Genomic DNA, 57007 nt, shown 5'->3' with positions numbered 1-57007 from the left:
CGGATGAGGTGTCTGCAACGGCTCAACGGCAACTATTGGTGGGCATTGTGGTGTCTGTTTTTTCGGTATTGGTATTAATTGTGATGGTGCGTTCTGTAATCCGGCCGCTGGAGGTAATCCGTGACCGGATGAACAACCTTAGTAGCGCCGAAGGCGACCTGACCCGCGAACTTGATATTGATACCCATGCCGAGCTGATTGAACTCGCTGGCGGTTTTAATGCTTTCCTAGCGCGCCTTAGAGAGATGATCAATGACCTGAAAGCCGTGAACGTTCGTGTGCATGAGCAGGCATCAGATGTTGGTGCCATTGCCCGCGATACTGAGGAAAACACGGCAAGGCAGCACCGTGAGGTAGACAGCGTGGTTACTGCGATGAATGAAATGTCGGCAGCGGCAGGTGAAGTGGCCGGGTTTGCCGGTGAATCTGCTGAAAATGCCCGTATGGCTCAGGATGGCATTCGCTTTACGCAGACCACGCTAGGTTCCGCAGTTGAAGGCGTAAGCGCCTTGGCTAGTGATATGAGTGATGCCAGCGAGGCAATTGGTCACGTTGCTAGTCGCAGCGATGAGATCAACCGCATTCTTGATGTAATTCGGGGCATTGCTGAACAAACTAATTTACTGGCACTCAATGCCGCTATTGAAGCGGCTCGGGCTGGTGAGCAGGGCCGTGGATTTGCTGTGGTTGCCGATGAAGTGCGCACTTTGGCATCGCGTACGCGGCAATCAACCGATGAAATCAGTCAAATGATCGACGGCCTGCAGCAGGAAGTTCGCCAGACCGTATCGGTTATCAATGCTGGCGTTGATCGTGCCAGTATGGCTGTCGATGGCACCCGAGAGGCTGGTCACTCACTGGCATCGGTAGTGACGCGCATCGGCACGATTGTTGAGCATGTCACTCAGGTAGCAACTGCTGCCGAAGAGCAAAGCTCGGTCAGTGAAGAAATCAACCGTAATCTAACGACGATTGGTGATGCAGCCAGTGATCTGCGCGAACTTGCGCAGCGAGCAAGGCGTAGTGGCGAGTCTCTCGATGGCGAGGTTGAAATATTAGAAAGTGAGTTGGGCCGGCTGAAAACCTGAGCCGGCTTCCCAACTCCGCACGTTAGTGGCTAGTTCCTTCTTCGTAGTTGATCTTGTTCCACACGTTGTATTTTCCCGATGGCTTGTTCATCGGGATTCGCTTTTCTTCCTCCAGAGTTTCGGCGTCGTAGACGATCACGGCGCCTTCTTCATCCCAGATGCTCAGCAGCAGTTTTTCGCCGTAGCGGTCGAATTCAACATGGGCGGCTACTTTCCCGGGGGCCGGTTGGAGAGTTTCTACGATTTCGAGAGTTTGTTTGTCGATTACGTGAACTTTGTCTTTGTTTGGGCCGAAGAAGACGTCTACCCATGCATAGCGGGAGTTTTCGTGACTGCGCATGAAGAAGCCGGGGCCTTCTGTTTCCAAGGTTTTGATCACTTTCCAAGAGTCCATGTCGATGATGGAAACGGCGCCAGTACGAAAGTGAGGTGTAGCCATGACACGTGAGCCCTCATACTCCCAAGTTATGCCCGAGCCTAGGTGTGGCATGCCGGGCAGGGGGAGGTTGGCAACGGTTTTGCCAGTGTTCAGGTCGATCACCAGCCCGTGCTTGCCGTCGCGGGCCGCGCCGATGAGGTGTTGATAGCCGGGATCGAAGAAGAAGTCATCTAGCCAGGTGTCGGTCTGCATTCTACGTACCTTTGCCTGATCGTTTTCTACCGTGACCTCCCAGGCCTCTGGAATGTCTTTCAGGGCGGCGATAAAACTGTTCCGGGGTGGGGCTGCGTACACGGCGCTTACCCTTGAGCTTTCTTTGGCATTGTTTTCAACGGAGATAACCTCCAGCAGGTCGAGGTTTTTTGCATCGAACAGTACCAGCGTGTGAGGCAAGTAGTTGGCTGCCATTACATGGTCGCCGTCAGCGGACACAGCGATGTTGCGCATGTTGATGCCAGCACGAATTTCCGCAACGATTTTGAGGTTGTACAGATCGTATTTGGTAATCCAGCCATCGCGGGAGCCGAAGTACACGTAACGGCCATCAGGGCTGTATTTGGGGCCACCGTGCAGTGCGTAGCGGCTGGCGAAACGGTGAATAGGCTCCATGCTGTCGCCGTCTAGCAGGGTTACGTGATGGTCACCGATTTCTACCACCAGAAACAGGTTCATCATGTCGGCTTTATAGGCTGGCTTGTCAGGGAGTGAGCCTGCCGGGTGGGGCAGCCGGTGGCTGGTGGTGATTTCGTTTTCGCCCCACACGGGCTCTTGTTCCGGTGGTTGGTAGATGTATTCAGCCAAGGCGGTTATGGACTTGGCGTTTAGTGTGTCAGCAAAACCCAGCATCTGCGTTGCAGGTCGACCGTTGCGAATGGCATCTTCGGCTTGGTCTTTTTTCAGACGCGAGAGGTTTTCTGGAAGCAAGGCCGGGCCCATGCCGCCGAGCCTGTCGCTGCCGTGGCAGCTTGCACAGTGTTGCTGGTATAAAGCTTCGGTTTGCGCATCGGTGCTGGCAACAATCAGGGGTGAGGCCACCAGACCTGCGGTCAGCATCAGGATTTTAAGAGTCTGTTGCATCGAGTTTCCAGTTAGGAGCGTTGGTATTGGTTTCGGGGCTGATTTTTTAGGCTGGGCGTTGCGCAGCGGAGGCGGCGACCGGGCCTATTAATGCGCTATTCCAGCCAGCCAAAGCTGGTTGTGCAAGCTTTCCCGCCAGTTGCACCACTTCACCTACAATGATTAGCGTGGGTGGCTGAAAACCTTCCATGCGAATGGTCTCTTCAAGGTCTTTTAGTGTGGTTACCGCCATGTGCTGCTGTGGAGTTGTGCCACGCTCAATCAGTGCCACTGGGCATTCGTTGGACTGGCCGTGGGCAATCAGCTCTCGCACAATGGTAGGTGCATTATGCAGCCCCATGTAAAACACGCAGGTCTGCTTTGGTGCCGCCAGAACTTTCCAGTTCAGGTCTAATGTATGGTCGGCTTTGCGGTGCCCAGTTACGAAGGTCACGCTATGAGCATAATCTCGATGTGTGAGCGGAATGCCGCAATAGGAAGCGCAGCCAGCTGCGGAGGTAATACCGGGCACGACTTGGAAGTCGATGTCGTTATCCACGAGAAATTCGGCTTCTTCACCGCCACGGCCGAAAATGTACGGGTCCCCGCCTTTCAGGCGCACAACGCGGCGCTGCTTTATCGCCAGTTGCACTAGTAGCTCATTAGTGTCTTCCTGAGGCACATAATGACAGCCACTGGCTTTGCCTACGTGGATTCGCTCTGCGCCCGGGTTTACCAGTTCCATGATCTGCGGCGATACCAGACGGTCGTAAACGATGGCGTCTGCCTGCTGGATCAGCATGAGGGCTCTGAGCGTCAGCAGGCCGGGGTCGCCCGGGCCGGCGCCTACAATAGCAACTTCTCCGGCGCGCAAGGGTTGTTCCGCCAACTGGAATTCCACCAGACATTTCTTTCTTTGGCTGCTTGTCATGGTGTGATCCTTAAAGATTGTTGACTGGAATTTCGACCACCGGCGCAGCGACGCGTCGGGGCATTTCGATAACGCCAATCTCCTCGTTGGTGAGGTAGCAACCGGGGTCTTCTTCCCAAAAATCACCGGAAACGTTGTAGGCCCTTACGCGGGTGTTGCCGTTGCAAATTGCTAAATATTGGCATTGCGCACAGCGGCCTTTCACAGGCCGCGGTTTTAGTCGGAAGCCCAGCATTAGCTTATCGTCGGCTTCTGACCAGATCCGTGAAAAGGGTTTGTCTCGCACGTTGCCCAGATTGTAGTCCCACCAAAAAGTATCGGGGTGAACGACGCCCAGATTGTCGATGTTGGAAACGTTCTGGCCGGAGGAGTTGCCCCCCCAATTAACCAAACGCTGCTCCAGAGCTGATACCTGATCGGGGTAGTGCTCTGCCGCCCACTGGAGCAGGAAAGGGCCGTCGGCATCGTTGTTACCGGTTACGTACTCGCGTTCTATGCCGCGTTTCAGCTCTTCGTGGCAATGGTTGAACAACAGGTTCATTGCATCCCGGGTCATGTCATACCAGGCATCGCGCTTGCGATTGCGACCGCCTCGGCCCGAGTAGTTGAGGTGTGAGAGGTAGAACTTGTCGATGTCGTGCTCGTCCAGCAGCTTGAGCATGTCGGGCAGTTGCACTGCGTTATCTTGTGTAAGAGTGAAGCGCAGGCCTACTTTAATGCCAACGTCTTTACACAGCTTGACCGCTTTCATGGAGGCGGCGAAGGCGCCTTTTTTCTGGCGGAACTCGTCGTGAGTTTCTTCCAGACCGTCAATGCTGATGCCCACGTAATCGTAGCCAGCGTCAGCAATTTGCTGGATGTTGTCCTCGGTAATCAAGGTGCCGTTGCTGGACAGGCCTACGTAAAAGCCCAAGTCTTTGGCGCGACGTGAAATATCGAAAATATCCGGGCGCATCAGTGGTTCGCCTCCGGAAAGGATAAGCACCGGAACACCGTAGGCTTTGAGATCGTCCATCACGGTATAGACTTCATCGGTACTCAGTTCACCCTTGAAATCGATATCCGCAGAAATCGAATAGCAGTGCTTGCAGGTGAGGTTGCAGCGGCGGATTAGGTTCCAGATCACCACCGGACCGGAGGGCTTGGGGATGGCTCTCACCGGGGCCGGATTCATCAGGCTTTTTATATAGCGGGTCATTCTGAACATGGTGCTTCCCCTTGCGTTATTTGCGCAGCCGCAGGCCGGTTTTTTTCAGGATGGCCGAGCTGTAAAGAATGGTGTGTTGCCGGCAGGCGTCGCCTAGCACCGCACGAATCTGTGCGGCTTTGTCTTCTACTTCTTCCCGGGTGGTGCCATGTACCATGGCAAACAGATTGAAAGACCAATAGGGAAGGTGCCGTGGCCGGCGATAGCAGTGGCTCACGAAAGGCAGTTCACCGATGACGGCGCCCAGTTCCGCGATGCGATCGTCGGCAATGTCCCACACGGTCATGCCGTTGTAGCGGTAGCCCAGACGATAGTGGTCGGGCACGGCTGCAACCCGGCGTATCACGCCGGCGTCTTGCAGGGTCTGGAAGCGGGAAAGTACCTCGTCGGCGTCCATGTTCAGCTTCGTGCCCAGTTCGGCCCAGGGGTCGGATACCAGTGGCAAGCCTGCCTGAGTGGCAAGAATTAGTTCGCGGTCGCGCTCTGTCATTACGAAGCCGTTGTGTACTGCGGCGTCAGACAGGGAAGTGGAGGTGGACATGGAACTCCTGCTCCTTTGGCATGTTGTAAACCGGGTAACCGGTGGTGTCTTCAATGGCGCTGACGGTGTTGGCAATGGCGGCTTGAGTTTCAGTTGCCAGAACAAACCACATATTCAGATCATGTTCGCGGCGGTAGTTGTGTGCGACTTCGTCAAAGCTGTTTACCTGTTCGGTAACCCGCTCGAAATCTGCCTCTGGAATGCGCATGGCTGCGAGCGTGAGGCCGCCACCTAATTCACCCGCATGGAACATGGGACCGAAGCGGGTAAGCACACCTTCAGCAAGCAGTTTTCCAACCGTGTCCAGTACTTGTTGCTCGCTGAGATCGAGCTCTTCTGCCACTGCCGCGTAAGGTTGGCGTACGAGCGGCAATCCGTGCTGCAAACGGTTGATCAGAGCCTTCTCAGCTGGGTTCAGATCTGCAATTGGCGCTTGGCGTCGGGATTCAGTCGTGGTTGACATAGCGTCCTCCACGCTGTCTGTACGCCTTATTGCTGAACAGCACGGAATGTTGAATGTGCTGGAGGCTGTGGTCAGCAATCAGGCTGTCTAGCTGTGTTAGTACGCGTTCGCGGTTGGTGCCGTGAATCATACAGAACAGGTTGTAAGGCCAGTCTGGGAGTCGTCTCGGGCGTTGGTAACAAAGAGTGATAAATGGCACGTCGGCCATGGCTTTGCCCAGCGCCTGTATCTGCTCATCGGGGATGTTCCAGACCACCATGGCGTTGGCGGTGTAGCCCAGTGTGCGGTGTTTCACCACCAGCCCGAAACGTTTGATCAGGCCGTCGTTCTGCCATTGAGTAATGGCGTTTATCACTTCCTGCTCAGAGAGGCCGGTTCGCTCTGCAAGAGCCAGATAAGGCCGGGGCACAAGCGGCAGCCCCTGCTCAAGTTGCTGTCTGAGCCGCAACAAGCCCCAGGCGCTTGTTGAAGTTGCAGCATCCAGAGCGAGACGGTCGGCCGAAATAAGTTGGCTCATGACAAGGCCTCCCAGTCGATATCGAAGCCGAGGTCGATGTGATAACCCTCAACCATGGGTAGGCGAAGCATGGGCAGTTTCAATTCCTGTTCCAGTTCGTCGAGATGCTCTTCCAGAAGTTCGTAATCCGGTGCTGTCATCACAAACCAGAGATTGTAGGTGTGCTCCCGGGCGTAATTGTGATTCACCCCCGGAGCACGGTTGATACGAGCGGCCACCAGATCCATTTGCTCCTCGGGAGCCGCCACAGCAGCCAACAGGCTTGCACCTGCCTGGCTGTGCTCAAACACCGGCCCGACCCGGCCAACGACATCGTGAGACTGTAACGACTGCAACCGCTCAATGACCTCCTGTTCGGAAATGCCGAGTTGTCGGGACATCTCCAGATAGGGTCGTTCACACACCGGCAAATGCCGCTGAAAGTGATTGATCAGTTGTTGGTCCGTTTGGTCCAGTCTCATTGCTCGTATTCTCCGGGTCGGCGCGGTTTTACGCTTTCTAGTAGACGTCGTGCTGAGTGTTGTAGACGTTGAACTTGCCAGTCGGAGTGACCAGACGTTCATCGTTGATAACCTTTTTCAGCTTACGAGTCTTGTCGTCCACCACCACAATGGCTGACCTCTGCTCTTTGCCATTCCAAACGGAGAACCAGACTTCGTCACCTGCCACGTTGTATTCAGGTTGAACAACCCGCTTGGGACCTTCGCCCAGATTTGCCCATTCGGCGATCGGCAGTACTTCGTAGCCGCTTTCAAGGTCGTCGATGTTGTACACTGCAACACTCTGGCTAACGGATTCTGCTGGGTTCAGAGGAGTATCGACGTACAGGTTTTTGGATTTGGGGTGGGTTTTGATGAACAGTGAACCACCGCCTTGACCATTGAAGGTTCGAACAACCTTCCAAGCATTATCCGGGTGGCCTTCCGGGTCTGTCCCGATCAACTGGATCGTTGGGTCGCCCAAGTGGCTGGTTGCCCATACCGGGCCATGCTCAGGGTCCACAAAGTTGGCGCCACGGCCGGGGTGAGGGATTTTGCCCACATCTACCAGAGCTTCTAGTTCGCGCTCTTGGGAGTCGACTACTGCAATTTTGTCGGACTGGTTGGCCGCAGTCATGAAGTAGCGCATGCTGCTATCCCATCCTCCGTCGTGCAGGAATCGTGCTGCGTCGATGGTGGTAGTGTTCAAGCTTTCCATGTTTTCGTAGTTCACCAGCATGATCTTGCCGGTTTCTTTCACGTTAACAATGAACTCTGGGTGCGCATGAGACGCGACGATTGCCGCAACCCGAGGCTCAGGATGGTATTCCTGAGTACCCACGGTCATGCCCCGGGTAGCCACGATTTTCTTCGGCTCCAGAGTCTCGCCATCCATGATTACGAACTGCGGTGGCCAGTAGGCGCCAGCGATGGCGTACTTATCTTCATAGCCTTTGTACTTGGAGGTTTCTACCGAGCGGGCTTCCAGACCAATTTTGATTTTGGCTACGGTGTCCGGGTGCTCCATCCACAGATCGACCATGTTGATTGCGGCATCACGCCCGATAACAAACAGGTAACGACCAGATGCAGACATGCGCGAAATGTGCACCGCATAACCGGTTTTGAGAATTTCAACAATTTCTTTGGATTCACCATCAATCAACGCAATTTCACCGGCATCGCGTAGGGTAACGCTGAACAGGTTCGGCAGATCAAGATCGTTCATCTGCTTTGTCGGCCGATCTTCTGGCTTAACAAGTACTTCCCAGGTGTTCTTCATGTCGGAGAGCCCCCACTCAGGAGGTGCGGGTGGCTCGTGCATCAGGTACTTCGCCATCATCTCGACTTCGGCTTCGGTGAGATCACCGGAGGTGCCCCAGTTAGGCATACCGGCGGGGGAACCGTAGGTGATGAATGCCTTGAGGTAATCGATGCCTCTTTCCTGCGTGATGTCGGGAGTCAGCGCCTTACCGGTGGCGCCCTTACGCAATACACCGTGGCACCCAGCGCAACGCTCGAAGAAGATCTTTTTGGATTTCTCGAACTCAGCATCGGTAAGATCTGGCGCGCCAGGCGAGCGGACGACTTTGGCAGACGCCGAAGCGATCGGGCTGGAAGTGCCCTCATAGGCGGTTTCGGCGGGGTCAGCGTTTTTCGGGGCGGCATTCACGGTCATCACGCCAAACGACGCGACAGCCACGGCAAGCGCCAGTGGTTTCAGTAATAAATGGGGTGCTCTCATCAGGTTCTCTCCTTTGAATTAAGAGTGTTGTTAGAGTTCTCTTCTTTACCTTGATGAACATTGATTAAAATCAGATATATATTATTTGTCCAGTGAGTACCCACCCATGGGTATAACCAAAGAGTTGTTGTGACGGGGCACGTTTTTAACCAATATCAAAGATGCGTTTGGTAGGCTGCACCACTATGTTGAAAACCTGCTACAGAGCCATGGGAGAAATCATGCTGTGAATGGTTTCGAAAGGAATAAAGCTAGTTGGCCATTTGGCCTCATACAGGTGTTGTTGATGGTGATTTTGTCGCCATCTGCACTGCTGGCGGATGGCCAACCAGAGCCATCGTCTAGTCTGTCCGCTCTTGAAAACCTTGTGATGCAAGACTGTGGCTCCTGCCACGGAATGACGCTAAAAGGCGGACTTGGCCCGGCTCTAAGACCCGAAAACCTTAGTCACCTACCAGAAAAAGCTATCGCGGCCATTATCCGAGAGGGTATTCCGGGGACTGCAATGCCGCCCTGGAAGCCTCTGCTAGCGCCTGTTGATATTGAATGGATCAGTCATCAGTTAAAGACCGGTGAGCTGGTCTCGCCCTAATATGTGTCTGGAGGACGTACCCGATGTTTCGAGTGACCCGCTGTGTGAAGCGTGTGCTTTTGCTGTCAGTGTTTTCGGTGCTACTGAGTGGTTGTCAGTCTCTTTCCGGCTCCAGCGGTGGCTTGATGGGCACCGGTGATTTGGGTTTGATTGTCGAACGTGCAAGTGGCTCTTTATTGGTTATTAACACGACCAGTCACAGTGTGATCAACCGCATTGAAGGGCTAGGGGACTTATCTCATGCCTCAGTGGTTTACTCTCGGGATGCCCGTTACGGATTCGTGTTTGGCCGCGACGGAGGTCTCACTAAGGTGGACCTGCTTACTCAGTCCATCGTTGGCCGGGTAATTCAATCCGGTAACAGTATTGGTGGCGCGATTTCTCAGGACGGCCGCTTCGTTGCGGTGTCTAATTACGAGCCAGGTGGGGTGAAGGTTTTTGACAGCAAAACGTTGGAATTGGTGGCTGATGTCCCAGCTACCTATGTTCGGGAGAGCGGTGAAACCGCACAATCAAAAACCGTTGGTCTGGTAGATGCGCCGGGCAATCGTTTTGTGTTCAGCCTGTTTGATGCCGGGCAAATTTGGATTTTGGATATGCCGGATGACACTACAAGCAGCAAGCCTGAAGTGACCCGGTTCGATGCTGGAAAAGCCCCCTACGATTCCATGATCACACCGGACGGACGTTATTACATTGCTGGTCTGTTTGGCGAAGATGGGTTGTCCATGCTGGATTTGTGGGACACCGGCGCAGGTGTTACCGAAATTCTGCCGCATTACGGCAAAGGCGAGCAACAGCTCCCCGTCTATAAGATGCCGCACCTTGAAGGCTGGACGGTTGCTGATGGCCGGGCATTCGTGCCGGCTGTAGGCCACCATCAGGTGCTGGTGGCCGATATGAGTGACTGGTCGCTGGTGGACAAGATACCGGTGCAGGGACAGCCGGTTTTCGTGATGGCGAGCCCCGATAACCGAAGAATATGGGTGAGCTTTGCGCATCCAAAAAATGACGTAGTTCAGGTGATTGATTCTCAAACTCGCAAAATAATTCGCACGCTTGAACCGGGCAAGGCTGTGCTGCACATGGAATTTACTCCAAGGGGTGAGGAAGTCTGGGTGTCCTCTAGAGACAGCAATCGGGTTACGGTTTACAACACTCGAACTCTTGAGCCTGTTGCAGAACTGGATGCGATAAAGCCCAGCGGCATTTTCTTTTCCAGTCGGGCCCATGTGCTCGGTCTATAACTTCAAGCCAGTAACCAGAGGCTTCCTCAAATGACGTTTTACCAGCCAGTTGGTAATGAGATAGAACTTTTCCAAGCCGCAGCCGATAACGGCCTGCCGGTTCTAATTAAAGGACCGACAGGCTGCGGTAAAACTCGCTTTGTCCGTTACATGGCTGAGAAGCTGAAACGGCCGGTTTATACCGTAGCCTGCCACGACGACCTGACCGCCGCCGATTTGGTTGGACGCCACCTCATCGGCCCGGAAGGCACCTATTGGCAGGATGGCCCATTGACCCGCGCGGTTCGTGAAGGCGGCATTTGCTACTTGGACGAAGTGGTAGAAGCCCGCAAAGACACAACGGTAGTGCTACACCCGCTGGCAGATGACCGCCGGGAATTGCCCATAGAACGTACCGGCGAACTGCTCACAGCAGCACCCGGCTTTATGCTAGTGGTCTCCTACAACCCGGGTTACCAGAGCCTACTCAAAGGCATGAAGCCCAGCACGCGCCAAAGATTTGTATCCTTGCGGTTTGATTACCCTTCCGAAGAGGCGGAACAAACCATCGTAGCGGAAGAGTCCGGATGCGACCGAGATCTTGCGAAGCAACTTGTAAATCTGGCGACAGCGCTGCGTAATTTAAAAGACCACGATCTTGAAGAGGCCGCATCAACCCGGCTGCTAATACACACAGCGCTATTGATTCGCGCTGGCTTGCCTGCAGAGATAGCCTGCCGCGCAGGCATGATCGAGCCATTGTCAGACGACGAAGCAACAGTTATTTCATTGATGGAGGTGGTATATGCAGTATTCGGGCGCCCGGAATAAACCCGCTAGCGGAGCGATTGTTCCCGTTGTTTGGTATTTGCTGAATCTATTGGCAACGCCGGTTATTGGTTTTGTGATTTTGTTTTGGCTGTTTATTAAAAGCCCTGAAACCAACGAGCTGCGCCGAGCCCATACCCGGGCGGCGTTGTTTATGTCGTTGATTGGCTTTGTCTTGATCAGTTCAGGTGTTCTTATTAGCTGGATGGCCTTCGGCGATGTTGGCCATTTCGGCACCTTTGCTTTGGTTTGGGCAATCGCGCTACATACCGGTTTTGTGCTGTGGGGAATGATTTCTCTGGCTCAAGCCATGTCTGATAAGCCGCCTTTGTTTCCGGCTAAGTGGCTTTAGCCTGTTTTGAGGGGCTTTGCGTCTGGGCTTGTACTTTCGAGCCCAGATTCCTTGCTGCTGTGACCACAAAATAGACCTTTTCCCGCTTTTAATGGACCGAAATGTCGAGGTAGGGTCAGGCGGCTGTTAATTTTCTTGCAACAAAAGCATCACCTTACTGACTTCAAATGAGGGGAGTATCAGATTATTCATAAATAATCTGGAGTCAGTAAATGATTCGTAAGTCTGTCTGGATAACACTTCCTCTCATCGCCTTGGTCGGCTGCAACAGCGATAGCGACGATAACAGCAACATCTCGGCTGCGCCTTTGAGCCTGAACGTCCTTCACATCAATGACCACCACTCTCACCTGGAGGGTGACTCGCAGTTGCTGACTATTGGCGGGCAGGACACTGAGTTTTCCGCTGGCGGCTTTCCTCGTGTTGCCGCCAAAATTGCCGAACGCGAGTTGGCATTGGATAACGTGCTCAAGCTACACGCGGGTGACGCTATCACAGGCACCCTTTACTTCACCGCCTATGAGGGTGAAGCGGATGCCGAGTTAATGAACTTGGTCTGTTTTGACGCGTTCGCTCTGGGCAACCACGAGTTCGACCGGGGCGATGAAGGACTGAAAAAGTTCCTTGATTTCCTTGCAGATGGAAGTTGCCAGACATCCGTATTGGCCGCCAATGTTATCCCGGAAGTAGGTACCCCTCTGGCACCGACTGCCGTTGATGATTACATCAAGCCTTATGTCGTGAAGGAAGTCGCTGGTCAAAAAGTGGGCATTATCGGCATCGATATAGGCAACAAAACCCGGAACAGCTCCAGCCCTCTGGCGACCACCCAGTTCCTGGACGAAACCGAAACTGCCCAATCGGCAATTAATGAACTGGAAGCGAACGGCGTTAACAAGATCATTCTGCTGACCCACTACCAATACGAGAATGATCTGGCGCTGGCAGAGACCTTGTCTGGTGTGGACGTCATAATTGGAGGTGACTCTCACACCCTTTTGGGTGATTTTTCCAGTTTCGGCCTTACATCTGCAGGTCCTTTCCCAACCGAACGCACTAATGCAGACGGCGATAAAGTGTGTGTAGCGCAAGCATGGCAGTATTCTCAAGTCGTTGGTGAACTTAACATCCAGTGGAACGCTGAGGGTATTGTGGAATCCTGCTCGGGTGTTCCGCATCTTCTGCTAGGGGATGAAATCGTTCGTGAGGATGGTGAAGGCACCGAATATACTCCCACTGGGGCAGAACTTCAGGCGATCATGAATGCCGTTGACGACGCTCCGCAATTGAGCATTGTGACTGAGGATGCCACTGTGGCCAATGCCTTGGCCAACTATACTCAGCAACTGGATACTTTCCGAAATAACGTTGTAGGTACCGCAACGGAGGATCTCTGCCTCGAACGTATCCCCGGTCAGGGTCGAAGCAGCCTTCCAAGCTGCGACGGAAGCACAGAAGAGCGCGGCGGTGACATCGCCAATATTGTTGCTCAGGCCTTTCTGTTCCTGAGTAAGAATGCCGACGTATCGATCCAGAACGCCGGTGGAGTGCGCACAGACATAGAGGCCGGAGACGTCACCATTGGTGATGCTTACACGTTGTTGCCCTTTGCCAACACACTTGTAGATCTGACTATGACAGGCGCGGAAATCCGCCAAGTACTGAACGAAGCGGTTATGTTCGCCCATGCCCCGGACGGCTCCACCGGCGCCTATCCCTACGCAGCAGGCCTTCGATGGGATGTGGACATGACGCGCAGTGAAGGCGACCAGTTGTACAATATTGAAGTCAAGGGTCGGGATGAGACCCAATGGCGCGCATTGACTGATGCTGAGAGCCTGAACGTGGTCACCAACAGCTTCACCGGAGCCGGTCGGGATGGGTACGTTACATTCGGGACGGTCACGGGTGACGGTCGCTCGGTCGACACTTTTCTGGATTACGCCCAGTCCTTCGTGGACTATGTCGTTGAGCAAAATGCCATCAGTAAGCCGGTTCTGGGAGATTACTCAACCAAGTCTTACAATGCTCCTGCCAACTAACACATAGCTATAGTATGACGTCTAATCGCCGGCCCATGTGATCATGGGTCGGCCTTTATAATTAGTTGAAGCGCATCGCTAAAGGTTGTGATGCTGTCTTATTGTTCGTCATGTGATTATATGAAACCCTGCAACAGTAACGATCACCACAGGGGCCCATAACTGGGCCGCCAACCTCCAGGCGCGCGGTGCGTGTTTCATTTCCATGAAGTGATCGACCAACAGCAACGCCTTCACGATGACCATTCCAAAAACCAGCCAGGCCAAGAACTCCGGGCCGATTCCAGCCTTTAGTGCGATCACCGGCAGGGCTGTGCAAATCATAAGTGCAAAATAAACCGTCAGCATACTCAGCTCTCCCTAGGCCAGAACGTAAATCATCGGAAACAACACCAGCCACACCAAATCCACCATGTGCCAGTACGAAGCGCCGGATTCCATGCCATTCATATCCGAGCCGTCGTAGTCGCCATTGCCGACTTTAACCGCCAGAACGATCAAAATGACCTGCCCAAGAATCACGTGCATGAAGTGAAAAAACGTTAGGAAAAAGTAGAACATGAAGAAAGTATCCGTACCTAGATTGTAGCCTTGACTGTACAGATTCACGTACTCATACATTTTGCCAACGGTGTAAACGCAGGAAACCGCAACTGCCAGCCAAAGCCGCCATTGAGTGCCAGTCCGTCTGTGGCGAAGTTGATGGACAGCGGTTGCGACGAAATAGCTGGCAGTAATCAGCGCAGCGGTATTCAACAAGCCGACTAGCGGATGCAGAACTTCGCGGCCAGCGTGAAAGGTGGTCGGGTCCATGCTACGTGCAACCGCAAAGGCGATGAACATGATGCCGAATACCGCCAGTTCGGCGAAAATAAAGATCCACACCGCTATGTCGCCAGGAAGCTGGCGAGTATTGGAGTCTGGAGAAGGGTTCTGATTCGTCATATTGCTCATATCACTGTGTCAGGTTCAGATAGAGTTTAGGGAGCTGCAATGGCAACTGTGCCGGGTCGCGGATGACCACGAAGTTGCTACTGCCGAATACATAGGGCAGGTATTCGCTGGCTTCGTCATCGATGGTGACGCAAAACGGTGTTAGTCCGGCTTTTTGGGCTTCCTGCACGGCCATGCGAGTGTCTTCCACGCCGTACCGACCTTCATACACGTCCAAGTCATTCGGCTTTCCGTCGGTCAGCAGTAGCAATATCTTTTGGTGCTCGTGGCGCATCTCTAACAGCTTGGTTGCCTGACGAATGGCAGTGCCCATGCGGGTGTAAAATCCCGGTTCCAGTGCCTGAATACGGCCTCGAATAGTACTCGTATAGGGTTCATCGAAGCTTTTCAGGTGGTGAAAACGCACATGGTCTCGGCGCCGGGATGAAAACGCAAACAGGGCGAAGGGGTCGCGGCTAGCCTGCAGGGCTTCGCTGAGCAGTTGCAGTCCATCTCGGGCAACGTCGATGACCCGTTGGTGGTTGTTGATATAAGTTTCGGTCGAGAGTGACACGTCTGCCAGTACCAGACAGGCCAGGTCACGCTGGCTTTGTTGGCAGCGGCGGAAGAGCTTCTGATCGGTAGTGCCTTGTCCGCGCCGGTGCTGCACCTCACGCTCAAGGCAGGCATCTAGATCCAGCTCATCGCCGTCCAGTTGCCGTTTTTGCCACTGCTTGAGCGGCTTGAGGGCGCTGAACTGCCGTTGTAGAAGCTTGGCAGGTCGCCTTAGTGCTTCGGGAAGTTCTGCAGGCACGGCATCTTTTGCCAGCAGAGGTTGCAGGCAACAAAATCTCTCGCGATAGCTTTGGCTGCGCCAATCCCACTCCGGCAGGTGAATTCCCGGGCCGAGGTGCAGGTCATCGTGTTCTTCTGAGGGTAAATCCAAATCAAATTTGATGGCTGATGACGTTTCTTTGCGATCGTTGGATACGGAAATCATGTCCATGTCATCCGCAACGGCTTCGGCGTCTTCCTCGTCGGTATCATCTCCTGCCCTGTCAACTGGAATGAACTCCGTCCAGGAGAACAGGCTTTCCAGCCGGAAAATCATCAGCCCCTGATCGCGATCAAAAGCCTCTACTCGCTCTGCCTGCTTACGCTTGTTCTTTTTGGTGTGGCCACCCGGGCTGGAGTGAGTGTCCTCGTCACCGGTTACCTGGCCGTTGGCTTTTCCTTGCTCCAGCGCCGGATACAGCCAGAGGATAACAGGCCAAGGGTCGGTGTCGGCAGGAGGTAGGGTGGGAACACTGCCGGGATGAATCAATGCTTGGCAGATGGCTTGTTCGCGAACCGCCTCAGGGTCGGTCAGGCTGTCAGGGTCAGGGCGCCAGTACAGAACATGCTTGACCAGGCGCTGGTATACGTTTTCCAGCCCCGGCCAGCGCAAGAGAACATCCTGTACCAGGGCTTGGTTTCCGGTAAACCAATCACTGTCCGCTGGGGCCGGGGTGGCTGCAAGTGCAGCCAGCCAGATGTAGAGATCCCGGTTCAACTGTTTCGATGGGAATCGGGCAACTTTTTCTGGCAGGCGCAGGTTTTGCTCGTCCCGCCAGGCCAGTTCACACTTACGGTGAGTTCCTGCGAGTTTGTGCAAAAATCTACGGCGCAGGCGGAAGTGTCGGGGCTCTGCGGTCACCAAACTGAGTGCCGGGTCGCCTCCAAAGGCACGAAAAACAATGCCCAAGCTTCTGGCTTCGTCTTTTAGGTAAACGGCGTGCTCTGGAAATTCGCCCAAAGCTTGGCGGGTAATGTACTCATGCCACTTATAGCCGACCCATTCTTCCATCTCGAACTCCTCTAGGCCCGCTGTCGGACGGGCTTGCCGGTAGACTGCTGTCTTGTGTCCAACTGGTGGATTGGAATAAGAACGGTTTGCCGGCTTGGCTCGCCGGGTTGCCAGTGCAGCAGACTGCCTTCTGGATTGTTTTTTTGCACCTCACGGCAAGCGCTCACGCATTGCAGGCACTGGGTGCAGGAGAATTTTGCGCGTTTGTGACTGCGGGTGGGCAGCCGCATGGGGCAGGCCTCATCGCAGGCTTTGGTGCAGTTCTGACAGGCTGCTGCCCGGGTGGTGTCGAACGTTACTAACTTGCCGCGGCCGTGGGTCATCCAGGCAATGCTCTGCACCACACCAAAGGCGCAGCCGTATTTGCAGAAGAGATGGCGCGCAAATAGGAAATCCAGTGTGAACACCAAGGTTGCAATTGCCAGAAAAACTGATGGGTAGAAGCTTAGGTTGCTAGTGACCAAGTCTGTATAGAGCGGAATGGGTGGCAGCAGGTAAGAAAGCATCGCCAAAGCCCAGGAGAAGCCAATCAGGCTGCACGCCAGCGTTAGGCCCGCCCAATGTATAAACTTGCCACGGCGGCCTTTTTTAAAGGCTTCCCAGAGTGTCGGACGGCCGGTAATGCGGGTCATCAAGTCGTTGATGGTTTCCACCACAGAAAAATGTGGGCATAGCCAGCCGCAGTAGATACGGCCCCATTTCCAGGCAACCCAAAGCACAAGAGGGACCAGAACAAGAATGGGAAGGATGAACCATAGTAGAACCTGACTGGCGACGTCCGAAGGAGAACTTTGCACCACCCAGTCGAGATTCAGATTGAATGAAAGCGGAAAACCCAGCAATACAAATCGGGCTTCCGTTAAGTCATAGCGAAAAATATTCAGAACCGGTGCCAGCAGGAACAGCCCAAAAAACGAAACGCGAGTGAACAGGCGCTTGCTCTGGAGTGTGTCTTTGGGGGTTGCCTGCTGCACGGTCACAGTTCAGTTCCAGAGTAGACAGGGCCGGAAACAAGCTCCGGCCCTGTGGGTTAGAAGGACGCTGATTTACGCGTCCTGAATAGCAGCGCCTCGAACTTCCTCGTCAAAAGATGCTTGTCCCTTGATAAAGAAACTGCCGAAGTACACTACAAGCCCGGCCATAAAGAAGCAGCCAGCAATCATGCGCGCCCAGTAGAACAACGCGATGTTGTCTTGAGTTGCCATGAACGATAGTGCTTCGCCGCTGTCCGGAATACGCTGCAGCCAGATTTGCAGGATGCCTGCGCCAGTCAGGAACAGCGTGATGAACACCATGGAGATGGTCATCAGCCAGAAACCCCACATTTCCACAACCTGAGCAGTATTGCTGTTGCCATAAGGCCGGCCACGCATGATAGGCATGGCATAGGAAATGATGGTGAGCACGATCATCACATAAGCACCGTAGAAGGCCATGTGGCCGTGGGCTGCTGTGAGCTGGGTGCCGTGGGTGTAATAGTTGACCGGAGCCAGTGTGTGCAGGAAGCCCCACACGCCCGCGCCGAGGAACGCCATTACAGCAGTACCCATGGCCCAGAGCATAGCCGCCTTGTTGGGGTGGTTACGCTTGCGCCGGTTAATCATAGTGAAGGCAAACAACACCATCATAAAGAACGGCAAGGGTTCCAATGCGGAGAACACGGAGCCTAACCACAGCCAATACTCGGGTGGCCCAATCCAGAAGAAATGGTGACCGGTACCGATGATGCCGGTAATCAGTGCCATGGCGATGATGATGTACAGCCACTTCTCGATCACTTCTCGGTCTACACCGGTGATCTTGATCAACACGTAAGCCAGAATGGCGGCCATGATCAATTCCCACACACCTTCAACCCACAGGTGCACCACAAACCACCAGAAGTATTTGTCAGTGGTGAGGTTGCTCGGGTTGTAGAAGGAGAACAGCCAGAGTACTGCCAAACCAATCAGGCCAGTAATCAACACAATATTGACCACGGTCTTACGGCCTTTCAGAGCCGTCATCATGATGTTGAACAGGAACCCGACCACCACTAAGGCTATGCCAATTTTGGTAATCGTGGGCTGCTCAAGGAACTCCCGGCCCATAGTGGGCAAGAGTTTGTTCATGGTGACGTCCGCCAAAGTGGCGTAATCCACAAACAAATAGCCAAGAATGGTTAGTGTGCCAGCAACGGCAAAGACCCAGAACAGAATCCAGGCAAGTAGCGGGCTGTATAGCTCGGTTTGTGCTTCTTCAGGTACCAGATAGTAGGTTGCGCCCATAAAGCCGAACAGCAGCCATACAATCAGAAGGTTGGTGTGAACCATCCGCGCAACGTTGAAGGGTATTTCCGGGAATAGAAAATCACCCACTACATACTGCATGCCCAGCACGAGGCCGAACACGATTTGGCCCGCGAAGAGCACCAAGGCAAAGATGAAGTAGGGCATGGCGACCCGTTGAGACTCGTATTTCATGGTTTCTCCCTTAGCCTTCGATATTGGGTGGCCAGCCGTTATCGTCGATCTTGGATGTCCACTCGAGGAACGAGGACAGATCGTTGATTTCCTGGTCGGTCAGGTTGAATTGCGGCATTTGCCGGCGACCGGGCACGTTGGTGGGCATGGCGTTCATCCAGGCGTTCATGTACGCCTTGAAGACTTCGCTGTCAGCCCCGCCACGGCGGTCGAATACGTTGGCAAGCTCTGGTGCAAAGTATGCACCTTCACCCATTAGGGAGTGGCAGCCGACGCAGTTGTTGTTTTCCCAGACGTGTTTGCCCCGGACTACCTCCTCGGTAAGCTGGTCTCTGTTATCTCTTTCGGGCATAGCCCGCGATTGAGTATCAAAAGTCAGGACCAGAAACAGCAGGATGAAGAATGTACTTCCTCCCAGATATATGTTTCTGGCCATGCTTTTGGTAAAGCGTTCGGCCATTGGTCTCTCTCCTTGGTCGTTGTGAAATACCTGACTGCCCTACTAGGATATAAAGATGTATTCGTAATGCTGTTGATGATTATCAAGCATTACTGAAGATCTCACTATTGCGCCGGGGAGTTACCTCTGCAGGGGTAGGTGGTAGACTTTGCAACCTTTTCTATGAACCTGACTGCCTGGAGCAATAATGGCCGCAGCCTTGGCGTTGTTTATCAAGCTGATCCCGCTTTATGTCACGGTAGCTCTGGGCTGGGTGGCTGGTCGCTATCTGGAGGCCAGCGGAAAGCATATTGCTGGCATCATGCTTTACATCGTTACACCCTCGGTGGTGTTCTCCGGTGTTATGGCCGCGCCACTTTCGCCAGAGGTTATCTTCCTTCCGTTTTTAGTGTTTGGATTTGCCACGCTGCTTGCAGTTGCCCATCTTAAACTTGCCCGCCGGGTGTTAACCGATGGCAGTGCCAGCATGATTCCCCTGTGTGTGGGGTCAGGTAATACGGGTTATTTCGGTGTGCCGGTCGCTTTACTGTTGTTCGGGGAAGAGGGGCTGGCGATTTATATTGTGTGCATGTTGGGTGTCACCCTGTACGAAAGTTCGGTGGGCTACTACCTTGCGGCACGGGGGCGGCATGATCTTAAAGACTCACTTTTGCGCGTTGCAAAACTACCCTCCGTATACGCCTTTCTAACGGCCGTAACGCTGAATCTTTCAGATATCAGTATTCCTGAGGTGTTTGTGCCGCTGTTTGATAACCTGCGTGGCGCATACAGCATTTTGGGTATGATGATCATAGGTATGAGCATCAGCAGTTTTCGCGGTTTGGCGGGCAATATGAGGTTTACCGCCTTGGCATTTTTCGGCAAGTTTGTGGCCTGGCCCCTGTTGGCAACGGCATTCTGGTGGCTGGACTCGCAGGTGTTGGGCGTTTATGAGCCGGCCGTACACAAGGCCATATTCCTAATTTCCATTACTCCCATTGCCGCCAATACCGTGGTAATCGCAACCTTGCTGGATACGTCTCCGCGGCAGACGGCCGGTACCGTGATGTTGTCGACGCTGTTTGCTCTGGTGTTTATCCCGGTAATGATTTCGCTGGCGTTCTAGCGCGTTCGTTGGCCTGTGCGATATCTGTTCGGGCGTGACGTACTATGCTGACGCCTGCGGTTATTGCCAAAGTACCCATAATTGCAGCGACCACAAGATCCGGCCATGCGCTTGCGGTACCAAACACACCCAACGCAGCGGCCATAACAGCCAGATTGCTGATGGCGTCATTGCGGCTACATAGCCACACCGACCGCATATCTGAGTCGCCGTCTCGATACCGGAAAAGAATAAGCGCCACGCCTACATTGGCAACCAGCGCTAGCAGGCCAATGGTTCCCATGGTTAAGGGTTCGGGGGTTGTTCCTTGCTGCATTACCCAGAGTGCACGTACCCACACAACCATGCCAAAAACCGCCATGGTAATGCCTTTAACCAAAGCCGCGCGGCCGCGCCAAAGCATGCCCATAGAGAGAACGGAAAGCGACAGAATGTAGTTGGCACTGTCACCAAAGAAGTCGATGGCGTCTGCCATTAATGAGACGGAGCCAGACTGTAAGCTGGCAACGCCTTCCACGAAGAACATAATCAGGTTCACCCACAGAGCAATCCAGAGCGCGCGACGAAAGCCCGGAGCAGGGGATTGGGGTTCAGGGCCAGAGCAACTGCATGCCATACACACCTCCATAATCGTTAAGCGTGCAGTAAAAACCCTGTAGTAGCTACAGGGTCAACCCTTTGCTTTCGACTTTTTACCGTTTTAACGCTTGCCCGGCCTGTGGGTTCCCGGCACGTGGTTTTCGTGATCGTCCCTATGGTCGTTGTGTTCTGGATGCGGAGTGTTTAGCTCTGAGCTAAGCCCTCCCATAATGCCGCAATCTTGAACCGTGCCTGCGTCTGAGCAGGCTTTTTGCAGTTGTTGCAGCGTTTTTTCGAGGTTTAAGAGTTCATTTAAGCGGTTCCGGACATGGTTCAGGTGGTTGTCGAGAAGGGCATTTACTTGATGACAGTCTGCTTCGGGATTTTCGGAAAGCCGAATGAGTTCGCGTATCTCGTCCTGAGTCATATCAAGGTTACGGCAGCGCTTGATAAAAAAAAGACGATCCAGATGCATATTGCGATAGGCCCGGTAGTCGCTGGCGTCACGGCCCGGCTCTGGAAGTAAACCGATTTTTTCGTAGTACCGGATGGTTTCCACGGGAATGCCCGTGGCTTTCGCGAGTTCACCAATTTTCACGTTAAATTGCCTCTGTCGAAGTCGGGTAATATTCTGAGCCTGCCTCACAACGCGTTGGTGCATGTGATAGCGTAAGGCTTTCGGAGATCTTTTCACAAGAAACGGAGGTTCATGTGCTGGAACGGCTGCAACGTCGGTTGGGATTGCAGACCATACCGGGGGTGTTTTTTACCTCGGCCGGTGTGGCCACCCTGTTTGTTGCTCTTGCGGTGCCGTTTGATGAAGCTGTTGCTGGCAGCTTTGGCCTGCTGACCGGTTGGGTGGCTCGTAATCTTGGCTGGTTCTATATCCTCTCTGTTAGCGCCTTACTGATTTTCCTGCTTGGCCTGGCCGTGAGCCGCTATGGCGATATCCGCTTGGGTGCTGACGACAGCCGCCCCGATTATTCCAACCTTACCTGGTTTACCATGCTGTTCGCTGCTGGCATAGGCACTATTCTGATGTTCTGGGGTGTTGCCGAACCTGTATCTCACTTCTCCAGCCCACCGTTTGACGGCGTACAGGCCGGCTCTGAGCAGGCTGCCAGCGATGCTATGACCATAGCGCTTTATCATTTTGGCTTGCACACCTGGACCATCTTTGCCTTGCCAGGCCTGGCGATCGGCTACTTTGCCTACCGGCACAACTTGCCCATGCGCATCAGCAGCCTGTTCTACCCGATACTCGGGGAGCGGGTCTACGGCCCCTGGGGCTGGGCGGTCGATGTTATTGCCGTGCTTGGCACTTTGTTTGGTGTGGCGACCTCCCTTGGGCTGGGGACTCTGCAGTTGAACAGTGGCCTGAATTATCTGTTTGGCACGCCTTCCTCCGGGCTGGTGCAGGTTGCGTTGATTACGGTTATCACCAGCATTGCCGCTACGTCGGTGGCTCTGGGGCTGGATAAGGGCGTACGCCGGCTTTCCCAGCTTAATATTCTTCTGGCGATGGCTTTGCTTGCCTTTGTTCTCATCGCAGGCCCTACAGTGTTCATTGCGGAAGGGATGGTGCAGAGCGTCGGGGACTACTTTGATGCCTTGCCGTGGCTGGCATTCTGGACGGAAACCTTCAAAGACACAGACTGGCAGAGGCAGTGGACCCTGTTCTATTGGGCGTGGACGATTTCCTGGGCGCCTTATGTGGGAATCTTCATTGCCAGGATTTCCCGCGGACGAACCATTCGTGAGTTCGTTGCCGGAGTGCTGTTTGCACCCACGGCCTTTACGCTTGTGTGGTTTGGCATCTTCGGTTTATCCGCGATCAATGTCGAAATGGGTGGCGAAATCGCGCTGGCGGAGCAGGTACATAAGGACCCTTCCGTGGCCATTTTTGCCTTTCTGGAGGCGTTTCCTTTTTCCGGTGTGGCGTCTGCGCTGAGTGTGGTCATTATCGTTGTTTTCTTTACCACCTCATCCGACTCCGCCTCTCTGGTCATCGATATGCTGACCCGGCGCGATGACCAGCCTTCACTGGTGCGCCAACGAATTTTCTGGGCGGTCGCTCAGGGCGTGATTGCCGCCACCCTGCTTTTGGCGGGTGGCCTGGATGCTTTACAGAACGTGATTACCTCCCTGGGCCTGCCTTTCTGCATCCTTCTGATATTCATGGCGGTGGCGTTGTTCAGGGCGCTTCGCGCAGATTACCGTGGCTACAGTATGAACGAACTGGTTCATGGCCGCGCCTTCCCGGAAGTGGAGGCGAGCTCTGAAACCAAGCAGGAGAGCGAATATGTACCAGAAGCTGTTGATCGCAATTGATCCCGAAGACGATGGTGAGGGCAAGCGTGCTCTTGAGGCAGCCATTAGTCTGTTGACTGAAGACGGTGAGCTTCATCTTGCCAGTGTATACAGCCCCGGAGGGGCCGGGTTTTTTCCGCATGTAACCCCGGATGCTCCGGAAAAGAAAGAGGCCGAGGTCCACGACGTACTGGATTTGCTTGCCCGTAAATACCTGCCGATGAACCGCAGTGCCACCTTGCATGTGGTGGCCGGAAACACTGGGGAAAAACTGGTGGGTATGGCCGGCCAGCTGGGCGCGGATCTTATGTTATTGGTTTCCCGGGGTGGTGGCCATTGGCCAATGCGCAAGGCAACTGTTGAGTATGTTTCGGTCAATTCGCCCTGTGCTGTTTTGGTATTGCCTTCTCTGGAGAAAGCCGAGCCTGAGAATACGGCAGAGTAATTCAACAGGGTCACGACAGGGAGCATCAATGAAAACAGTTGCAACCATTACGGGCCGAGCCCTCCTGATCCTCATGGTGTGGTGGGCGTTCACTGAAGGCGACCCCTCAGGAATCGGGTTTGGCCTGGGGGTTGCGATACTGGTGACGGCGGTTTCAATGCGGCTTTTTCCTGAGGGTTCTGTCCGGATTCGTCCAGTCCAGTTGTGGCTGTTTGTCCTGTTTTTTCTTGGGCGGTCCGTTGTCGCCGGCATTGATGTGGCTCGCCGTGTAGTGTCACCGTCGTTGCCGGTAGATCCAGGCTACATCACGGTTCAACTGAGTTTGCCCGAGGGCGGCCCACGTTGGCTGCTGGCCAATGCCTTGTCACTGATGCCGGGTACGCTGAGTGTTAGCCTTGACGGGCCTCGACTGGAGCTGCACTGCCTGGATACCCACAGTTCCGTTGAAGAAGACGTCAGGGCTGCGGAGCAAAAGGTTGCGCGTGTTTTTGGTTTGCCGTTGCAGGGCGAAACCGGCTTTTCAGAGGGGGTGTCATGACACTTATGTTCAACGCGGTTGCCGTTTTTCTTCTGCTGACACTTCTGGTGGCATTGGTGCGGATCTGGCGGGGGCCGACCTCGTCAGACCGCATGCTGGCGTCGCAACTGTTTGGCACTACCGGGGTTGCTCTATTGCTGGTTCTGGCAGAAGCCCAGGCTGCGCCAGCACTAAGGGATGTAGCCCTTGTTTTGGCATTGCTGTCGGTTCTGGCCATTGTTGGCTTCGTCACACGGGTTATCCGAATTGACCGGAGCGGAGGGCATCGTGATGGCGTTCGTTGAGTTGGTTCAGGGAATACTGTTGGTTATTGGTTGCCTGTTCTTCGCGGTTGGTACTCTGGGCCTGTTCCGCTTTTCAGATACTCTTTTGCGGATTCATGCGCTTACCAAGGTCGATAATCTCGGGCTTGGGTTTATTATTCTTGCGTTGGTGCTGAATGCCGCGTCACTGGCAATCGGCGCGAAAGTGCTCCTGATCTGGGTGGTGGCTCTGGCAGCCAGCGCCACCTCTGCTCACCTGATCGCCCGGGCTGCCCGCTTGCAGCAAGGTGACGATTCTGGACCAAAAGGCTCCCATGACTGACTGGTTGCTGGATGGACTTCTCGTGCTGGCATTGCTGGCTACAGCTGCAGCGGCGCTGTTTTCCCGGGACTTGTTCCGCGCGGTTGTTGTGTTCATTGCTTTCGGACTCTTGATGGCTGTCGCCTGGGTGCGACTTCAGGCACCCGACATTGCTTTGGCAGAGGCGGCTATCGGAGCCGGCCTGACCGGGGTGCTTTTGTTGGATGCCGTCAGCCACCTCGGCAACAAGCGTCAGAAGGCGTTGCGGAAAACACGTGATCCTGATGAGCGTGGGAGTGACCCATCATGATCCGGGCTGTACGGACCTGTTTTATTGCTCTGGCGTGTATTGCATTTAGCGCTGTTCTGGCGGCCAGCATATGGGCTATCGCAGGTGATCCAGGGCAGGGCACTCTGCCGCAACTGCTGTCTGAGAACATGAGCCGAAGCGGCGTCGAGCACCCGGTCACCGCCGTGCTGCTGAACTTTCGCAGTTACGACACCTTGTTGGAAATCGGTGTTCTGGTGATTGCCGGCATTGCCGGGATATCCATGTCTAAAACCACATCGCTTGAAGATCCTGAGCTGCGCACCTCGGACCCTCTGCTCTATGCACTGCAGCGCTGGTTCATACCGCTGATGCTGGTGCTGGCGGGCTACCTGCTCTGGGCCGGCGCCGATCGACCCGGAGGAGCCTTCCAGGCTGGCGCGGTGCTCGCGGCTACCGGCGTGTTGATGCGTCTCGGCGGAATCCCAATGGACTTTCTTCGTCCGGGTTTGTTGTTGCGGTTGGGGTTGGTGCTTGGTTTTTCGGTGTTTCTGCTGGCCGCTGTTGTGAGTGTCATCGGAGGTGATGCCTTTTTGGCCTACCCGCCCGACATGACGAAACCTCTGATTCTGGTAATCGAATCCGTGCTGACATTGTCCATTGCCATGGTCTTGTTGGCGTTGTTTGTGTCCGCGCCGGTTAATGACGCCGAGGACCCCGAAGAGGGTGATCCGTCATGACGTCATACTTGCTGTACGCACTGGCAGGGGCAGCCCTCTGTGGCATCGGCCTGTTCGGGTTGCTGCGCCTGTCGCACCTGCTGCGCAAGTTGCTGGCCTTCAATATCATGGGGTCTGGCGTGTTTCTGATTATGGTGGGACTGCCCCAGCATCAGAGCGGACCTGACCCAGTGCCTCAGGCACTGGTGCTTACCGGTATTGTTGTGGCTATTGCGGCTACTGCGCTGGCAGTGGTGCTGATACGGCGCTATTACCACCAGTCGGGTATGACGAGCCTTGAAGGAGAGGCCGGTTCCCGTGAAGGTGGCCCTCTATGACGCTGTGGCTGATGGCTGGTTTGTTGTTTACACCCTTAGCCTGGGCGGTTCTGACGCTGTTGACCGATTTTGTCTGGGGTCGCCGGGTTACCTGGGTGGGTATTCTGGTGCAGGTGCTTGTTTCACTGGGCTTGTGGCTGACGGTTGCGCAACACGGAGGGTTTTATTACGACCTGGGCGGCTGGGGTGCTCCTTTGGGTATCGAGCTTCGTGTGGATGGGCTTGCGGTTACGTTTGTTCTGCTTACCGCAGCGGTGGCCAGTGCCTGCGGTCTTCATGCAGGCGTCTATATTGACCAGCATAAGCCCTGGCACCGGTATTTCTGGCCTTTGTTCTGGTTTCTCTGGTCGGGGCTTAACGCGGTCTGGCTGGGTGGAGATCTGTTCAATCTCTACGTAGGCCTGGAACTGATCAGCCTCTCGGCCGTGGGTCTTGTTGCTCTCGGTGGTAATGCCAACGCACTGCGGGCTTCGATCCGGTATTTGCTGGCCGCGCTGCTAGGATCCCTGGCCTATCTTCTGGGCGTGGCATTGATATACGGGCAGTTTGGCACTCTGTCTATTGCCGGTGTGGTGGCATGGCTGGATAACCACTCAGCTCCCGCCGGGCCTGGGCTGGCGCTGGCGTTGATGATCACGGGGCTGGCTTTGAAAACAGCCTTGTTTCCCCTCCATCGCTGGCTGCCTCCCGCTCACGGAATTGCGAAATCCCCGGTGAGTGCACTCTTGTCGGCATTGGTGGTTAAAGCGTCTTTTTATATTGCGGCCCGGCTCTGGTTGGCCTTTGGCGAATCGCTAGGCAGTCTGGCCGCAGCGCAGATGGTAGGGCTTTTGGGCGGCGCGGCAGTAGTCTGGGGTAGTTGGCTGGCGTGCAAACAAGCGCAATTGAAACAGGTGGTGGCTTATTCCTCTGTGGCACAGATTGGTTACCTGTTCCTGTTGTTTCCGCTGACATACTCAGTGTCTGAGTCGGTATCTTTGCAAGCCCAGCAAGGTATTACTTTGCAGGTGATCAGCCACGCGCTTGCCAAAGCTGCCATGTTCCTGGCCGCTGGTAACCTGATTTTGTCGGTTGGAAGCAGTCGTATTGATGCCCTGGCCGGTGTCAGTCGTTTTCTACCCTTTTCTCTATTTTCCTTTGGTTTGGCTGGGGTGTCGTTGATGAGCTTGCCTCCTTCTGGCGGCTTCGCAGCCAAGTGGCTGTTACTGCAAGCCAGCCTGGGCAGTGGTCAGTGGTGGTGGGCATTGGTGTTGCTTGCGGGCGGCCTGCTGTCTGCGGCCTACCTGTTCCGGATTTACCGGGCCTCATTTGCAGAAAACCCGGAAACCGACCAGTTCTTTCACCCGTCCAAAAGCCTGGAAATCATTCCGATGGTGCTGGCAGTGATGGCACTGGGGCTTGGGTTCGTGTCGGAACAGGTGTTGTCGGTGATGGCATTGCCGTTTGCAGAAGAGGGCGCGCCGTGACACTTGAAGAATGGATGCCGGTTTTCGCCTTGATGATATCGCTGGTGGCCTCTGTGGGGATCTTTGCTTTGCCGGAAACAGGCTACGTTCGGCGCACGTCGGTCAACCTGGGCGCTGCTGTGCTAAAGCTCGTAGTCGTGATCGTGATGGTCTGGGGCGTGTTTCACGGTGTGAACTATGGTGTGAGCTTCACTATGCTGCCGGGTGTGACCTTTGTGCTGAGGGCGGATGCACTTTCAATGATGTTTGCCGGACTTTCGGCGGTACTCTGGCTGCTGACCACCATCTACGCAGTTGGGTATCTCGAGGACTCGCCGAATCGCAGGCGGTTCTTCGGTTTTTTCAGCCTGTGTGTCGCCAGCACCATGGGGATAGCGCTGGCGGGGAACCTCTTCACTTTCTTTCTGTTTTACGAAATTCTGACGCTGTCTACTTACCCGCTGGTGGTCCATCGCGGCACAGAAAAAGCGCTGAGGGCAGGGCGGACTTACCTGATTTATACACTCACTGGCGGTGCTGTACTGTTGCTGGCCATTGCCTGGCTGCATAGCTTGGTGGGTGATCTGTCGTTTCGTGATGGCGGCCATTTGGTTGATGCGGATCCAGATATCCATCGCTCGTTGATTCTGATTTTTATATTGCTGGTGGCTGGGCTGGGGGTAAAAGCTGCGCTTTTCCCCTTGCACGGCTGGTTGCCTCAGGCAATGGTGGCACCGGCCCCGGTGAGTGCGCTTCTACATGCTGTGGCCGTTGTCAAAGCCGGTGCTTTCGGGATCGTGCGGGTGGTTTACGATGTTTACGGAGTGGAGGCTTCGTCTGATCTGGGGCTGCTTGCGCCACTTTCCTGGCTGGCTGCGTTCACCATTCTCTATGCTTCCACCCGGGCGATATGGCAGGTCGATCTGAAGCGCCGGCTGGCATTTTCGACGATTAGCCAGGTGTCTTACATTATTCTCGGCATTGCTCTGGCAGGGCCTTTAGCCGCCGTTGGAGGGCTGGTTCATTTGCTGCATCAGGGCATTATGAAAATCACGCTGTTTTTCTGTGCCGGCAATTACGCAGAAACACTGGGAATCCACCGCATTGATGAAATGGACGGTGCCGGGCAACGCATGCCGGGGACGTCCCTGGCTTTTACGATTGGTGCCTTCGGCATGATTGGAGCGCCGCCTCTGGCGGGTTTCATTACCAAGTGGGTCATGGGCAGCGGCGCCCTGGCCGTGAATATGGACTGGGTCATTCTGGTGCTGGTGGGCAGCAGCCTACTTAATGCTGTGTATTTTTTGCCTATCATCCATCGGCTATGGTTCCGTAAGGGCAAGGAGACTTGGCCCGAAGAGCGAACGTGGGGGCGGCTTGAGACCAGCCCATGGCTGCTGTGGCCGCCATTGCTGACCGCCATGATGGTAGTGGTGTCCGGTGTATTTGCGTCGTCGCAGTTCAGTCCATTGGCCTGGGCCGAGTTGATTGTTTTGCGGGAGATTTCGGAATGACGTTTCCCGAGCCGATTCTCGCTCTGGTGGCTGTGTGTCTGCCGTTGTTATATCCGGCGATGGCGTTACGGTCTGACTGGCGCAGGGTTATGCGCTATATCCTGCCGGTTTTACCATTACCGGCACTCCTGCTGGCCTCATGTGGCGACCCTAGCTGGCAGCTCGAGTTACCCTGGTTGCTTAACGGCGGGCTGTGGGCACTGGATGACCTGCGACGTCTGTTTCTGCTGCTGACGGCGGTCTTGTGGACTGTGGCAGGCGTTTATGCAGTAGGTTACCTGGCAGAGTCTCATATACGGCGATTCTGTGTGTGCTGGGGGCTAACGCTTGCTGGTAATCTGGGTCTCACTGTGGCTGTTGATATTGGCAGCTTTTACAGCTTTTTCGCACTCATGACCTTTGCCGGTTATGGCCTGATAGTGCACGAGGGAACGGATGAAGCCCACTATGCCGGGCGGGTTTATATGGCGATGGCGGTATTGGGCGAAATGTCCATTCTTGCAGGCCTATTGCTCGCAGCGTCGGCCGCAGATAGTCAGCTGCTTACGGACCTACCTGCGGCCCTGGCTCAGGCGCAGCAACGGGACCTGATTATCGCTCTGCTGATCGCCGGCTTCGGGGTTAAAGCAGGGTTGCCTCTCCTGCACTTCTGGCTACCTCTGGCCCACCCGGTTGCGCCTACCCCGGCCAGTGCCGTGCTCAGCGGCGCGATGATAAAGGCCGGCTTGCTGGGTTGGCTGGTGACCCTGCCGTTTGGTGAGATAGGCCTGAGCGGGTGGGGCGCCTTGATGGTGGCGGCTGGTGCCGTGGGAGCCCTAGGCGCTGCTATCCTTGGAGTTTTGCAGCATCGTCCGAAGGCCGTGTTGGCCTATTCCAGTATCAGCCAGATGGGATTGATGGTGCTGATGGTGGGGGCTGCGCTGGCCGACCCTGAACGCGCACCGGTCCTGTTTTCTGTGATTGGCCTTTATGCTTTACACCATGGCCTGGCGAAGGGCAGCCTGTTTTTGTCTGCGGGGGTCTCACTGCCGGCCAGCCGTATGGGCCAGACCATGATCTGGATATTGATTGCTTTGCCCGGATTGTCTCTGGCCGGTCTACCATTCACCAGCGGTGCGCTGGCAAAACTGGCGATGAAAGCAGGTCTGGCGGAAGACTCACTAAGCTTCGCACTGGCCGGTTGCCTGCCTCCCCTGATGACGGCCGGAGCGATTGCCACCTTGCTACTGGTGTTGCGCTATCTGTGGACGCTGTCAGCCAAGCTCGAAACAGGCCAGACCCCGCCGATGTTGACAGCGGGTTGGTTGGCGGCTGTTGCCGCGAGCCTGATTGCCTTCTGGTGGATGCCGTGGGATCTGGCCGGATTGGTTAAAGCGCCGGTATGGCTGCCGGCACCCTACCAGATATGGGCGCTGGTATGGCCAATGCTGATCGCGCTGGCTCTGGCGGGGTTGGCTGTGTTGCTATGCCGGAACAGCCGGTCTGCCGCCTTGGGGGCAAAACCTCATTAACCCTGGCAGATGATCACCATGGATAAAGCTCTGTTTGGACCAGATCTTCCAGCTAACTGCTAAGCGGCCTTGTTACGACGACAGCGTTCGCTGCAGTAGCGCACACTGTCCCAGTCTTTCGCCCATTTCTTGCGCCAGCTGAAGGGACGCTGGCAAACCGGGCATGTTTTCTCAGGCAGGTGTGGTTTTTTGTGCATTGGGCCAATATGGTTTTAACTGGTGAATAGGGTTTATAGATACGCTTCTGGAACGCCAAAGGATTGATTATGGATCGCTTGAGTGAGCGCCTGTCTGCACCTTCGGTGCTGATATTTGATTGGCATGGAACGCTGGTCGATACCCACGATGCCATGTTCAGTGCGATGGAGGATATGCTGCCGCAACTGGAAGAGCTTGGGCTGGTAGAGCAGTTGCTGCCAGAAGAAACGTGTCGTACTGCAGATGACGTGAGGCTGGTTCGTTACATTCGTATTTTCCGGCGCTTGCACCCGCGCATTCTCGCAGAGCGGCGAGTGTCACGAACGGATATCTTTAACGCGGTTTTCGGTGATAATACAGCCGCAAAGCTGGTTGCCCATGAGGCTTACAATGAGGCCTATCGACGCTATTTCGGGCAAGTTCGTCCGTTTCAGGCAGGAGCCTACGAATACCTTTCTGCGCTCAAGGCCATGGGTATTCGCCTAGCCGTGGCCACCAACAGAAACCGTGAGTTTCTCGAGAAAGAACTTAAAACCGTGGATGAAGGGCGCTGGCAGAATCTGTTTGAAGCCATTGTATGCGCCGATGATGTTACGCAATACAAACCGGACCCGCAGGTCATCAGCAGGGTTCTTGAGCAACTTCATCTGCCGGCAGATGCGAGCGCCTGGTACATCGGTGACAGTTATGTCGACATGCTTACGGCGAGTCGAGGCGGAATTTCCGGCGTTTTCTACAATGGCGCCCAGTGGGATGAAGAGCGCATCCGCAGCTGGTTCTCCAAACGTGATGCGCCTCTGGCAGTGCTCGACAGCTTTGAAGAGTTGATGGACCTGCTTGCGTTGATTGAGCGCGATGAGCCGGATAAGTTCTTACGCATTCCGGCAGAGGTTCGCCCTCCACCGTTTCCGTCGCCTGCTCGCCCGGAACCTCGCATAGAGCCGGACTGGCACCCTGCCGTCGTCAAGTTGATTCGGCCCGAGGTCATATTGTTCGATTGGCACGCAACGCTTGTGGATACCTTAGATGCCATGTATCACGCGGTGGATGACATGTTCCCGGATTTTCACAAGCTCGGGTTAATGCAGCGAATGGTCGCACCAGAAGATAGTAAAGCGCCGGAAGACGCAAAGCTGGTGGCCTATGTTCGTGAATTTGCCAAGCTTCACCCAAAGGTAAAGGCCGATCGAAAAATCTCACGCACGGATATATTTGAAGTGCTTTTCGGCGATGATCAAGACGCAAAACAAATAGCCCACAAAGCGTTCAACCACCATTACCGAAATCACTACGGCACTGTAAAAGCTTTTGAGGCTAAGGTTCGTGCAGTGCTGGAGGGGCTACGGCGTCTGAATATTCAGGTGGGTGTCATCACCAATCGTGATCGTGAGTTTTTCGAGCATGAACTGGCTGCCGTAGAAGACACTGGTTGGGTGGAACTGTTTGATGTGGATGTCTGCGGTGATGACACGCCCTTGCGCAAACCGCACCCAGACCAACTCTTGCTGGCAGTGCAGAAGCTCGACTATCCGCCCGACCCCAGTGTCTGGTATGTAGGTGATAGCACTACCGATGTGATTGCAGCTAAACGTGCGGGCATGACGTCTGTTTTCTTTAACGGCGCCCAGTGGGATTTGCCTTGGTTAAACCAAATCTTTCCTGGCACCCACAAGCACCCGGATAAACCCGATGTGGTGGTCAATGATTTTTCTGAATTTTGGGCGCTGGTGCTGGCGTGCGAAATTGGGCCGCCTTAAATGCCCATCGCCTCTTCAATGTCCAAACCTAATACGAGGACCCCGTTAGGTGTTTTGTCTTCATCAGTAAAGAGGGGGGCGCTGACCGTAATCTGGAACCGGGTTGTGGATTGATCGTAACGAATGGGAGAAATAAAGAGAAAATTTCGGTCTCGCGGTTCTGTCGTTGATTCGCTGCCCGCCACCTCCAGAAACTTAGGCTCGTCACCCTGCCAATAATCAGAAGTGAGTTGGCTCATTGCAGCGATGGCGCCCATGCTGTTCACCAGCATCACTTCCGTAACCAGACCTTGGTAAGATCCTTGCCAATTTTTGAGAGTTTGCGAAGCGGGTAGGTTTAGAATATGAGCTGCCAGTGGCAGCTTGCTATCTGGAGTCACAGCTTGCCATTTGCTATCGATTGACAGCACTTCCGCAAGGGTATTGGGTTGCTGGCCTGCGTTTAGAGCTTGCTGTAGGTCTAGTAGCCCCCGTAGTTCGGCTAGCAGGCGCCTTGTTAACTCATCAATTTGCGTTAACTCTCGCTCGGACAGCTGCAGGTTTTTCCCCATGCAGGTTGGAAGTGCCTCGTTGAACGCGGAGAGAAAGTTCGGGTAGGTCACCTGAAATGCGTCACCAAGGTAAAGATGTAACGGTGCATAGCGAAGAAAGTGGGAATGTAGGCTGTCTATGGCGGGTGTTGTGGGGTCGGTATTAAGGCCCTGCATTACCCGCTCATCCATGAGTGCCGCATTGATTCTTCCTCGTTCGAGTAGTGCTAGCAACTGCTTGGGTGAAGTTACGCTCAAATAAATGTTGTAACCGTTTGCTTTCAACCAGGCTTCTTCATTACTGCCATCAACAACGCCTATCCGGTCGTTGCTAGGTTTGGGTGAGGCATCTAGAGTAAAGAAGTACCACTTCTCCAGAGCGACCGGGTAGCTCTGGCGGGCTATGGCATCCAGCTCTGCAGATGGATCTGCTGCAAAATAGCCATCTGCTATGTTCCGTTTCAGTGAATAGATGGCGCGTTTTTGGGGCACCATCGTTATATTTGTGGCCCAGCCAGCTGCTTTTGCGGCGCAGGTTACAGTGGTTACGGTCTCACCGCGTATGCTCGCACTCCCGCGGCCAGCCACGCTAGCTATCTGATAGGGGGGCGCCTCAAACGTAACAAGGTTCAGCGAGGGCTGCTTTGCTAAGCAAACTTGAAACGAAAGCAATGCGATGGCAGCAAGTGCCAGTGGCCGGTATCCCATAATGACCGTACATTCCATTTGTTAGGGGAGAGGGACGTTTATAGGACACTAGCAGTTGCAAAAGGATTTTTCCTTAAATGACCTCAAGATTTGTTAGCAGATTCTCCGCTCTTCTTAGTACGGCCTCGCGTTTTTCCGGTTTCTGCTTGTCCCAGTTGCGATACATCATGCCCATGCGTGGGTTGCGCTCGAAATCAACCCGGTGGCGGTCAATGAAGTGCCAGTATAGTGAGTTGAACGGGCAGGCGTCTGGTTCTGTGCTTTTGCTGACCTTGTAGTGGCAGTTGGAACAGTGGTCAGACATCCGTTGAATGTATTTGCCGCTGGCGGCGTAAGGCTTTGACCCAAGATAGCCGCCGTCAGCGTGCATCACCATGCCTAGCACATTGGGCAGTTCTACCCAATCATAGGCATCGGCGTAAACGGCCAAGTACCAGTCACAGATTTCCTCTGGTGTTACGCCTGCCAATAGTGCGAAGTTGCCGGTAACCATCAGCCTCTGGATGTGATGGGCATAGGCATTGCGCCGGGTGGCGTCGATGGCTTGGTGCATGCAGCGCATCTTAGTATCGCCGGTCCAGTAGAACCAGGGCAGTGCGCGGGTGTTGCCAAGGCGGTTTTCCTTTGCGTACTCCGGCATGTGCAGCCAATAAATGCCTCTTACAAACTCACGCCAACCAATAATTTGGCGGATAAAACCTTCCACCGCGTTAATAGGCGCCTGCCCAGCATACCAAGCGTTTGCTGCAGCTTCGCATACCGCGAGAGGGTCAAGCAGGCCGCAGTTGATATAGGGTGAAAGAATGGAGCGGAACAGCCAGTCTTCGTTGTCAGACATGGCGTCCTGATAGTCGCCAAAGCAGGGTAACGCAAACTCGATGAAGTAGTTCAGAGCCTCTTGCGCATCCTCCGGGGTGACTGCAAAGTGAAAATCGCCGGTAACGCCAAAGTGATCGGGGAAGTGCTGCTCTACCAGATCGATCACCTCGCGGGTTATGGTATCCGGTTCTATTCGAAATGGCGCGGGAGCGGGCGGTTTGCCGCTCCATTTGCGGCGATTATCGGCATCGAAGTTCCAGTTGCCGCCTTCTGGCTTGCCGTCTGGTGCCATCAATAGCCCGGTTTTACGCCGCATTTCCCGGTAAAAGAACTCCATGCGCAACTGCTTGCGACCCTCGGCCCAATCGGCAAACTCGCGCTTGCTGGCGATAAAGCGGGTGTCAGTGCGGATTTCTACCGGCACACCCAAGCGTTCCTGCCAGTGGCAGATCTGATTGTGCAATCGCCATTCGCCGCATTCGGTTGTGATGATGTTGCTTGGGCGAAGGTCTTCACGCAGGGAACAAACAACGCTTTCTAGGCTTTGATGTTTGTTGTCTGGATGATACGGCTGATAGTGAACTTGCCATCCGTCCTGTTCCAGCTTTTGAGCAAAGTGGCGCATGGCGCTGAACAGCAGCACCAACTTTTTCTTGTGATGGTTGGTATAGCTGGCCTCCTCATGAACTTCTGCCATTACAACTGTGTCGCGTTGCGGGTCGGCCCCCTCAAGGGTGCTGATGTCGGTTGTCAGCTGATCACCAAGAATCAGAATCAGGTTGGCCATGTGAGGGTGCGCTCCGGTTGCTGGCGGATTTTTGTTTGTTTTCACTGAGGAACACTTGGGCGCTTAACCCATAGTAGGTAGCGAGAATACGCACTAGGCACAAGGGTAGTTCAGGCGAGAGGCTGATAAAATCCAGATATTAGTCAAGATGACTCGCATCAAGATGCGTTTAGCCGGGCTCGCCTATAATGCGTTGCTTCCGCGCTGACCCCATACATCATACGCTCAGAGTTTTTATTATGGCTTCCGACACCGCACCACAAGCTGCTGAATCTACACTCCCGGAGTTCATCTGGGATGATGCGCTGATCAAACGCTACGACCTCAGTGGGCCACGCTATACTTCTTATCCCACGGCCGTGGAGTTTAACCAGAACTATCCGGTTGAGCAGATGGTGGAAGCTGCCGCCCGCAGCAAAGCCAGCAACCGACCTCTTTCCCTGTATACCCACCTGCCGTTTTGCGCGCACCTTTGTTACTACTGCGCCTGCAACAAAGTGATCACCAAAAAACGCGATAAGGCGATGCCTTATGTAGAGCGCGTTCTGAAAGAAGCGGCTATGCAGTCGAAGTTGTTTGGCTCGGATCGCCCGGTAAAGCAGCTACATTGGGGTGGCGGCACACCAACCTTCCTGCCGAAAGATGTTATGCGGGAGTTGATGGATGGGTACGCTGAGTTGTTCAATCTGCAAAGCGATGGAGAGCATGATTACAGCGTAGAAATTGATCCCAGAGAAGTGGATCAAGACACTCTGCCAACTCTTTGGGAGCTTGGTTTTAACCGTATCAGTCTGGGAGTTCAGGATGTAAATCCGGAGGTTCAAAAGGCTGTTAACCGGATACAACCCAAAGAAATGACCGAAGCGGTTCTGAAGGAAGCCCGGAACCTTGGGTTTGGTTCCATTAACCTCGATCTGATTTACGGCCTGCCCCACCAGACGCCGGAAAGCTTTGCGGATACTCTCGAAGCTGTATTGGAAATGTCGCCGGATAGATTGTCTGTATTCAGTTACGCACATCTGCCGGAACGTTTTTATCCGCAAACCCGCATCAAGGATGATACGTTGCCGTCGCCGCAACAAAAACTGACCATTCTGCATAACACCATTAATCGCTTGCTTGAGGCGGGTTACGAGTACATTGGCATGGACCACTTTGCCAAGCCGGATGACAGCTTGGCGATTGCGCAACGTGCAGGGCGTTTGCACCGGAACTTCCAAGGCTATACCACCCACTCGGATTGTGATTTGGTTTCTCTGGGTGTTTCGGCTATCGGCCAGACTGACGATGCTTACTTCCAGAACAACCATGATCTGCCCGCGTGGGAGGCATCTATTGATGCTGGCCAATTAGCGATTACCAAGGGTGTGAACCTGACCCGAGACGACCGAATTCGCCGTTGGGTTATTGGTCAGCTTATTTGCCAGTTCCGTCTGGATCGTCAGCAATTTTCTGCCCAGTGGCAAGAGGATTTTGATAGCTACTTTGCAGACGAGTTGGCGCGTCTAAAGCCGATGATGGCAGATGAACTGATTGGCGATAGTGGTCAGGTGCTGCAGGTAGAGCCTGCTGGCCGACTACTGATTCGCGCGATATGCCAGATTTTCGATTTCTACCGTAAAGAGGGCGCTAGCCAGCGGTTTTCGCGCATTATCTGAGTTGGTCCGGGGCCGCTAGGCGCCCCGGACTGCTTTCGCTTGTTACTCTGGGTTAGGCCGCTGTAACTTTGAATTCGTTAGCCAGATCTTGCAGTTGCCGGGCGAGTCGCGCCTGCTCTCCTGTAACGTGGGATATCTCCTGAGAGCCGGTAAGTGTCAGTATGGCTACCTCACTGACCGATTCCATGTTCCCGGCCAGCTCACGGGTAACCGCAACCTGCTGCTCGGAGGCCGCCGCTATCTGGGTCGCCATGCCAGAGATGTTGTTGACGTCTCCGAGAATCGCCGCAAAGGTTTGTTCGAGCTCCGAGGATTGCTCGCTGGTTTCATTGGCAAGCTTGTGGCTGGCTGTAATAGAACGGCTTGCGCTATCGGTGATTACCTTGAAGCTATTAACGATGTCTTCAATTTGCGTGGTGGAGTCGTGCGTCTGGCGGGCCAGAGTTCGAACTTCGTCAGCCACGACCGCAAACCCGCGGCCATACTCACCAGCTCGCGCGGCCTCAATGGCGGCGTTCAAGGCGAGTAAGTTGGTCTGGTCAGCTACCTTGCGGATAACATCCACGACCTCCACAATGCTGCTGCTGCGCTTCTCCAACTCTTCGATTACTTCGTTTACGTCTCCCACCGAACTGGCCAGAGAGCGTATGCGGCTTATGCTGTTGCGCAACACGTCTTCTCCGGTTCGGCTTCTCTCTGTAACCATATTGGCGGCGTCTGCCACCTGCTGGGTGTTTTGGGAAATCTGCTCAGATGTAGCAGACATTTCCTCGGTAGCTGCAGCAACTTGTTCAATCTGGGTTTGCTGATTTTTGGTTTGAGCCGCGTTTTGGCTGGCTGTGGAGCTGGTTTCTTCGGTGGCTGTCGCGAGTTGAATGCTCGCATTGTCGATGTGCTTAAGGGCACCCCCAAACTTGATAAAGAGCTCGTTGATTGCCCGACCTATGTTGCCGATCTCGTCTTTGCTGGAAACCTGCATTTGCTGCCTCAGATCCTTGTTATCCATAGCGAACCGCACGCCGTCTAGCAGGTTGTTGATCTGCCTGTTTATCGCGTTGACCATAAGCAGCATCAGAGCAAAAACGGCAATGATGGCTGAAGCCGCAATTCCAGATGCCACCAGCAGATCGTGCCGAGCGCTGGCAACACCATCGGCAGCAGCGGTTGATGTGCGGTCGAGCAAGATGCTGCGCAAGTCGTTAAGGTTACTTAACTGCTTGGTTGTAATATCAAACCACTCAGCCGAATTCAGGGCGTACATGCCTGAGGGACTGCTGAAAAGCGTGTTACGTTTCGCTTGCAGGTCGCGGTTTTCTTCGGTGTCCGCAAGCTTTTCTAACGCTGTAAGCTGTGTGAGGTCTGATACCAACATAGCGCTGGCTTCACGAATGAACGCTTCTTGGTGGCCTTCAAAGGCTGCAATTTTTTGAATCGACGGAAGATCAAAATCTCCGCTGCTAATGAGCGAGGCTCCCGTTGCGCGTTCTTTGCCTGCCGCTTCAGCAGCCTCTGCTAGAGCATAGTAAGCGTTGATGTCGCGGGTAAGCTTTGGGTCAGTGGAGCGCGAAATAACAAGAGGAATCCGGTTAAGTAATCCGGTGATGGGCTGTGTATAACGGCCCCCAGCTTGAAGTCCACTCAGAGAGCCCCGATCGACACTACTGCGGAGCTGGTCAAGAGTGGCTAGCTTCTGAGCGACAGACTCAATACTGCCGGTTACTTTAGAACCGAAGCTGGCTTCCTGTTGAAGGGCCGCAAGGTTTGATTGGTAGTCAGATAACCGGTCATTGGTTTGCAGGCGTTGGCTGGCTAGCGCCTGCTTTGCTCGCTGCGCCGCCACACGATCTGCCCCCCCTGAGAGCACAACTGCCGAGCGGCCACGTTCTTTCTGCAATGTCTCAATCAGCGGATCGCCGATATTGGCCAATTGAACCAATAAGCGTAGTTGTTTCATATCATTCAGTTGCCCTGCATTCAAGGCAATGCTTTCAATGGCAAAGTAAATAATCACCAGCAAGGCGGGCATCACAAGCGTGATGAGCTTTCCTCGCATGGAGAGGTTGTTGATGATGTTGTTCATCGGGATCCCTCATGTTCGTGAATGGCGCCCATTGTGGGCAAGTGTCGTTGCCAAAACCATTCACAGCACGAGGTACGTGTGGTGGTAGGTATACGCTGGTAACTTATTGTTATTCAATGTTAAACCCATGGGTTCTAACGAAAAATCTGGCTATACGTAATGGTGCGTGGAGTAACCCTAAATGGGTATTGGCGTGGAGCATGGCGGGTATTGGTTGTTCCGCTGACAAAGGTCAATGCCCCGGAAGTTGGCCCGGCGTATGGTCTGTGCAACGTTGACCGGGAGAAAGCCCATGGAACTTGTTTGCCCGGCCGGTAGCTTGCCGGCACTAAAAACCGCGGTGGATAACGGCGCCGATGCCGTCTACTTGGGGTTTAAAGACAGCACCAATGCCCGCCAGTTTGCTGGCCTCAACTTTAATGATAAGCGAGCAGGTGAGGGCATCGAGTACGCCCACAACAAAGGTGCCAGAGTGTTTTGTGCCATCAACACCTACCCGCAGCCGGATGGCTGGGAAGCATGGAAAGGGGCCGTTGACCGGGCGGCGGCACTGGGGGTGGATGCAATTATCCTCGCGGATATGGGGCTGTTGGAGTATGCGGCCAACAAACACCCGCAAGTCAATCGGCACCTTTCAGTACAGGGGTCAGCCACCAGCTATGAAGCTCTGCGCTTCTACAAAGACAACTTTGATATTCGCCGTGCCGTTTTGCCTAGGGTGTTATCTATAGATCAGGTGCGTGGTGTCGCAAAACACAGCCCGGTCGAGTTGGAGGTATTTGCCTTTGGCAGTCTGTGCATCATGGCAGAGGGACGCTGTTACTTGTCTTCCTATCTCACCGATGAGTCACCCAATACCCGCGGTGCCTGCTCGCCAGCCAAGGCTGTGCGTTGGCATGAAACTCCGAACGGTTTGGAGTCACGTCTTAACGATGTATTGATCGACCGCTATGGCAAGGGCGAATCTGCCGGCTATCCCACTCTGTGCAAAGGTCGTTTCGAAGTTGAGGGAAGTGTGTACCACGCTATTGAAGAGCCGGTGAGTCTGAACACTCTGGACTTGCTCCCGGAACTGAAAGAGCTTGGCATCAGCGCCGTGAAAATCGAAGGCCGCCAACGCAGCCCGTCATATATCGCTGATGTTGCGCGCACTTGGCGCCAAGCTCTTGACCGGCTAAATGCAGGCGCCGGGGATTTTCGTGTGGATCCTGCTTGGAACAGCACGCTGGCGGGCTTGTCGGAAGGTGGCCTGACCACCATTGGCGCCTATCATCGCAAATGGAAATAACGCGGAGTAACTCCATGATGAAGCTCTCTTTGGGCCCGATTCTTTGGTTCTGGTCTAAACAAACCGTGTTTGATTTCTACGCCAACGCCGCCGAATGGCCGGTTGATACGGTGTACTTGGGGGAAACCGTTTGCTCCCGCCGCCGTGAATTGAAGCTGGCAGATTGGTTCGAGATCGCCAGCGTACTCAAGGAATCCGGCAAACAGGTCGTGCTATCAACGCAAACTCTGATCGAGTCCGAAGCTGACCTGCGAGCGTTACGTAAAATCTGCAGCCAGCAGGAATATCTTGTTGAAGCCAACGACCAAAGTGCGCTGCAATTGGCAACCCAGAACAAACTGCCATTCGTGACCGGCCCTTCGATGAATCTCTACAACACCGCGACATTGAAGCTGCTAGCAAAACAGGGTTTGAAAGGTTGGAGCTTGCCCGTAGAGCTGGGCCGAGAAACCTTACAGCAGTTAATTGTGGAGCTAAAAAACGAAGGTCTGGATTTGCCTGCGGAAGTGTTCGCTTGGGGCTTCCTGCCCTTGGCTTGGTCGTCCCGTTGTTTTACTGCTCGGCACTATAATCTGCCTAAAGACAACTGTGAATTCCGCTGTTTGCAACACCCAGATGGGATGGAGCTGCGTTCACGGGAATCGCAAGAGCTATTTCGGTTGAATGGTATTTCAACCTTGTCTGGCTCCCGCTACGACCTGATGCGCGAAATACCGGATATGGAAAAAATGGGCGTAGCAACTGTGCGCCTAAGCCCCGAGCATCAGGGCATGGCTGAAGTGGTTCGCCGCTATGATCAGGTGCGTCGTGGGGAGGCTCCGGCAGCGGACCCATTGCAGTTGGTAGAGGCGCCGCCCTGTAACGGTTACTGGTATGGCAAGCCGGGCATGGATCTTGTGGTTGACCAGACTTAGGGCTGGCCAAATAGCCGCCTCCCCCAATCCTCAACCGTGCCGTTTTCCAGCCGCTTTTGAGCCAGCCCACGAAGATTCGGAGAGAGATGTTCCAGCTCGGCCATCTCTTCAAGTGCAGTTTGCTCCAGTGTGGAATCGTATAGTAGGGATAATACTCGGCTCAGAGGCCATGCGGGGTTCGGCCTCTGGTCAAGGATGAGTATGTTTCTCTGGCTAATTTGCCCTGACTGCAGCACCCGGTAGTACCATCCTGTTCTCAGGGTGTTTTGCAGGCGCTGAGACATATCGGGAATTCCGAAGCGAAGGTTTAATCGCCAGCAAGGCTGGCGAGGCTGGGAGACTTGAACAACGGCTTCCCCAAGCGCGAAAATATCGCCCACACACACGTCGGCTTCGGTAAATCCTGAAGTCACTAGATTTTCACCAAAGGCTCCCGGCTGGCAATGCCCAGCGGCGGGTTCGGGCAAAGCTTTACGAAGTCGCGGATAATGCTCTGAGGCAAAGTGGTGCAGGGCTTTTTCTGGCCCTCCATGGTGGTTTTTGTCGCCTTGCTGGTCGTCGCTCAAGCCATTTGAATGTAGATAGGCGGAGTCAACCTGTTGCTTGTAGATACCCGTAAGGGTCTCGGTATCGCCAAGCTTGTTTAAATTGCCAACTCTGAGTTCCTTGATTACAACGCCGTTTGCCATTTGAGTTCTCCAAAGCTTCCCGAACTGGAATCAGTTCACCAGATTGCCATCATGGCACCGGCGCCCAGAATCAGCGATCCTCCAACCTCAGCCGCAATAAGGGTTATCATAAAACCATGAACAATCCAAAACGGCAGTGCTATGGTGCCCAACGTGTGTGGCTTGCGTAGCTGGTTGCTGGTATCTCGCAAAAAGCCGTGAATGATGTAAGTGCCAATGGCTAAAGCAAAAAAGCCCAAGGCAGAGACGGCGCCTAGAGTATTCAGCCAATCCGGAAATACACTGTAGCTGGCAAACCAACCCAGCAACACGGCGGCAAAGCTGTACATGAGTGAGCTGCGGTGGGCAATGTCTACATACCGTGGCGCAGCTGCTTTAGGGCTTTGGGCCATGCACCAGTACTTCCAGATACCTGTCAACAGCCCCGTCATAAAAAAGACAAAAGCGGCGGTAAGGCAGAGCCGTTCAGCCAGTGACATCATGTGAATTTCGTTCATTTTGCTCTCTCACTGTGCAAATCCCGCCGGATTCCGTTTAATGTTCCTAAACCATCGCACAGGGTTGCATGGGTTTGATATGGCCCCAGCAACAGAAAGCTTCAAAATAAACGCAATTTCCGGAGCTTGAGATCCCAGTCTAAACTGTCGAGAAGGTTTTTGAGGGCTAGCCCCAGTTCCGTATCTCCTTCTATGACCAGTCGTCGCTGAAAAAACAGCTGATCAGGGTCTTGCCGACGTTCGGCGAGAGTTTTGAAGGCAGAGAAGGAACCTCGAATGGTGGCTTCTCCTGACCCATTTAGTACACGCAGCCTGCCAGACCAAAATCCAAATGTAATGCCCGGATGGCCGCCATTCACCTCCAGCCGGATACTGCGTCCTTCAAAATCGTCAAACTCGCCATCAGCAATGGCTTCCGCAAAAACTCGATTGAGGGGCGCTTCTGCAACAAGTTGCTTCATCGGCATAGGAATTGAGCGGTCAATGGCGTCGAGCAAAGGAAAGGGTGATGGCAGGTATTCAGAAAGTAATGCCAGAGAGTCGCTGACCAGAGGCGTGTTAGATAAAGGTAAACGAATCGGCAAGGGCAGGGCCATAATCAACTCCGGGCAGTGAATTCAGACTGCCCAGAGTAAACAAAACGCGCTGAGTTTGATTTGATATAGCTCAGCCTTTGTGCAGACCTTCCTCCACAGCCCATACAGCAACCTCAACTCGCGAGCGCAGGCTAAGTTTTTTGAGTAGGTGCTTCACGTGCACTTTTACGGTGCCATCGCTGATATCCAGCTTGCGACCGATCATCTTGTTGGATAGGCCCTCTGCAATAAGCCGAAGAATGTCTTTTTCCCTCGGGGTTAGGCTGTCGAAATCAGGGCGTGAAGCTTGCTGTGGTTTGTTGGAACGCAAAGCTTCAGCGAGAAGAGTTGTCAGGCGGTCACTGATAACCATTTTTCCAAGCGCAGCTTGGCGCAGCTGGGCAATCATATCCTCCGGTTCCATATCTTTGAGCAGGTAGCCATCGGCACCAGCGCGCAGGGCAGCGACCACGTCATCTTCCTGATCAGAAACCGTGAACATTACTATGCGGGAGCTTACATTCAGTTCCCGTAGCTTTTTCAAGGCGTCAATGCCGCTGACCTCTGGCATATTAAGGTCCATCAGAATCAGGTCAGGCTCTAGCTCCGTTGCCAGTCGAATGCCGTCGTTGGCATTGCTGGCCTCGCCCGCCACTACCATGTCTTCTTCCATTTCGACGAGTTGTTTGATGCCTTGGCGCAACAATGGGTGGTCGTCGATCAGCAAAATGCTGGCGGGTGTATCAGACGCTACATCAGACATGGTATTTCGCTTCCTCTCTCTTGATTGCGTACCGGCGTGTTCAGGTGGCCGCGTTTTTAGTGTTCAGCTGATTGGCGTTTCACTTGGAATTAAGTGCCGGCTCTTTGGAATGAACGTAAGTATAACTTCAACGCCGCCGTTATCGCGGTTTTGTACAGTAATCTGGCCACCTAATGTGCGGGCACGGTCTTGCATGATGATCAGCCCGTAATGGTTGATCGGCTGTCCGCTTTCGGGCAAGCCCTTGCCGTTATCTAGTATTTTTACTTTTACTTGAGGAGATTCGAATAGCACGTCCACCGACACTTCTGTGGCATCCGCATGTTTGACAGCGTTGGCCAAACCCTCGCGCACAATTTGCAGCGTGTGGATATCCTCGTTTGGCGATAGGGCCTGCGGTGGTAGATTGTAATGTAGCCCCACAGGCTTACCCAATCTTGTTGAAAATTCCTCTATGGTTTTGCGCAGGGCGGTAGAAAGATCTGGAGTGTCTAGTTTCAAACGGAATGTCGCCAACAACTCTCGTAGCTGGCGATAGGCGCTGTTCAGACCTGTGCTCAGCTCTTCTAGAATAGCGTCGTGGGCGCTTTTTTGATCACCCTCTATATTCAAGCGACGTAGGCGGGCGACCTGCATTTTTAAATAGGACAAGGATTGCGCCAGAGAGTCGTGAAGTTCTCTGGCAATGACTGTTCGCTCCTCGGCCAGCGTAAGCTGCTGTTCTTCCGTAATCTGGCGTTCTAGGAAAATGGCGGTCGCTAATTGGTCGCTAAGCGTCTCTAGCAGGCGGCGGGCGGTGTCAGATAGGCCTTTTTCTACAGGGTACCAAACCTCTAGAGTGCCAAGGAGTGTGCCGGGAGTTCGGATGGGCAGTAGTAGCCTGCGGCCATCGCTCTCTTCTGTAGGTAACTCGTCATAAAGTTCGGATGTTACCAAACAGGCATTGCAGTGATGGTCGCGGCAGTAGAAGGGCCGATCTGTTGAAGCTGTGGTAACCGCCTGAACAGGCTCTGCAGATTCCTTGTCGTGCAGGTACAGCCGAATTGGCCCTAGGCCGAGAAGTTGCTCAAGCTCTTGCAGCATAGGCACCGCGCCGCTGCATAGGTCGTGGTTGGCAAACAAATTCCGGCTGGCGGAGTGAAGTAGTTGTAGGGCGGCATGGCTTTGTTCGAGCTCTTCAGTTTTGCTGCGAGCACGCTCTTCCAGCTCATAATAGGTGAGTGCTAGTTCGCTACTCATTTGGTCAAACGCGCTGCCCAGCTGTGCCAGCTCGTCGCTTCCTTTCATGTTCGCCTTTTGCGAAAAGTCTTGTTCGCCCACGGCTTTCGCAACGTTAACCAACTTTCGCAAGGGTTTTAGTACTCTGTTTCGCAGATCAACAAATAGGGCCACAATAATAAGTATCGAAAAAGCCAAGCTGATGATCTGAATAAGGTGTAGCAAACCTATGCGCGCTTCGGTGCGTCGTTCTAGCATGCTGACCAATTGATTTACAGACGCCACGTAAGATTCTGTAGCAGCAAGCATCTCGGCGCTTATAGGCGCGCCCTTTGGATGGCTTTCCAGATCAGGCCGTAGTGTTCTTTTCCAATATGTGAGGATGGCTTGGTACTGCTTTGCGAGAGGGTGATCTTGAGCTTCGGGAATAGCGCGAGCAATGTGATTGTCTTCGAGGCTGAGCTCATAGCGAGATGCTCGTTCCTGAATGTTGCTTGCTGTGGCGTCACTATTTTCTGGACTGGCGGCATGCGACAGTAGTCGGAACGCACCCATGCGCAAGGCGCCAGCCAAGTTAATCGCTGTGGCGTTCCCTTCAATGCTCTTTGAAACTGCAAGCGTTGTAGCCATGCTGACAATAGATGTCAGTACAACGGCGAAAACTACGATAGCAATCCGGTTAACAAGGGGGCTTCGGGATTTCATTAAGTCTCGTCTTTGCAGTCGCCGGGCACGAATACCTCCTTGAGGTTAGTCAATTACCCCAATGGTCAGTATCCCATCATAGTCTTTGACCTGCGCTAGGGCAAAAGCTGAGACTGAACGACAGTAAAAAAAACGGTTCACAAAGGCGTTAACGGATGAAGTCAAAGGCGGATCAGGAGGATGAGCGGCTCGCATCACTTGCCGTGATCCTGCCGCTGGCACTCACAGGCTTCGTTATTGCAGCGGGCTGCTGGACGCTATTTGCAGTTGCTGGCATTCATCTTCGGGCCGAACTCAACCTGAGTAATCTTCAATTTGGCCTCTTGTTGGCCATGCCCATGGCTGTAAGCGCCTTTTTGGCTGTACCCGCAGGTCTGGCTGCCCGAAAGTTTGGTGCCCGCCGTATTATGCTTATTTGCCTTGCCGGGCTCGCGGTTTGCATGGTGGTTTTGCTCACTACTGATACCTTCCTCGGGTATCTGCTCGCAGCCGGTGGGCTCGGGTTGGCTGGCGGGTTTTACAGTGCAGGGCTGCAGTTTGTAACCAGTAGCTGCAAGCCACAGCGGTTGGGTCTTGTGCTTGGAGTGTTTGGCGCAGGCGTTACCGGCGCTGGGTTTACCTACTACCTCGTTCCACTGTTCCATGAAGCCTTCTCTTGGCATGGCGTACCGCTGGCCTACTTGATTGTCCTTTTGTTGGTGCTCGCACTTTTGTTGTTACTCACGGACCCGGAGGATGCCGTCGCAGACCCGCAAATTGAAGTCTCTATTTTCGTGCTGTTCTGTCGCTATAGGCGGCGGGGCATTTGGCAGCTGGGCGCCTATTTTGGAGTGGTCGCAGGCAGTTTTTTTGCGCTGGCTTTGTGGCTTCCAGACTATCTTTCCTCCCAGTTCGATTTGCAGGTGCAATCCGGCGCCAAGCTTGCACAGTGGTTCATTATTCCCGGTGCTCTGGCGCAGATTCTGGGGGGCGGTTTGTCTGATCGTTTTGGCAGCCCTAAAGTCGTTAGTCGGTCGCTTCTCGTTGGCTTAGTCGCCTTAGTGGTGCTGTCCTATCCGCCTATGACGCTGTTTATTCGAGGTGTAGAAACGATCATTACGGTTGAGTTTGCTTTGCCTATGACGGTTGAAAGTGTCTTTGTGGTGGTGCTCGGAATAACCCTTGGATGCGCTATGGGCGGCCTACAGAGAATGGTGATTATTGAAAGTCGCCAGAACGCTGCGTTTGTTGCCGGTTTATTACTTGTTAGTGCCTGTTCCGTAGCTTTCCTGCTACCGGTTATTTTTGGCGCAGTGAATCACTGGCTGGGTGTTCGCAGTGCTGTGTTTATGATCCTGTTCCTTCTGCTTTGCATTTGCCAATTCATGTTTGCCCGCTTCAATCGCCAACACGAACGCCAGACCCTCCTCCAACCGGGGATATGAGACACCTACCACCTCAGTGGTAGGTGCGGGTTATGTGGTAGTAACCACGCAGATTTCAGGGTTGTTCTCCCACACAATGATCTTAAATCGGAAAAACGATCCGGCAGACGGAGAGAGAGACCATGAGTCATTTGATCGATAAGCTGAGTTACTTCAGCAAAAAACGCGAGTCCTTCGCGAACGGCCACGGCGAAACCCACGACGTGAATCGCGACTGGGAAGACAGCTACCGCCAGCGCTGGCAGCACGATAAGATTGTGCGTTCCACTCACGGCGTAAACTGCACCGGTTCCTGTAGCTGGAAGATCTACGTTAAGAATGGTTTGGTTACCTGGGAAACCCAGCAAACTGACTATCCCCGTACCCGCCCGGATCTACCCAACCATGAGCCTCGTGGCTGCCCTCGCGGTGCCAGTTACTCCTGGTACATGTACAGCGCCAACCGTCTGAAATACCCGTTAATGCGCAAGCACCTAATGAAGCTTTGGCGCGCAGCACGTATTCAGTTCAACGACCCTGTTGAAGCTTGGGCTTCCATTGTGGAAGATCCGAAGAAAACTGCCGAGTACAAGCCCCGCCGTGGTATGGGCGGCTTCGTGCGTTCTACTTGGGACGAAGTTAACGAGTTGATTGGCGCGGCAAACGTATACACCGCCAAGAAAGTCGGCCCGGATCGCATTATCGGCTTCTCGCCAATCCCGGCCATGTCCATGGTGTCTTATGCTTCCGGTAGCCGTTACCTTTCCATGATTGGCGGCGTGTGCTTGAGCTTCTACGATTGGTACTGCGATTTGCCACCGGCATCTCCGCAAGTTTGGGGTGAGCAAACCGACGTTCCTGAGTCAGCAGACTGGTATAACTCGGGCTACATCATTGCTTGGGGCTCCAACGTACCGCAAACCCGTACTCCGGACGCCCACTTCTTCACCGAAGTGCGCTACAAAGGTACCAAGACCGTCGCCATTACCCCGGATTACGCCGAAGTATCCAAGCTTTCTGACGAGTGGCTGAACCCCAAGCAGGGTACAGATGCGGCTCTAGGTATGGCCATGGGCCATGTCATTTTGAAAGAGTTCCACCTCGACAATCCTAGTGAGTATTTCACCGACTACGTGCGACGCTACACCGATATGCCGTATCTGGTTAAGCTCGATAAAATGGAAGATGGCCGTTACGTGCCTGGCCGGTTCCTGCGCGCCAGTGACCTGGTGGGTGGTCTGGGTGAAGAGAACAACCCTGAGTGGAAAACCATTGCCATTGACGAGGCCAGTAACCAACTGACTGCGCCCAACGGTTCTATCGGCTATCGCTGGGGTGAGAAAGGCAAGTGGAACCTCAAGCAAACAGCGAAAGCTGAAGATGTGAGCTTGCAACTGTCACTGGTCGAAAAGCATGACGAAGTTGTTGATGTGGCCTTTCCGTACTTCGGCGGTGTTAAGCACGACCACTTCAAGTCAGTTGAGATTAGCGACACCCTGACCCACAAGCTGGGCAGCCGCAAAATTGAGTTGGCTGAAGGCGGCGAAACCCTCGTGGTTACTGTGTACGACCTGATGATGGCCAACTACGGCCTGAGCCGTGGTCTGGGTGAAGACGACAGTGCAACCTCCTACGATCAGGTCAAGCCCTACACCCCGGCCTGGCAGGAGAAGATCACAGGCGTACCTGCCGAGAAAGTGATTCGTATCGCCCGTGAGTTCGGTGAGAACGCTCACAAAACTAAGGGCCGTTCCATGATCATTGTGGGTGCCGGTATGAACCACTGGTATCACATGGACATGAACTACCGTGCGCTGATCAACATGCTGGTCATGTGTGGCTGTATCGGTCAAAGCGGTGGTGGCTGGGCTCACTACGTGGGTCAGGAAAAACTGCGCCCGCAGACCGGCTGGCAGCCGCTGGCATTCGGTCTGGATTGGCAGCGTCCACCACGCCAGATGAACGGTACCTCGTTCTTCTACGCCCACTCCGGACAATGGCGCTACGAGAAGCTGGATGTGAGCGAGATTCTTTCGCCTCTGGCCGACAAGTCCAAGTTCGGCGGAAGCCTGATCGACTACAACGTGCGTGCAGAGCGCATGGGGTGGCTGCCATCTGCGCCGCAGCTTAATCGCAACCCGCTGACCATCGCAGCAGAAGCTGAAAAAGCGGGGATGGACGTGCCAGCCTACGTTGCCCAATCCATGAAGGACGGTTCACTGGCTTTTGCATCGGAAGATCCGGAAGCACCAGAGAACCACCCTCGCAATATGTTCATCTGGCGCTCTAACCTGTTGGGCTCCTCCGGCAAGGGCCATGAGTACATGCTCAAGTACCTGCTGGGTACCACTAGCGGTGTGCAGGGCAAAGATCTGGGCCATAACGGCGGAATCAAGCCTGAGGAAGTGAAGTGGCGCGATGATGCACCGGAAGGCAAGCTCGACTTGTTGGTGACTCTGGACTTCCGTATGTCCACCACTTGCCTGTATTCAGACATAGTTCTGCCTACCGCTACTTGGTACGAGAAGAACGATCTGAATACATCCGACATGCACCCATTCATTCACCCGCTGACTGCTGCGACAGACCCTGCGTGGGAGTCTCGCAGTGACTGGGAAATCTACAAAGGCATCGCCAAGTCCTTCTCCAAGGCGTCGGAAGGCCATTTGGGTGTCGAAAAAGACGTGGTGACCCTGCCGCTGATGCACGACGCTGCAGCAGAACTGGGCCAGCCGTTTGATGTGAAAGACTGGAAGAAAGGCGAGTGTGAGCTGATTCCTGGCAAAACCGCGCCAAACTTCATCACCGTAGAGCGGGATTACCCGAATACCTACGCGCGCTTCACCTCACTTGGGCCACTGATGGACAAGTTGGGTAACGGTGGCAAGGGTATTAACTGGAATACCGAAAAAGAAGTGAACTTCCTGGGTGAGCTGAACTATAAGCACATCGACGGAGCGAACGCAGGTCGTCCGAAAATTGAAAGTGCCATCGATGCAGCCGAAGTAATTCTGACGCTGGCGCCGGAAACCAACGGTCACGTAGCTGTTAAAGCCTGGGCTGCGCTGTCGGAGTTCACCGGGCTGGATCACAGCCACCTTGCGGTAGGTAAAGAGCACGAAGCGATTCGCTTCCGCGATATTGTAGCGCAGCCCCGCAAGATTATCTCGAGCCCTACGTGGTCTGGTTTGGAAGACGATCATGTTTCCTACAACGCTGGCTACACCAACGTACATGAGCTGATTCCCTGGCGCACACTGACAGGCCGTCAGCAGTTCTATCTAGATCACGAGTGGATGCGTGCCTTCGGCGAAAGCCTGCTGGTGTACCGTCCGCCCATTAACACCAAAGCCGCAGCGCCATTGTTGAATGCAAAACCCAATGGCAACCCGGAAAAAGCGTTGAACTTCCTAACACCGCACCAGAAGTGGGGCATTCACAGTACCTACAGTGACAACCTGTTGATGCTGACCCTATCCCGCGGCGGCCCCATTGTGTGGCTGAGTGAGGATGACGCCCGCGACGTGGGTGTTGAAGACAACGATTGGGTAGAAGTATTCAACGCCAACGGCGCACTTGCAGCGCGGGCGGTGGTCAGCCAGCGGGTTATGCCGGGCATGATGATGATGTACCACGCTCAAGAGCGGATCGTGAACATCCCGGGCTCTGAGGTAACAGGTAGCCGCGGCGGTATTCACAACTCGGTTACCCGGGCTTGCCCGAAGCCCACGCATATGATTGGTGGCTACGCGCAGTTCTCCTACGGCTTTAACTACTACGGAACCGTAGGCTCCAACCGCGACGAATTTGTGGTGGTGCGCAAAATGAAGAACGTTGACTGGCTTGATGGCGAAGGCAACGACACTGTTCAGGAGGCTGTAAAATGAAGATCCGTTCCCAAGTAGGCATGGTGCTGAACCTGGACAAATGCATCGGTTGCCATACCTGTTCAGTGACCTGTAAAAACGTGTGGACCAGCCGTGAAGGTATGGAATATGCCTGGTTCAACAACGTAGAAACCAAGCCCGGCATTGGTTACCCGAAAGAGTGGGAGAATCAGGACAAGTGGAAAGGCGGCTGGATGCGCGATGCCAGCGGCAAAATCCGCCCGCGCATTGGCGGTAAGTTCCGGGTATTGGCAAACATTTTTGCCAATCCGGATTTGCCGGAAATTGACGACTACTATGAGCCGTTTGATTTCGATTATCAGCACCTGCACACCGCAGGCGACAGCAAGCACCAGCCGGTTGCACGGCCTCGCTCGCTAATCTCCGGCAAGCGCATGCAGAAAATCGAGTGGGGCCCGAACTGGGAAGAAATTCTCGGTACCGAGTTTGCCAAGCGTCGCAAGGATAAAAACTTCGACCAGATTCAAGCCGATATTTACGGTCAGTTTGAAAGCACGTTCATGATGTACCTACCTCGCCTGTGCGAGCACTGCCTGAACCCGACCTGTGTGGCCAGTTGCCCAAGTGGTGCCATCTACAAGCGGGAAGAGGATGGCATCGTACTGATCGATCAGGACAAATGCCGTGGCTGGCGTATGTGTGTGTCCGGCTGCCCGTACAAGAAGATCTACTTCAACTGGAAAACCGGCAAGTCTGAAAAGTGCATTTTCTGCTACCCGCGTATCGAAGCCGGTATGCCGACCGTGTGCTCCGAGACCTGCGTAGGCCGTATCCGCTATTTGGGTGTGCTGCTTTACGATGCCGACCGCATTGAAGAAGTAGCGAGCACTCCGGGGGAGCACGAGCTTTACGAAAAGCAGTTGGAAATCTTCCTTGACCCCAACGACCCGAAAGTCATTGAGCAGGCCAAAAAAGATGGCGTGCCAATGAACGTGATTCAGGCGGCTCAGCGCAGCCCGGTGTACAAGATGGCAGTGGACTGGAAACTGGCCCTGCCTCTGCACCCTGAATACCGCACTCTGCCCATGGTCTGGTACGTGCCGCCACTGAGCCCGATCCAGTCTGCAGCGGAAGCCGGCAAGGTTGAGTTTGATGGCGTATTGCCGAAGATCGAAAGCCTGCGGATACCGGTGAAGTATCTGGCCAACCTGCTTACCGCGGGTGACGAGAAACCGATTGTGCGTGCGCTCAAGCGCATCATGGCTATGCGCTTGTATAAGCGTGCAGAAACAGTAGACGGTGTTGAGGATCTGCGCGCATTGGAAGAAGTGGGTCTAACTAAGGCTCAAGCCGACGAAATGTATCGTTATCTGGCCATTGCCGATTACGAGGATCGTTTCGTGATTCCGACCAGCCATCGAGAACTGGCGAAGGAGGCCTTCCCGGATGCACACGGTGAGCGCGGTGGTTGCGGCTTCAGCTTCGGCAACGGTTGCAGTGGTGGCGACAGCGAATTCAGCATGTTTGGCGGTCGTAAAAACACCTCCACTATGGTGCAAAAGCTGACCACTGTGAAGCAAGTCGATCCGAAACAGCTGCAGGAATAAGGAGGCCACATGAAACTACTGAAAGTACTGGCACGGATTCTGGAGTATCCCACAGCGGAACTTCAGGCCTCCAAAGACGCCATGGTTGCCGCTGTTCTGGAGGACAGCCGGTTGCCACGGAAAAACAAGGAGCAGCTGCTCCAGTGTATTGATCGCCTGTGCGGTGACGACCTGCTGGATCTCGAAGAGGCCTACACCGGCACCTTCGACAAAGGCCGAGCCACCTCGTTGCTATTGTTTGAGCACGTTCATGGGGAGTCCCGTGACCGTGGTCAGGCCATGGTTGATCTGATGGAGCAATATCGCGCTAACGGGTTGGAAATCGACGCCAAGGAATTGCCGGATTATCTGCCGCTGTTTCTGGAGTATTTGTCGACCCGGCCTTGGGACGAGATTAAAAACTGGTTGGAGGATATCCACCACATTCTTGGCCTATTGGGCGAGCGCCTGTACCAGCGTGAAAGCATCTATCACGTAGCCATGGACTCTCTGCTGGAACTGTCTGGTCGCACCACGAACCGTCAGGAGCTGGCACAGCTTGTGGCCTCTGAGGAGCGTGACGATACGGCAGAAGCTCTGGACAAGGTCTGGGAAGAAGAAATGGTGAAGTTCGTGGATGATCAGGGCAGTTCCTGTAATACAGGTGGCGTTGTCGGCCAGCGCCGCCGCGAGATGGAGCAAACCCAGACCATTCACCTCAGTGATCATCTGATGACGGATGTAACGCCCGCTCAGGCGCGTGCCGCCGCGAGAGACGCCTGACGGCGCAGGAGGAGACCAAGATGATGTCTTATCTGAATACACTGATTTTCGGGATTTACCCGTACATTGCGCTGGTGGTGATGATTATTGGCACCTGGGCAAGATACGACCACGGGCAGTTCACCTGGAAGGCACATTCCAGCCAGATACTGCGTAAGAAAAACATGGTGTTGGCCAGCGTGTTGTTCCACGTAGGCATTCTGGTGATCTTCTTTGGTCATTTGGTTGGCTTGCTTACACCGCATTTCATGTATGAGCCCTTCATGACAGCGGGTACCAAACAGGTGATGGCGATTGTGGTGGGTGGTATTGCCGGGGTGATGTGTCTGGTTGGTGGTGCAATGTTGGCTTATCGCCGACTGACCGACCCCAGAATCAGCGCTAGCAGCACCTTTGCTGACAACATGATTATTGTTGTTCTTGTGGTTCAGGTGGCACTGGGCTTGGCAACTATCCTGCCAACACTGGGCCACCTTGATGGTGCCACCATGTTGCAATTGGCGGGTTGGGCACAAGCGATCTTTACCTTCCAGGGTGGGGCAGCGGAATACTTAGTGGGCGTACACTGGATTTATAAGCTCCATATGTTCCTCGGTCTGACCATCTTTGTACTTTTCCCCTTCACCCGTTTGGTGCACATGCTAAGTGTGCCGCTGGAGTATTTCGGGCGGAAGTATCAGGTGGTGCGTAAGCGGGCGTAATTTGAATGAAACAGGGGGCTGGTTGGTTGACCTGTCCCCCACTTTATTAAAGGTAACAGCCATGCAACTGATCCCCACCGGTGAGCCGGAAAAACCCAGAAACCAGTTCCCGCCCGTGTATGTGGGTGAAACCCTGATTACCGAAGAAGATATTGCCCGGGAAATGCAGCATCACCCGGCTGAAGAGATTGCTGAAGCTTGGCATGAAGCGGCTAAAAGCCTTGTTATTCGGGAGCTTTTGTTGCAACAGGCGAAAGCTCTCAACTTACCGGAAGAGCTAGACGAAGAAGCCGCGATCGCTCGCGTACTAGAGCAAGAGCTCGATGTGCCGGAACCCAGCGACGAGGATTGCGAACGCTTTCATGCGTCGAACCCCGATCGGTTCCGCAGCCCAACGCTCATGGCTGTCAGCCACATTCTGCTTGCCGCCGCGCCAGATGATGTGGAAGAGCGCATGCGCCAAGAAGAAGTTGGGCGGCAATTGTTGTCGTCCCTAGTAGAAGGCCGCGCCCAGTTTGTGCCTTTAGCAAAACAGTACTCTGCTTGCGAATCCCGTCATCAAGGCGGCAGTCTTGGCCAGATCAGTAAGGGGCAAACCGTTGAAGAGTTTGAAAGGCCTGTGCTCACCCTCAAAGAGGGCCTGAATCCGGAATTGATCGAAAGCCGCTACGGCTGGCACATCGTTCGAGTGGACCAGCGTATTGATGGTGAGCAACTGCCATACGAGCATGTGAAGCCGAAAATCCGCCAATACTTGAGCGAGAGCGTTACCCGACGGGCCTGTCGTCAGTACCTACAGGTGCTGGCGTTTGAAGCGGGCGTTGAAGGTGTAGATCTTGAATTGCCAGATTCACCGTTGATGCAGTGATCGCAGCGCGTGAGCGTGAAAGTCAATCTGTGAAGTGGGTAGTAATGCGAAATTTTGCGTTAAGTCAATTTACCCTGAATAACCGCGTTACTACCTCCATGGAGGGAGCGATTTTCCGAAAGTATCCTCCTATTATTTAAAACATGATTTTGAATGCATGATTTGGACGAGGATAAAACAATGGTGGCGATGCAATCTGCAGAAACCCGCTACGCCAAACCGATTATGGTGGCTATCAATACGCTAACAGACGATGAAGGCGGGTTGCAGCCACTGCGCAGTCACGCTCTTTTCAAGACCCTCAGCAATGTGGATTTGGAGAACCTGATTCTGCAATCCCGTCGCTTGCGTCTTGGGCATCACCAACTGCTCTACCGTCAGGATATGCCCGCCCACCACTTTTTCTTTGTTATATCAGGTCGCTTGCGGCTGTATAGGCTGGATTCATCAGGCATTGATCGTACTCTCGATAGCATTGCGCCGGGCGATTGCTTTGCGGAAGTTATGATCTACGCCGATCCTGCCCGGTACGCATGCTACGCCGAAGCGCTGAAATCCAGTGAGGTTCTGATGATCCCGGTAAAAGCTTATCAGGAGCTACTTGATAGCAAGCCCGAGTATGCTAGCGCAGCGCTAAGACACTATGCCATGCGCGCAGTTTCCCGGTTCCATGATCTCGAGATTATGACGGTTCAGAACGCCCGTGATCGGCTGATTCGATACTTGATCGACTTGCTACCAAACGGCGTTGCAGAAGGTGGGGAAGTAGAGTTGCCTTTGCCAAAGTGCTTGGTTGCATCAAGGCTCGCGATGCAACCGGAAACCTTCTCCCGAATTTTGGCGGATCTCAAGTCTAACGGATTGGTGAGGGTGAACCGGAGCAAGCTGTTTATCTCCGATCCTAAAAGATTGATCGAAATCAGTCAGTAGAAATTAGAAAGGATATAGCCTTCATGATTAGCAGTTACAGTGACTTGATCAAAGCAACGAAAAGCGAGCGCGAACCCCAGCGTCTGTTGTTTGTTTTTTGCCGGGCTGAATTACCGGATGATGCCTCCACCGAGGAAAAAGCCGCATTCGAAAAAGGCGAGGGCGGTGCCCTTACTCCGGTTATATGTGTTGATAAAACTCCCCGGGAGGTTTCAGAGTTTTCTGTACTGGTGGAAGAGTCTCGAAATACCGGCCAGTCATGGGATGTGGTGTTTGTCGCAGCCATGTCCGGCAGAGGTGGAACGCCTCCATCGTCAGACGAAGCCCAGCAGCCGATGACCATGATGGTGGAATCCATTCGCTTGGGAAATGTTAGCAATTACCTGCCCTTAGATACGAGTGGAAACGCCGTTAGCCTTGGTTAAACGGAGTTATCTATCTGGTTTTTCACGGAAGATCTAACCACATAGAGGTATTTGATTTATTCCTCAGTCACCTAGGCTGGTTAACTCAAGCTTGGATGATTTGTTGTTTTTGTTGGGGGCTTGCTTTGAACGTTAATTTCCGTGCTGTTTTTTGTTTATTCACCCTGCTGCTGGCAACCTTACCTCTGGCTCAGGCCGCCCCCCTTAGTCAATATGAGCCGGTGGCCGGGCGCCAAGTTATCGAGAAGGCCTTTCCGGAAGTGACACAGCTGGAACCCAGAGAAGGCAACCGCGCCATACAAGAGTTGTATGCTGGCGACGAGCTCAAAGGCTATGCCTACCAATCCCTTGATTTTGTGCAAACCCCTGCCTATTCCGGTAAGCCGCTAAACGCCATGGTAGTGCTGGATACCGAAGGCACTATCCGCTTTGCCAAAGTGATTCACCACGACGAGCCCATACTTTTGGTGGGTATTCCCGAAAGCAAAATGCATGACTTCACTGACCAGTACGCCGGGCTGAAAGCAGACCAGCGCGTGACCGTAGGCGGTACCTCCACCGAGCGCAAGGTCGCTGTAGACGGTCTCTCCGGTGCTACCGTGACGGTAATGGTGATTAACGAAGTTATTATGCGAACCGCTCATCGGGTAGGCGCCGAGCTGGGTTTGGTAGAGGGTAGCGGTACCAAACGCCCACCCACAGCTGAAGTCATTATGGATGGTTTTCAGCCCCGTA

Annotated in this window: 56 protein-coding genes (2 of these 56 cut by a window edge); 31 read left to right on the top strand and 25 right to left on the bottom strand. The window is 54.0% G+C overall.

Annotated features, from left to right (window positions below; translation table 11 throughout):
- On the top strand, positions 1-1088 hold the 3' portion of the coding sequence (locus tag KO508_RS06730) for a methyl-accepting chemotaxis protein (RefSeq protein WP_216007577.1). 1039 nt of this gene lie to the left of the window's left edge; only the last 1088 of its 2127 coding nucleotides appear in the window; the start codon falls outside the window, past its left edge; its stop codon occupies positions 1086-1088.
- A 22-nt stretch (positions 1089-1110) separates the two neighbouring features.
- Here KO508_RS06730 and KO508_RS06725 read toward each other — a convergent pair whose 3' ends face one another.
- The 8 genes from KO508_RS06725 to KO508_RS06690 are packed head-to-tail and all read right to left on the bottom strand — an operon-like array spanning position 1111 to position 8465.
- Positions 1111-2604 (bottom strand): nitrite reductase, encoded by a 1494-nt coding sequence (locus KO508_RS06725; protein WP_216007576.1) that lies wholly within the window; start codon positions 2602-2604, stop codon positions 1111-1113.
- A gap of 46 nt (positions 2605-2650) precedes the next feature.
- Complete coding sequence (gene cobA, locus KO508_RS06720; protein ID WP_216007575.1) at positions 2651-3514, bottom strand: uroporphyrinogen-III C-methyltransferase; 864 nt, start codon at positions 3512-3514, stop codon at positions 2651-2653.
- A gap of 10 nt (positions 3515-3524) precedes the next feature.
- Positions 3525-4721, bottom strand: a complete 1197-nt coding sequence (gene nirJ, locus KO508_RS06715; protein ID WP_216007574.1) for a heme d1 biosynthesis radical SAM protein NirJ — start codon at positions 4719-4721, stop codon at positions 3525-3527.
- A 16-nt stretch (positions 4722-4737) separates the two neighbouring features.
- Complete coding sequence (ahbB, locus tag KO508_RS06710) at positions 4738-5262, bottom strand: siroheme decarboxylase subunit beta (RefSeq protein ID WP_216007573.1); 525 nt, start codon at positions 5260-5262, stop codon at positions 4738-4740.
- The gene (locus KO508_RS06705) at positions 5237-5680 is read right to left on the bottom strand and encodes an Lrp/AsnC family transcriptional regulator (RefSeq protein ID WP_252737972.1); all 444 of its coding nucleotides are present in this window, start codon (positions 5678-5680) and stop codon (positions 5237-5239) included. Before KO508_RS06705 ends, ahbB (KO508_RS06710) begins: the two co-directional genes overlap by 26 nt.
- Before the next feature lie 28 nt (positions 5681-5708).
- The gene (ahbB, locus tag KO508_RS06700; RefSeq protein ID WP_216007571.1) at positions 5709-6242 is read right to left on the bottom strand and encodes a siroheme decarboxylase subunit beta; all 534 of its coding nucleotides are present in this window, start codon (positions 6240-6242) and stop codon (positions 5709-5711) included.
- Positions 6239-6703 (bottom strand): AsnC family transcriptional regulator, encoded by a 465-nt coding sequence (locus KO508_RS06695; RefSeq protein WP_216007570.1) that lies wholly within the window; start codon positions 6701-6703, stop codon positions 6239-6241. The genes ahbB (KO508_RS06700) and KO508_RS06695 overlap by 4 nt, the downstream gene beginning before the upstream one ends.
- Before the next feature lie 37 nt (positions 6704-6740).
- Positions 6741-8465: a nitrite reductase gene (locus KO508_RS06690; protein ID WP_216007569.1), complete on the bottom strand. Its 1725-nt coding sequence runs from the start codon at positions 8463-8465 to the stop codon at positions 6741-6743.
- 226 nt (positions 8466-8691) lie between these two features.
- Here KO508_RS06690 and KO508_RS06685 point away from each other — a divergent pair, with 226 nt between their 5' ends.
- The 5 genes from KO508_RS06685 (at position 8692) to nadN (ending at position 13505) form a co-directional block, all read left to right on the top strand.
- Positions 8692-9057: a c-type cytochrome gene (locus KO508_RS06685; protein WP_354668015.1), complete on the top strand. Its 366-nt coding sequence runs from the start codon at positions 8692-8694 to the stop codon at positions 9055-9057.
- Positions 9058-9080: 23 nt separating this feature from the next.
- Positions 9081-10304, top strand: a complete 1224-nt coding sequence (locus tag KO508_RS06680) for a cytochrome D1 domain-containing protein (protein WP_216007568.1) — start codon at positions 9081-9083, stop codon at positions 10302-10304.
- A gap of 30 nt (positions 10305-10334) precedes the next feature.
- Positions 10335-11114, top strand: a complete 780-nt coding sequence (locus KO508_RS06675) for a CbbQ/NirQ/NorQ/GpvN family protein (RefSeq protein WP_216007567.1) — start codon at positions 10335-10337, stop codon at positions 11112-11114.
- A complete protein-coding gene (locus KO508_RS06670; RefSeq protein ID WP_216007566.1) occupies positions 11089-11463 on the top strand; it encodes a hypothetical protein in 375 nt (124 codons plus the stop codon). Before KO508_RS06675 ends, KO508_RS06670 begins: the two co-directional genes overlap by 26 nt.
- 212 nt (positions 11464-11675) lie before the next feature.
- Positions 11676-13505, top strand: coding sequence for an NAD nucleotidase (gene nadN, locus KO508_RS06665; protein WP_216007565.1), 1830 nt, complete (start codon positions 11676-11678; stop codon positions 13503-13505).
- A gap of 108 nt (positions 13506-13613) precedes the next feature.
- On the opposite strand, the gene KO508_RS06660 is transcribed toward nadN, so the two are convergent.
- The 6 genes from KO508_RS06660 to KO508_RS06635 form a co-directional block, all read right to left on the bottom strand.
- Entirely contained in the window at positions 13614-13853 is a 240-nt protein-coding gene (locus tag KO508_RS06660) for a cytochrome C oxidase subunit IV family protein (protein WP_200361941.1), read from the bottom strand.
- 12 nt (positions 13854-13865) lie between these two features.
- On the bottom strand, positions 13866-14459 hold the full coding sequence (locus tag KO508_RS06655; RefSeq protein WP_252737955.1) for a cytochrome c oxidase subunit 3: 594 nt from the start codon (positions 14457-14459) through the stop codon (positions 13866-13868).
- 1 nt (position 14460) lies between these two features.
- Complete coding sequence (locus KO508_RS06650; protein WP_216007564.1) at positions 14461-16284, bottom strand: nitric oxide reductase activation protein NorD; 1824 nt, start codon at positions 16282-16284, stop codon at positions 14461-14463.
- An 11-nt stretch (positions 16285-16295) separates the two neighbouring features.
- A complete protein-coding gene (locus KO508_RS06645) occupies positions 16296-17264 on the bottom strand; it encodes a 4Fe-4S binding protein (RefSeq protein ID WP_216007563.1) in 969 nt (322 codons plus the stop codon).
- Between the two features lie 66 nt (positions 17265-17330).
- Positions 17331-18746, bottom strand: coding sequence for a cbb3-type cytochrome c oxidase subunit I (locus tag KO508_RS06640; protein ID WP_216007562.1), 1416 nt, complete (start codon positions 18744-18746; stop codon positions 17331-17333).
- Between the two features lie 10 nt (positions 18747-18756).
- Complete coding sequence (locus KO508_RS06635; protein ID WP_216007561.1) at positions 18757-19206, bottom strand: c-type cytochrome; 450 nt, start codon at positions 19204-19206, stop codon at positions 18757-18759.
- A 187-nt stretch (positions 19207-19393) separates the two neighbouring features.
- Between KO508_RS06635 and KO508_RS06630 the strand changes: the two genes are divergently transcribed.
- A complete protein-coding gene (locus KO508_RS06630) occupies positions 19394-20311 on the top strand; it encodes an AEC family transporter (protein WP_216007560.1) in 918 nt (305 codons plus the stop codon).
- Here the strand turns inward: KO508_RS06630 and KO508_RS06625 are convergent.
- Both KO508_RS06625 and cadR read right to left on the bottom strand, forming a co-directional pair.
- Positions 20280-20927: a cation transporter gene (locus KO508_RS06625; protein WP_216007559.1), complete on the bottom strand. Its 648-nt coding sequence runs from the start codon at positions 20925-20927 to the stop codon at positions 20280-20282. The genes KO508_RS06630 and KO508_RS06625 overlap by 32 nt on opposite strands.
- An 84-nt stretch (positions 20928-21011) precedes the next feature.
- A complete protein-coding gene (gene cadR / locus KO508_RS06620) occupies positions 21012-21488 on the bottom strand; it encodes a Cd(II)/Pb(II)-responsive transcriptional regulator (RefSeq protein WP_216007558.1) in 477 nt (158 codons plus the stop codon).
- Between the two features lie 113 nt (positions 21489-21601).
- On the opposite strand from cadR, the gene KO508_RS06615 reads away from it, so the two are divergent.
- Genes KO508_RS06615 through KO508_RS06565 form a run of 11 tightly spaced genes read left to right on the top strand, consistent with a single transcriptional unit; the run spans position 21602 to position 30542 of the window.
- Positions 21602-23221, top strand: coding sequence for a BCCT family transporter (locus tag KO508_RS06615; protein ID WP_216007557.1), 1620 nt, complete (start codon positions 21602-21604; stop codon positions 23219-23221).
- Positions 23193-23645, top strand: coding sequence for a universal stress protein (locus tag KO508_RS06610; RefSeq protein WP_216007556.1), 453 nt, complete (start codon positions 23193-23195; stop codon positions 23643-23645). Before KO508_RS06615 ends, KO508_RS06610 begins: the two co-directional genes overlap by 29 nt.
- Positions 23646-23673: 28 nt before the next feature.
- Entirely contained in the window at positions 23674-24183 is a 510-nt protein-coding gene (locus KO508_RS06605; RefSeq protein WP_216007555.1) for a Na+/H+ antiporter subunit E, read from the top strand.
- The gene (locus KO508_RS06600; RefSeq protein ID WP_216007554.1) at positions 24180-24467 is read left to right on the top strand and encodes a monovalent cation/H+ antiporter complex subunit F; all 288 of its coding nucleotides are present in this window, start codon (positions 24180-24182) and stop codon (positions 24465-24467) included. Before KO508_RS06605 ends, KO508_RS06600 begins: the two co-directional genes overlap by 4 nt.
- The gene (locus tag KO508_RS06595) at positions 24454-24768 is read left to right on the top strand and encodes a cation:proton antiporter (RefSeq protein WP_216007621.1); all 315 of its coding nucleotides are present in this window, start codon (positions 24454-24456) and stop codon (positions 24766-24768) included. Before KO508_RS06600 ends, KO508_RS06595 begins: the two co-directional genes overlap by 14 nt.
- Entirely contained in the window at positions 24761-25057 is a 297-nt protein-coding gene (locus tag KO508_RS06590; protein WP_216007553.1) for a Na(+)/H(+) antiporter subunit B, read from the top strand. The genes KO508_RS06595 and KO508_RS06590 overlap by 8 nt, the downstream gene beginning before the upstream one ends.
- Positions 25054-25755: an MnhB domain-containing protein gene (locus KO508_RS06585; protein WP_216007552.1), complete on the top strand. Its 702-nt coding sequence runs from the start codon at positions 25054-25056 to the stop codon at positions 25753-25755. Before KO508_RS06590 ends, KO508_RS06585 begins: the two co-directional genes overlap by 4 nt.
- Positions 25752-26072, top strand: coding sequence for an NADH-quinone oxidoreductase subunit K (locus KO508_RS06580; protein WP_216007551.1), 321 nt, complete (start codon positions 25752-25754; stop codon positions 26070-26072). Before KO508_RS06585 ends, KO508_RS06580 begins: the two co-directional genes overlap by 4 nt.
- Positions 26069-27538, top strand: a complete 1470-nt coding sequence (locus tag KO508_RS06575; RefSeq protein ID WP_216007550.1) for a complex I subunit 5 family protein — start codon at positions 26069-26071, stop codon at positions 27536-27538. Before KO508_RS06580 ends, KO508_RS06575 begins: the two co-directional genes overlap by 4 nt.
- Positions 27535-29031, top strand: a complete 1497-nt coding sequence (locus KO508_RS06570; protein ID WP_354668014.1) for a complex I subunit 5 family protein — start codon at positions 27535-27537, stop codon at positions 29029-29031. The genes KO508_RS06575 and KO508_RS06570 overlap by 4 nt, the downstream gene beginning before the upstream one ends.
- On the top strand, positions 29028-30542 hold the full coding sequence (locus tag KO508_RS06565; protein WP_216007549.1) for a complex I subunit 5 family protein: 1515 nt from the start codon (positions 29028-29030) through the stop codon (positions 30540-30542). The genes KO508_RS06570 and KO508_RS06565 overlap by 4 nt, the downstream gene beginning before the upstream one ends.
- Positions 30543-30601: 59 nt before the next feature.
- Here KO508_RS06565 and KO508_RS06560 read toward each other — a convergent pair whose 3' ends face one another.
- On the bottom strand, positions 30602-30739 hold the full coding sequence (locus tag KO508_RS06560; protein ID WP_216007548.1) for a DUF2256 domain-containing protein: 138 nt from the start codon (positions 30737-30739) through the stop codon (positions 30602-30604).
- Positions 30740-30808: 69 nt separating this feature from the next.
- Between KO508_RS06560 and KO508_RS06555 the strand changes: the two genes are divergently transcribed.
- Complete coding sequence (locus KO508_RS06555) at positions 30809-32497, top strand: HAD family hydrolase (RefSeq protein ID WP_216007547.1); 1689 nt, start codon at positions 30809-30811, stop codon at positions 32495-32497.
- On the opposite strand, the gene KO508_RS06550 is transcribed toward KO508_RS06555, so the two are convergent.
- Both KO508_RS06550 and KO508_RS06545 read right to left on the bottom strand, forming a co-directional pair.
- On the bottom strand, positions 32494-33735 hold the full coding sequence (locus KO508_RS06550) for a hypothetical protein (protein ID WP_216007546.1): 1242 nt from the start codon (positions 33733-33735) through the stop codon (positions 32494-32496). The genes KO508_RS06555 and KO508_RS06550 overlap by 4 nt on opposite strands.
- A 73-nt stretch (positions 33736-33808) precedes the next feature.
- On the bottom strand, positions 33809-35341 hold the full coding sequence (locus KO508_RS06545) for a cryptochrome/photolyase family protein (protein WP_216007545.1): 1533 nt from the start codon (positions 35339-35341) through the stop codon (positions 33809-33811).
- A 239-nt stretch (positions 35342-35580) separates the two neighbouring features.
- Here KO508_RS06545 and hemN point away from each other — a divergent pair, with 239 nt between their 5' ends.
- Positions 35581-36999 (top strand): oxygen-independent coproporphyrinogen III oxidase, encoded by a 1419-nt coding sequence (gene hemN, locus KO508_RS06540; RefSeq protein ID WP_216007544.1) that lies wholly within the window; start codon positions 35581-35583, stop codon positions 36997-36999.
- Positions 37000-37051: 52 nt separating this feature from the next.
- On the opposite strand, the gene KO508_RS06535 is transcribed toward hemN, so the two are convergent.
- Complete coding sequence (locus tag KO508_RS06535) at positions 37052-39079, bottom strand: methyl-accepting chemotaxis protein (RefSeq protein ID WP_252737954.1); 2028 nt, start codon at positions 39077-39079, stop codon at positions 37052-37054.
- Between the two features lie 292 nt (positions 39080-39371).
- On the opposite strand from KO508_RS06535, the gene ubiU reads away from it, so the two are divergent.
- Together ubiU and KO508_RS06525 are read left to right on the top strand one after the other, a co-directional pair.
- Positions 39372-40367, top strand: a complete 996-nt coding sequence (gene ubiU / locus KO508_RS06530; RefSeq protein ID WP_216007543.1) for a ubiquinone anaerobic biosynthesis protein UbiU — start codon at positions 39372-39374, stop codon at positions 40365-40367.
- A 14-nt stretch (positions 40368-40381) separates the two neighbouring features.
- Positions 40382-41281 carry a U32 family peptidase gene (locus KO508_RS06525; protein WP_216007542.1) on the top strand — a complete coding sequence of 300 codons (900 nt, stop codon included), beginning with the start codon at positions 40382-40384 and terminating at the stop codon, positions 41279-41281.
- Here the strand turns inward: KO508_RS06525 and KO508_RS06520 are convergent.
- The 5 genes from KO508_RS06520 to KO508_RS06500 form a co-directional block, all read right to left on the bottom strand.
- Positions 41278-41970, bottom strand: coding sequence for an MOSC domain-containing protein (locus KO508_RS06520; protein ID WP_216007541.1), 693 nt, complete (start codon positions 41968-41970; stop codon positions 41278-41280). The two genes, KO508_RS06525 and KO508_RS06520, sit on opposite strands and share 4 nt — an antisense overlap.
- Positions 41971-42005: 35 nt before the next feature.
- Positions 42006-42467, bottom strand: a complete 462-nt coding sequence (locus KO508_RS06515) for a hypothetical protein (protein WP_252737953.1) — start codon at positions 42465-42467, stop codon at positions 42006-42008.
- A gap of 101 nt (positions 42468-42568) precedes the next feature.
- Positions 42569-43063, bottom strand: coding sequence for a ubiquinone anaerobic biosynthesis accessory factor UbiT (ubiT, locus tag KO508_RS06510; RefSeq protein ID WP_216007540.1), 495 nt, complete (start codon positions 43061-43063; stop codon positions 42569-42571).
- Positions 43064-43133: 70 nt separating this feature from the next.
- Positions 43134-43805: a two-component system response regulator NarL gene (narL, locus tag KO508_RS06505; protein ID WP_216007539.1), complete on the bottom strand. Its 672-nt coding sequence runs from the start codon at positions 43803-43805 to the stop codon at positions 43134-43136.
- 63 nt (positions 43806-43868) lie between these two features.
- Complete coding sequence (locus KO508_RS06500; RefSeq protein WP_216007538.1) at positions 43869-45728, bottom strand: histidine kinase; 1860 nt, start codon at positions 45726-45728, stop codon at positions 43869-43871.
- Between the two features lie 155 nt (positions 45729-45883).
- Between KO508_RS06500 and KO508_RS06495 the strand changes: the two genes are divergently transcribed.
- The 9 genes from KO508_RS06495 to nosR all read left to right on the top strand — a co-directional run.
- Positions 45884-47152: an MFS transporter gene (locus KO508_RS06495; protein WP_216007537.1), complete on the top strand. Its 1269-nt coding sequence runs from the start codon at positions 45884-45886 to the stop codon at positions 47150-47152.
- A 122-nt stretch (positions 47153-47274) separates the two neighbouring features.
- Positions 47275-51018 carry a nitrate reductase subunit alpha gene (locus KO508_RS06490; protein WP_216007536.1) on the top strand — a complete coding sequence of 1248 codons (3744 nt, stop codon included), beginning with the start codon at positions 47275-47277 and terminating at the stop codon, positions 51016-51018.
- Positions 51015-52586 carry a nitrate reductase subunit beta gene (narH, locus tag KO508_RS06485; RefSeq protein ID WP_216007535.1) on the top strand — a complete coding sequence of 524 codons (1572 nt, stop codon included), beginning with the start codon at positions 51015-51017 and terminating at the stop codon, positions 52584-52586. Before KO508_RS06490 ends, narH begins: the two co-directional genes overlap by 4 nt.
- 9 nt (positions 52587-52595) lie before the next feature.
- Complete coding sequence (narJ, locus tag KO508_RS06480; protein WP_216007534.1) at positions 52596-53348, top strand: nitrate reductase molybdenum cofactor assembly chaperone; 753 nt, start codon at positions 52596-52598, stop codon at positions 53346-53348.
- A 23-nt stretch (positions 53349-53371) separates the two neighbouring features.
- Entirely contained in the window at positions 53372-54049 is a 678-nt protein-coding gene (narI, locus tag KO508_RS06475; protein ID WP_216007617.1) for a respiratory nitrate reductase subunit gamma, read from the top strand.
- Between the two features lie 61 nt (positions 54050-54110).
- Positions 54111-54917 carry a peptidylprolyl isomerase gene (locus tag KO508_RS06470; protein WP_216007533.1) on the top strand — a complete coding sequence of 269 codons (807 nt, stop codon included), beginning with the start codon at positions 54111-54113 and terminating at the stop codon, positions 54915-54917.
- A 153-nt stretch (positions 54918-55070) separates the two neighbouring features.
- Complete coding sequence (locus tag KO508_RS06465) at positions 55071-55847, top strand: Crp/Fnr family transcriptional regulator (protein WP_436836612.1); 777 nt, start codon at positions 55071-55073, stop codon at positions 55845-55847.
- Between the two features lie 23 nt (positions 55848-55870).
- Positions 55871-56272, top strand: coding sequence for a ribonucleotide reductase subunit alpha (locus tag KO508_RS06460; protein ID WP_216007532.1), 402 nt, complete (start codon positions 55871-55873; stop codon positions 56270-56272).
- A gap of 95 nt (positions 56273-56367) precedes the next feature.
- On the top strand, positions 56368-57007 hold the 5' end (the start) of the coding sequence (gene nosR / locus KO508_RS06455; protein ID WP_216007531.1) for a transcriptional regulator NosR. Its footprint extends 1541 nt past the window's final position; the window shows 640 of its 2181 coding nt (coding positions 1-640); its start codon is at positions 56368-56370; the stop codon falls past the right edge of the window.

It is taken from the genome of Marinobacter salexigens, from assembly GCF_018860765.1.
In the GTDB taxonomy this organism is placed as follows: domain Bacteria; phylum Pseudomonadota; class Gammaproteobacteria; order Pseudomonadales; family Oleiphilaceae; genus Marinobacter; species Marinobacter salexigens_A.
Note: the sequence above shows the minus strand (reverse complement) of the source record. Positions and strands in the feature narration are given on the sequence as shown.

Coding starts and splice junctions, on each gene's coding strand:
- KO508_RS06725 (WP_216007576.1), bottom strand. CDS start 2,604: ATGCAACAGACTCTTAAAATCCTGATGCTGACCGCAGGTCTGGTGGCC.
- cobA (WP_216007575.1), bottom strand. CDS start 3,514: ATGACAAGCAGCCAAAGAAAGAAATGTCTGGTGGAATTCCAGTTGGCG.
- nirJ (WP_216007574.1), bottom strand. CDS start 4,721: ATGTTCAGAATGACCCGCTATATAAAAAGCCTGATGAATCCGGCCCCG.
- ahbB (WP_216007573.1), bottom strand. CDS start 5,262: ATGTCCACCTCCACTTCCCTGTCTGACGCCGCAGTACACAACGGCTTC.
- ahbB (WP_216007571.1), bottom strand. CDS start 6,242: ATGAGCCAACTTATTTCGGCCGACCGTCTCGCTCTGGATGCTGCAACT.
- KO508_RS06695 (WP_216007570.1), bottom strand. CDS start 6,703: ATGAGACTGGACCAAACGGACCAACAACTGATCAATCACTTTCAGCGG.
- KO508_RS06690 (WP_216007569.1), bottom strand. CDS start 8,465: ATGAGAGCACCCCATTTATTACTGAAACCACTGGCGCTTGCCGTGGCT.
- KO508_RS06680 (WP_216007568.1), top strand. CDS start 9,081: ATGTTTCGAGTGACCCGCTGTGTGAAGCGTGTGCTTTTGCTGTCAGTG.
- KO508_RS06675 (WP_216007567.1), top strand. CDS start 10,335: ATGACGTTTTACCAGCCAGTTGGTAATGAGATAGAACTTTTCCAAGCC.
- KO508_RS06670 (WP_216007566.1), top strand. CDS start 11,089: ATGCAGTATTCGGGCGCCCGGAATAAACCCGCTAGCGGAGCGATTGTT.
- nadN (WP_216007565.1), top strand. CDS start 11,676: ATGATTCGTAAGTCTGTCTGGATAACACTTCCTCTCATCGCCTTGGTC.
- KO508_RS06660 (WP_200361941.1), bottom strand. CDS start 13,853: ATGCTGACGGTTTATTTTGCACTTATGATTTGCACAGCCCTGCCGGTG.
- KO508_RS06655 (WP_252737955.1), bottom strand. CDS start 14,459: ATGAGCAATATGACGAATCAGAACCCTTCTCCAGACTCCAATACTCGC.
- KO508_RS06650 (WP_216007564.1), bottom strand. CDS start 16,284: ATGGAAGAATGGGTCGGCTATAAGTGGCATGAGTACATTACCCGCCAA.
- KO508_RS06640 (WP_216007562.1), bottom strand. CDS start 18,746: ATGAAATACGAGTCTCAACGGGTCGCCATGCCCTACTTCATCTTTGCC.
- KO508_RS06635 (WP_216007561.1), bottom strand. CDS start 19,206: ATGGCCGAACGCTTTACCAAAAGCATGGCCAGAAACATATATCTGGGA.
- KO508_RS06630 (WP_216007560.1), top strand. CDS start 19,394: ATGGCCGCAGCCTTGGCGTTGTTTATCAAGCTGATCCCGCTTTATGTC.
- KO508_RS06625 (WP_216007559.1), bottom strand. CDS start 20,927: ATGGCATGCAGTTGCTCTGGCCCTGAACCCCAATCCCCTGCTCCGGGC.
- KO508_RS06610 (WP_216007556.1), top strand. CDS start 23,193: ATGTACCAGAAGCTGTTGATCGCAATTGATCCCGAAGACGATGGTGAG.
- KO508_RS06605 (WP_216007555.1), top strand. CDS start 23,674: ATGAAAACAGTTGCAACCATTACGGGCCGAGCCCTCCTGATCCTCATG.
- KO508_RS06600 (WP_216007554.1), top strand. CDS start 24,180: ATGACACTTATGTTCAACGCGGTTGCCGTTTTTCTTCTGCTGACACTT.
- KO508_RS06595 (WP_216007621.1), top strand. CDS start 24,454: ATGGCGTTCGTTGAGTTGGTTCAGGGAATACTGTTGGTTATTGGTTGC.
- KO508_RS06590 (WP_216007553.1), top strand. CDS start 24,761: ATGACTGACTGGTTGCTGGATGGACTTCTCGTGCTGGCATTGCTGGCT.
- KO508_RS06585 (WP_216007552.1), top strand. CDS start 25,054: ATGATCCGGGCTGTACGGACCTGTTTTATTGCTCTGGCGTGTATTGCA.
- KO508_RS06580 (WP_216007551.1), top strand. CDS start 25,752: ATGACGTCATACTTGCTGTACGCACTGGCAGGGGCAGCCCTCTGTGGC.
- KO508_RS06575 (WP_216007550.1), top strand. CDS start 26,069: ATGACGCTGTGGCTGATGGCTGGTTTGTTGTTTACACCCTTAGCCTGG.
- KO508_RS06565 (WP_216007549.1), top strand. CDS start 29,028: ATGACGTTTCCCGAGCCGATTCTCGCTCTGGTGGCTGTGTGTCTGCCG.
- KO508_RS06560 (WP_216007548.1), bottom strand. CDS start 30,739: ATGCACAAAAAACCACACCTGCCTGAGAAAACATGCCCGGTTTGCCAG.
- KO508_RS06555 (WP_216007547.1), top strand. CDS start 30,809: ATGGATCGCTTGAGTGAGCGCCTGTCTGCACCTTCGGTGCTGATATTT.
- KO508_RS06550 (WP_216007546.1), bottom strand. CDS start 33,735: ATGGGATACCGGCCACTGGCACTTGCTGCCATCGCATTGCTTTCGTTT.
- KO508_RS06545 (WP_216007545.1), bottom strand. CDS start 35,341: ATGGCCAACCTGATTCTGATTCTTGGTGATCAGCTGACAACCGACATC.
- hemN (WP_216007544.1), top strand. CDS start 35,581: ATGGCTTCCGACACCGCACCACAAGCTGCTGAATCTACACTCCCGGAG.
- KO508_RS06535 (WP_252737954.1), bottom strand. CDS start 39,079: ATGAACAACATCATCAACAACCTCTCCATGCGAGGAAAGCTCATCACG.
- ubiU (WP_216007543.1), top strand. CDS start 39,372: ATGGAACTTGTTTGCCCGGCCGGTAGCTTGCCGGCACTAAAAACCGCG.
- KO508_RS06525 (WP_216007542.1), top strand. CDS start 40,382: ATGATGAAGCTCTCTTTGGGCCCGATTCTTTGGTTCTGGTCTAAACAA.
- KO508_RS06520 (WP_216007541.1), bottom strand. CDS start 41,970: ATGGCAAACGGCGTTGTAATCAAGGAACTCAGAGTTGGCAATTTAAAC.
- KO508_RS06515 (WP_252737953.1), bottom strand. CDS start 42,467: ATGAACGAAATTCACATGATGTCACTGGCTGAACGGCTCTGCCTTACC.
- ubiT (WP_216007540.1), bottom strand. CDS start 43,063: ATGGCCCTGCCCTTGCCGATTCGTTTACCTTTATCTAACACGCCTCTG.
- narL (WP_216007539.1), bottom strand. CDS start 43,805: ATGTCTGATGTAGCGTCTGATACACCCGCCAGCATTTTGCTGATCGAC.
- KO508_RS06500 (WP_216007538.1), bottom strand. CDS start 45,728: ATGAAATCCCGAAGCCCCCTTGTTAACCGGATTGCTATCGTAGTTTTC.
- KO508_RS06495 (WP_216007537.1), top strand. CDS start 45,884: ATGAAGTCAAAGGCGGATCAGGAGGATGAGCGGCTCGCATCACTTGCC.
- KO508_RS06490 (WP_216007536.1), top strand. CDS start 47,275: ATGAGTCATTTGATCGATAAGCTGAGTTACTTCAGCAAAAAACGCGAG.
- narH (WP_216007535.1), top strand. CDS start 51,015: ATGAAGATCCGTTCCCAAGTAGGCATGGTGCTGAACCTGGACAAATGC.
- narJ (WP_216007534.1), top strand. CDS start 52,596: ATGAAACTACTGAAAGTACTGGCACGGATTCTGGAGTATCCCACAGCG.
- narI (WP_216007617.1), top strand. CDS start 53,372: ATGTCTTATCTGAATACACTGATTTTCGGGATTTACCCGTACATTGCG.
- KO508_RS06470 (WP_216007533.1), top strand. CDS start 54,111: ATGCAACTGATCCCCACCGGTGAGCCGGAAAAACCCAGAAACCAGTTC.
- KO508_RS06465 (WP_436836612.1), top strand. CDS start 55,071: ATGCATGATTTGGACGAGGATAAAACAATGGTGGCGATGCAATCTGCA.
- KO508_RS06460 (WP_216007532.1), top strand. CDS start 55,871: ATGATTAGCAGTTACAGTGACTTGATCAAAGCAACGAAAAGCGAGCGC.